This window comes from Cellulomonas gelida (assembly GCF_006538725.1).
GTDB classification, from domain to species: domain Bacteria; phylum Actinomycetota; class Actinomycetes; order Actinomycetales; family Cellulomonadaceae; genus Cellulomonas; species Cellulomonas gelida.
In genome coordinates this window covers 173015-229653 of the sequence record NZ_BJLQ01000002.1, presented here as the reverse complement: position 1 = coordinate 229653, position 56639 = coordinate 173015, and the positions used below count along the sequence as shown (strand labels likewise).

The 56639-nt window shown below is 73.9% G+C and carries 51 protein-coding genes (1 of these 51 cut by a window edge); 24 read left to right on the top strand and 27 right to left on the bottom strand.

Annotated features, from left to right (window positions below):
• Nucleotides 1–73 precede the first annotated feature (73 nt).
• From CGE01nite_RS01325 to CGE01nite_RS01300, 6 genes are all read right to left on the bottom strand, one after another.
• The gene (locus CGE01nite_RS01325; protein WP_141368497.1) at nt 74–616 is read right to left on the bottom strand and encodes a GNAT family N-acetyltransferase; all 543 of its coding nucleotides are present in this window, start codon (nt 614–616) and stop codon (nt 74–76) included.
• A 143-nt stretch (nt 617–759) separates the two neighbouring features.
• Nucleotides 760–1716, bottom strand: coding sequence for an NYN domain-containing protein (locus CGE01nite_RS01320; RefSeq protein ID WP_141368495.1), 957 nt, complete (start codon nt 1714–1716; stop codon nt 760–762).
• 19 nt (nt 1717–1735) lie between these two features.
• Nucleotides 1736–2617, bottom strand: coding sequence for a KPN_02809 family neutral zinc metallopeptidase (ypfJ, locus tag CGE01nite_RS01315; protein WP_048342794.1), 882 nt, complete (start codon nt 2615–2617; stop codon nt 1736–1738).
• A 10-nt stretch (nt 2618–2627) separates the two neighbouring features.
• Nucleotides 2628–3320: a CbiQ family ECF transporter T component gene (locus CGE01nite_RS01310; protein ID WP_229747539.1), complete on the bottom strand. Its 693-nt coding sequence runs from the start codon at nt 3318–3320 to the stop codon at nt 2628–2630.
• Between the two features lie 56 nt (nt 3321–3376).
• Entirely contained in the window at nt 3377–4096 is a 720-nt protein-coding gene (locus CGE01nite_RS01305; RefSeq protein ID WP_141368491.1) for an energy-coupling factor ABC transporter ATP-binding protein, read from the bottom strand.
• The gene (locus CGE01nite_RS01300; protein ID WP_307722623.1) at nt 4096–4830 is read right to left on the bottom strand and encodes a biotin transporter BioY; all 735 of its coding nucleotides are present in this window, start codon (nt 4828–4830) and stop codon (nt 4096–4098) included. The genes CGE01nite_RS01305 and CGE01nite_RS01300 overlap by 1 nt, the downstream gene beginning before the upstream one ends.
• A gap of 205 nt (nt 4831–5035) precedes the next feature.
• On the opposite strand from CGE01nite_RS01300, the gene CGE01nite_RS01295 reads away from it, so the two are divergent.
• Complete coding sequence (locus tag CGE01nite_RS01295; RefSeq protein ID WP_048342793.1) at nt 5036–6631, top strand: ABC-F family ATP-binding cassette domain-containing protein; 1596 nt, start codon at nt 5036–5038, stop codon at nt 6629–6631.
• A gap of 41 nt (nt 6632–6672) precedes the next feature.
• Here CGE01nite_RS01295 and CGE01nite_RS01290 read toward each other — a convergent pair whose 3' ends face one another.
• Genes CGE01nite_RS01290 through CGE01nite_RS01280 form a run of 3 tightly spaced genes read right to left on the bottom strand, consistent with a single transcriptional unit; the run spans nt 6673 to nt 8146 of the window.
• Nucleotides 6673–7569: an SURF1 family cytochrome oxidase biogenesis protein gene (locus CGE01nite_RS01290; RefSeq protein WP_141368489.1), complete on the bottom strand. Its 897-nt coding sequence runs from the start codon at nt 7567–7569 to the stop codon at nt 6673–6675.
• Nucleotides 7566–7802, bottom strand: a complete 237-nt coding sequence (locus CGE01nite_RS01285; protein ID WP_048344103.1) for a hypothetical protein — start codon at nt 7800–7802, stop codon at nt 7566–7568. The genes CGE01nite_RS01290 and CGE01nite_RS01285 overlap by 4 nt, the downstream gene beginning before the upstream one ends.
• The gene (locus CGE01nite_RS01280; protein ID WP_048344104.1) at nt 7799–8146 is read right to left on the bottom strand and encodes a DUF3099 domain-containing protein; all 348 of its coding nucleotides are present in this window, start codon (nt 8144–8146) and stop codon (nt 7799–7801) included. The genes CGE01nite_RS01285 and CGE01nite_RS01280 overlap by 4 nt, the downstream gene beginning before the upstream one ends.
• A gap of 133 nt (nt 8147–8279) precedes the next feature.
• Between CGE01nite_RS01280 and fabG the strand changes: the two genes are divergently transcribed.
• The 4 genes from fabG to CGE01nite_RS01260 all read left to right on the top strand — a co-directional run bounded on the left by fabG (nt 8280) and on the right by CGE01nite_RS01260 (nt 10937).
• Complete coding sequence (fabG, locus tag CGE01nite_RS01275) at nt 8280–9014, top strand: 3-oxoacyl-ACP reductase FabG (protein WP_141368487.1); 735 nt, start codon at nt 8280–8282, stop codon at nt 9012–9014.
• 32 nt (nt 9015–9046) lie between these two features.
• The gene (fabI, locus tag CGE01nite_RS01270) at nt 9047–9817 is read left to right on the top strand and encodes an enoyl-ACP reductase FabI (protein WP_048344106.1); all 771 of its coding nucleotides are present in this window, start codon (nt 9047–9049) and stop codon (nt 9815–9817) included.
• A gap of 89 nt (nt 9818–9906) precedes the next feature.
• On the top strand, nt 9907–10335 hold the full coding sequence (locus CGE01nite_RS01265; RefSeq protein WP_141368485.1) for a hypothetical protein: 429 nt from the start codon (nt 9907–9909) through the stop codon (nt 10333–10335).
• An 89-nt stretch (nt 10336–10424) separates the two neighbouring features.
• Nucleotides 10425–10937 (top strand): SixA phosphatase family protein, encoded by a 513-nt coding sequence (locus CGE01nite_RS01260; RefSeq protein WP_229747538.1) that lies wholly within the window; start codon nt 10425–10427, stop codon nt 10935–10937.
• A 43-nt stretch (nt 10938–10980) separates the two neighbouring features.
• Here the strand turns inward: CGE01nite_RS01260 and serB are convergent, their stop codons facing one another.
• Both serB and glgC read right to left on the bottom strand, forming a co-directional pair.
• Nucleotides 10981–11616, bottom strand: coding sequence for a phosphoserine phosphatase SerB (serB, locus tag CGE01nite_RS01255; protein ID WP_082156510.1), 636 nt, complete (start codon nt 11614–11616; stop codon nt 10981–10983).
• Between the two features lie 87 nt (nt 11617–11703).
• Nucleotides 11704–12945, bottom strand: coding sequence for a glucose-1-phosphate adenylyltransferase (glgC, locus tag CGE01nite_RS01250; RefSeq protein ID WP_048344110.1), 1242 nt, complete (start codon nt 12943–12945; stop codon nt 11704–11706).
• A gap of 117 nt (nt 12946–13062) precedes the next feature.
• Between glgC and glgA the strand changes: the two genes are divergently transcribed.
• Nucleotides 13063–14286 carry a glycogen synthase gene (gene glgA / locus CGE01nite_RS01245; RefSeq protein ID WP_048344111.1) on the top strand — a complete coding sequence of 408 codons (1224 nt, stop codon included), beginning with the start codon at nt 13063–13065 and terminating at the stop codon, nt 14284–14286.
• Here the strand turns inward: glgA and CGE01nite_RS01240 are convergent.
• The gene (locus tag CGE01nite_RS01240; RefSeq protein ID WP_141368481.1) at nt 14265–15053 is read right to left on the bottom strand and encodes an Rv1486c family protein; all 789 of its coding nucleotides are present in this window, start codon (nt 15051–15053) and stop codon (nt 14265–14267) included. The two genes, glgA and CGE01nite_RS01240, sit on opposite strands and share 22 nt — an antisense overlap.
• Before the next feature lie 131 nt (nt 15054–15184).
• On the opposite strand from CGE01nite_RS01240, the gene CGE01nite_RS01235 reads away from it, so the two are divergent.
• From CGE01nite_RS01235 to CGE01nite_RS01185, 11 genes are all read left to right on the top strand, one after another.
• Nucleotides 15185–15976: an ABC transporter ATP-binding protein gene (locus CGE01nite_RS01235; protein ID WP_048344113.1), complete on the top strand. Its 792-nt coding sequence runs from the start codon at nt 15185–15187 to the stop codon at nt 15974–15976.
• Between the two features lie 125 nt (nt 15977–16101).
• Nucleotides 16102–16536 carry an NfeD family protein gene (locus CGE01nite_RS01230; RefSeq protein WP_048344114.1) on the top strand — a complete coding sequence of 145 codons (435 nt, stop codon included), beginning with the start codon at nt 16102–16104 and terminating at the stop codon, nt 16534–16536.
• Nucleotides 16537–16579: 43 nt separating this feature from the next.
• A complete protein-coding gene (locus CGE01nite_RS01225) occupies nt 16580–17809 on the top strand; it encodes an SPFH domain-containing protein (protein ID WP_048344115.1) in 1230 nt (409 codons plus the stop codon).
• A 141-nt stretch (nt 17810–17950) separates the two neighbouring features.
• The gene (locus CGE01nite_RS01220; protein ID WP_048344116.1) at nt 17951–18637 is read left to right on the top strand and encodes a TetR/AcrR family transcriptional regulator; all 687 of its coding nucleotides are present in this window, start codon (nt 17951–17953) and stop codon (nt 18635–18637) included.
• Nucleotides 18637–20379, top strand: a complete 1743-nt coding sequence (locus CGE01nite_RS01215) for an ABC transporter ATP-binding protein (protein WP_141368479.1) — start codon at nt 18637–18639, stop codon at nt 20377–20379. The genes CGE01nite_RS01220 and CGE01nite_RS01215 overlap by 1 nt, the downstream gene beginning before the upstream one ends.
• Complete coding sequence (locus tag CGE01nite_RS01210; RefSeq protein WP_048344117.1) at nt 20376–22373, top strand: ABC transporter ATP-binding protein; 1998 nt, start codon at nt 20376–20378, stop codon at nt 22371–22373. Before CGE01nite_RS01215 ends, CGE01nite_RS01210 begins: the two co-directional genes overlap by 4 nt.
• 187 nt (nt 22374–22560) lie before the next feature.
• Nucleotides 22561–23646, top strand: a complete 1086-nt coding sequence (locus tag CGE01nite_RS01205) for a lytic polysaccharide monooxygenase (protein ID WP_141368477.1) — start codon at nt 22561–22563, stop codon at nt 23644–23646.
• A 206-nt stretch (nt 23647–23852) separates the two neighbouring features.
• Nucleotides 23853–26726 carry a hypothetical protein gene (locus tag CGE01nite_RS01200; protein ID WP_141368475.1) on the top strand — a complete coding sequence of 958 codons (2874 nt, stop codon included), beginning with the start codon at nt 23853–23855 and terminating at the stop codon, nt 26724–26726.
• Nucleotides 26727–26781: 55 nt separating this feature from the next.
• Complete coding sequence (locus CGE01nite_RS01195) at nt 26782–28134, top strand: MFS transporter (RefSeq protein ID WP_141368473.1); 1353 nt, start codon at nt 26782–26784, stop codon at nt 28132–28134.
• A gap of 8 nt (nt 28135–28142) precedes the next feature.
• A complete protein-coding gene (locus CGE01nite_RS01190; RefSeq protein WP_141368471.1) occupies nt 28143–29345 on the top strand; it encodes an endo-1,4-beta-xylanase in 1203 nt (400 codons plus the stop codon).
• Between the two features lie 40 nt (nt 29346–29385).
• Nucleotides 29386–30231 (top strand): TrmH family RNA methyltransferase, encoded by an 846-nt coding sequence (locus tag CGE01nite_RS01185; RefSeq protein ID WP_369796589.1) that lies wholly within the window; start codon nt 29386–29388, stop codon nt 30229–30231.
• 60 nt (nt 30232–30291) lie between these two features.
• Here CGE01nite_RS01185 and CGE01nite_RS17205 read toward each other — a convergent pair whose 3' ends face one another.
• The 5 genes from CGE01nite_RS17205 to CGE01nite_RS01165 form a co-directional block, all read right to left on the bottom strand.
• On the bottom strand, nt 30292–30426 hold the full coding sequence (locus CGE01nite_RS17205) for a hypothetical protein (protein ID WP_255318462.1): 135 nt from the start codon (nt 30424–30426) through the stop codon (nt 30292–30294).
• A 161-nt stretch (nt 30427–30587) separates the two neighbouring features.
• Entirely contained in the window at nt 30588–31151 is a 564-nt protein-coding gene (locus CGE01nite_RS01180) for a YbaK/EbsC family protein (protein WP_048343992.1), read from the bottom strand.
• 78 nt (nt 31152–31229) lie between these two features.
• Nucleotides 31230–31769 carry a YbhB/YbcL family Raf kinase inhibitor-like protein gene (locus CGE01nite_RS01175; RefSeq protein WP_141368469.1) on the bottom strand — a complete coding sequence of 180 codons (540 nt, stop codon included), beginning with the start codon at nt 31767–31769 and terminating at the stop codon, nt 31230–31232.
• The gene (locus CGE01nite_RS01170) at nt 31766–33553 is read right to left on the bottom strand and encodes a SulP family inorganic anion transporter (protein ID WP_141368467.1); all 1788 of its coding nucleotides are present in this window, start codon (nt 33551–33553) and stop codon (nt 31766–31768) included. Before CGE01nite_RS01170 ends, CGE01nite_RS01175 begins: the two co-directional genes overlap by 4 nt.
• Nucleotides 33550–33894 (bottom strand): ArsR/SmtB family transcription factor, encoded by a 345-nt coding sequence (locus CGE01nite_RS01165; protein WP_048343991.1) that lies wholly within the window; start codon nt 33892–33894, stop codon nt 33550–33552. The genes CGE01nite_RS01170 and CGE01nite_RS01165 overlap by 4 nt, the downstream gene beginning before the upstream one ends.
• Nucleotides 33895–34190: 296 nt before the next feature.
• On the opposite strand from CGE01nite_RS01165, the gene imuA' reads away from it, so the two are divergent.
• From imuA' to CGE01nite_RS01145, 3 genes are read left to right on the top strand one after another with little or no spacing between them, the layout of a single operon-like run.
• Nucleotides 34191–35180 carry a DnaE2-dependent mutagenesis accessory factor ImuA' gene (imuA', locus tag CGE01nite_RS17105; RefSeq protein ID WP_174773395.1) on the top strand — a complete coding sequence of 330 codons (990 nt, stop codon included), beginning with the start codon at nt 34191–34193 and terminating at the stop codon, nt 35178–35180.
• Entirely contained in the window at nt 35177–36874 is a 1698-nt protein-coding gene (locus CGE01nite_RS01150; protein ID WP_141368460.1) for a DNA polymerase Y family protein, read from the top strand. Before imuA' ends, CGE01nite_RS01150 begins: the two co-directional genes overlap by 4 nt.
• Nucleotides 36867–40496 (top strand): PHP domain-containing protein, encoded by a 3630-nt coding sequence (locus tag CGE01nite_RS01145; RefSeq protein WP_141368458.1) that lies wholly within the window; start codon nt 36867–36869, stop codon nt 40494–40496. Before CGE01nite_RS01150 ends, CGE01nite_RS01145 begins: the two co-directional genes overlap by 8 nt.
• A 77-nt stretch (nt 40497–40573) precedes the next feature.
• On the opposite strand, the gene CGE01nite_RS01140 is transcribed toward CGE01nite_RS01145, so the two are convergent.
• On the bottom strand, nt 40574–41131 hold the full coding sequence (locus tag CGE01nite_RS01140; protein ID WP_141368456.1) for a cysteine hydrolase family protein: 558 nt from the start codon (nt 41129–41131) through the stop codon (nt 40574–40576).
• 43 nt (nt 41132–41174) lie between these two features.
• Nucleotides 41175–41762 (bottom strand): SRPBCC family protein, encoded by a 588-nt coding sequence (locus tag CGE01nite_RS01135; RefSeq protein WP_229747537.1) that lies wholly within the window; start codon nt 41760–41762, stop codon nt 41175–41177.
• Between the two features lie 183 nt (nt 41763–41945).
• Here CGE01nite_RS01135 and CGE01nite_RS01130 point away from each other — a divergent pair, with 183 nt between their 5' ends.
• The gene (locus CGE01nite_RS01130) at nt 41946–43508 is read left to right on the top strand and encodes an ATP-dependent DNA ligase (protein ID WP_141368452.1); all 1563 of its coding nucleotides are present in this window, start codon (nt 41946–41948) and stop codon (nt 43506–43508) included.
• Between the two features lie 7 nt (nt 43509–43515).
• On the opposite strand, the gene CGE01nite_RS01125 is transcribed toward CGE01nite_RS01130, so the two are convergent.
• Entirely contained in the window at nt 43516–43899 is a 384-nt protein-coding gene (locus CGE01nite_RS01125; RefSeq protein ID WP_229747536.1) for a winged helix-turn-helix transcriptional regulator, read from the bottom strand.
• 64 nt (nt 43900–43963) lie between these two features.
• Here CGE01nite_RS01125 and CGE01nite_RS01120 point away from each other — a divergent pair, with 64 nt between their 5' ends.
• Nucleotides 43964–46204 (top strand): LLM class flavin-dependent oxidoreductase, encoded by a 2241-nt coding sequence (locus CGE01nite_RS01120; RefSeq protein ID WP_141368450.1) that lies wholly within the window; start codon nt 43964–43966, stop codon nt 46202–46204.
• Here CGE01nite_RS01120 and CGE01nite_RS01115 read toward each other — a convergent pair whose 3' ends face one another.
• The 6 genes from CGE01nite_RS01115 to CGE01nite_RS01090 form a co-directional block, all read right to left on the bottom strand.
• Nucleotides 46205–47137 (bottom strand): ATP-grasp domain-containing protein, encoded by a 933-nt coding sequence (locus CGE01nite_RS01115; protein WP_371857555.1) that lies wholly within the window; start codon nt 47135–47137, stop codon nt 46205–46207.
• 56 nt (nt 47138–47193) lie between these two features.
• Nucleotides 47194–47970, bottom strand: a complete 777-nt coding sequence (locus CGE01nite_RS01110) for an LLM class F420-dependent oxidoreductase (protein WP_048343983.1) — start codon at nt 47968–47970, stop codon at nt 47194–47196.
• 47 nt (nt 47971–48017) lie between these two features.
• The gene (locus tag CGE01nite_RS01105) at nt 48018–49268 is read right to left on the bottom strand and encodes a Wadjet anti-phage system protein JetD domain-containing protein (protein WP_048343982.1); all 1251 of its coding nucleotides are present in this window, start codon (nt 49266–49268) and stop codon (nt 48018–48020) included.
• Nucleotides 49265–52648 (bottom strand): ATP-binding protein, encoded by a 3384-nt coding sequence (locus CGE01nite_RS01100; protein WP_048343981.1) that lies wholly within the window; start codon nt 52646–52648, stop codon nt 49265–49267. The genes CGE01nite_RS01105 and CGE01nite_RS01100 overlap by 4 nt, the downstream gene beginning before the upstream one ends.
• The gene (locus tag CGE01nite_RS01095; RefSeq protein WP_197080861.1) at nt 52645–53256 is read right to left on the bottom strand and encodes a DUF4194 domain-containing protein; all 612 of its coding nucleotides are present in this window, start codon (nt 53254–53256) and stop codon (nt 52645–52647) included. The genes CGE01nite_RS01100 and CGE01nite_RS01095 overlap by 4 nt, the downstream gene beginning before the upstream one ends.
• 97 nt (nt 53257–53353) lie before the next feature.
• A complete protein-coding gene (locus CGE01nite_RS01090) occupies nt 53354–54826 on the bottom strand; it encodes a DUF3375 domain-containing protein (protein ID WP_048343979.1) in 1473 nt (490 codons plus the stop codon).
• A 159-nt stretch (nt 54827–54985) separates the two neighbouring features.
• Here CGE01nite_RS01090 and CGE01nite_RS01085 point away from each other — a divergent pair, with 159 nt between their 5' ends.
• Both CGE01nite_RS01085 and CGE01nite_RS01080 read left to right on the top strand, forming a co-directional pair.
• A complete protein-coding gene (locus CGE01nite_RS01085; protein WP_048343978.1) occupies nt 54986–55297 on the top strand; it encodes a hypothetical protein in 312 nt (103 codons plus the stop codon).
• A complete protein-coding gene (locus CGE01nite_RS01080) occupies nt 55294–56127 on the top strand; it encodes an alpha/beta fold hydrolase (RefSeq protein ID WP_048343977.1) in 834 nt (277 codons plus the stop codon). The genes CGE01nite_RS01085 and CGE01nite_RS01080 overlap by 4 nt, the downstream gene beginning before the upstream one ends.
• A gap of 19 nt (nt 56128–56146) precedes the next feature.
• On the opposite strand, the gene CGE01nite_RS01075 is transcribed toward CGE01nite_RS01080, so the two are convergent.
• Nucleotides 56147–56639 carry the 3' end of a DUF1565 domain-containing protein gene (locus CGE01nite_RS01075; RefSeq protein WP_048343976.1) on the bottom strand. Its footprint extends 1538 nt past the window's final position, so 493 of the gene's 2031 nt are visible here — the last part of the coding sequence; its start codon lies beyond the right edge, outside the window; the stop codon is at nt 56147–56149.

Sequence of the window (56639 nt, the reverse complement as noted above, 5' to 3'; positions counted from 1 at the left end):
CGGCGCAGGGATGCGGCCGCGCCCTTCGTCGTCTCCGCGCGCCTCGTCCCAGTTCAGCTCAGCACAGGGTGACTCAGCGCAGCCCGACGCAGTCCGACGCCCAGAACGGGTCGGGGTACACCAGCCGCCCGGTCATCCACGGCTCGTGCGTGGGCAGGACGGCGACCTGGAACGCCGGCGCCGGGATCCGCTCGGACGGCGAGCTGAATCCCAGCGGCCCCGCGGCCGCGAAGCCGCGGGTCGAGTAGAAGCGCGGGTCTCCCTCCAGGAAGAGCAGCGGCCACCCCGCCGTGGACCCGTGCGTCCGGGCAGCGACCAGCAGCGCGGTCCCGACGCCGCGGCGCTGTGCGTGCGGCGCGACCGCGAGCGGGCTGAGCACGAGGACCTCGACCAGACGGTCCGGCGCGTCGAGCCACGCGCGTGTGAGGAGCGTGTGACCCACGACGTCGTCGCGCTCGCGTGCGACCAGCGACAGCCCGGGCACGAACGCCGACGAGTCGCGCAGGGCGTCGAGGAGACCGGCCACGCGGTCCCCGTCGTCGCCGAACGCTGCCCGGACGACCCGGCGCACGGCCGGGACCTCCGCCGACGACTCGGGTGCCACGACGACGCTCACGCCACGCACGGTGGCACCGGACGGCCAGGCCGCGCCAGCGAATTGGCGCGCCGCTGCGGCGAACCGCCGTCGCGCAGCGGACTCGCCGCACCGGCTTGTCAGACGGATCCGCCCAGGACCCAGGCGCGGCCGGGTCTCGGCTCTCAGCGGTAGCTGGGGCGCAGGCGGACGCGGGGCTGGTGCTTGGCCGACTCCTTGGAGATCTCGACGATGCTCGCGCGCGACGCGACGAAGTCGCTGAACGACGAGTAGCCCAGCGGCCGCTCGACGAACGCCGGGTCGAGGCGCATCATCTGGTTCTTGACCTCGCCGTACGACAGCCACGGCTCGTCGTCCTTCTTGGCGTGGATGAGGCGCATGGCCCGCATGAGGAGCTGGGTGGCGCGCCGCTGAGCGGCGCGGTCCCCGGCGGGAGCCGGAGCGTCGTTCGCGGTGACCTGCCCAGCTGTCGAACCCGCGCGTTCCGGCGCGTCGTCGGTGGTCGCGGGCGCCACGGGGGGCGCGTCGTCCGCGTCGTCGTCCTCGGGGGTGGTGCTCGTGTCGAGCAGGGCGTCGTAGTCGGCGAACTCGTCGCACGCGGACATGAGCGAGCGGCTCGTCGAGCCCGCGACGCCGACGCCGATCACGGTGCGGCCCAGGCGCTTGGCACGTTGCGCGAGAGCGATGTAGTCCGAGTCGCCCGCGACGATCACGACGTGCGTCACGTCCACGAGCCGGAACAGGTCCTCGATGACGTCGACGGCGAGGCGGATGTCCGCGCCGTTCTTCATGCGCGGGCCCACGGGGAACAGCTGGGTGAGGTCGACGGCCCGGTCGATGAGCTGCTGGTGGTAGCCGGCGTTGACCGGCTGGGACCAGTCCGCGTACGCGCGGCTCACGACGACCCGGCCGAACGACGACGCGTAGTCGATGATCGCGTCGACGTCGACGCGTGCGGTGCGCAGCTTCGTCGGGACGTCGCCGTCGGCGTCGAGGCGGTACTTGCGCGCGTCGTCGGACTGGAAGGCGCCGCGCCGGTGGACCTGGTCGTAGCGGGAGATCACGATGTTGTCGAAGTCGATGTAGACCGCGACGCGGGCAGCGCTCTCGTCGGTGCTCATGGGGCGAGTCTGCCGGACGTCAGAGGGTGCGAGCGGCGAACGTGTCGCACGCCGCGAGGTCGCGCTGCTCGTAGCCGGTCGTGAACCACCGCTGCCGCTGCTCGCTCGACCCGTGCGTCCAGGAGTCCGGGTTGACGTTCGTGCCGGACTGCTCCTGGATGTGGTCGTCGCCGACGGCCGCGGCCGCGTCGAGCGCCTGCGCGAGCTCGGCGGCCGAGATGGGCTCGAGGTAGGTCACGCCCGTGTCGGGGTCCTTCGTCGTCGCCGCGTTGCCGGCCCACATGCCCGCGTAGCAGTCCGCCTGCAGCTCGACGCGCACCGAGTCCGACTCGGCACCCGAGCCACCGCGGTCGGCCTGGCCGAACACCCCGGTGACGTTCTGGATGTGGTGGCCGTACTCGTGCGCGTAGACGTACATCTCCGCGAGCGGCCCGCCCTCGGCGCCGAACCGGCTGGTCAGCTCGTCGAAGAAGCCGAGGTCGAGGTAGATGGTCTGGTCGCCGGGGCAGTAGAACGGGCCCGAGGCCGACGACGCCTGACCGCATGCCGTCGAGACCGCTGAGGTGAACTCCACGGCCTCGGGGATGGTGGCGCTCGCGTCGGACATCGTCGAGGACCAGTAGGTGTCGAGCGAGTCGAGCGTCGCCGACAGTCGGCAGGCGCGGTCGGTGTTCGCCTGCTCGGCCGTGCACGCGCCGATGGTCGAGTCGTTCCCGGGCTCGCCGCCGCCGCCGAGCAGCGCCCCGGGGTCGACGTTGCCGCCGGACAGCAGCGTGATCGCCAGGATCACGAGGAGCCCGAGGCCGCCGACGCCGCCGCCGATCGCCATGCCCCTGCCTGCGCCCGAGCGCCGCGACTGCACGCGCCCGCCGCCGAAGCTGCCACCCTCCTGGAACGTCACGACCAGGACGTTAGTCGTCGTCGCCGCCCCGCGCGCGTCCAGCGGAGGGGGCGTCCTCACCCAGCCCGCGGGCGGCGAGAGCCTCGCCCGTCGCCCGCGCGTGACCGACCATGCGGACGGCTGCCGGGACGACGAGCGCGCGCGGCGAGCGGTCCAGGCCGCGGGCGCGCGCAGCGTCTCGCGACTCGAGGGTGGCCTGCACGAGCACGGGCACGGAGCGCAGCATGAGGCTCACCGCGAGCGCGACCGTCTCCGGGGACAGCCCCACGTGGCGCAGCGGTCGGGCGGCGCGGCGCAGGGTGTCGAGCAGGTCGTCGGCGCGCGTGGTCGCGGTGACGACCGTCGCCAGCAGGACGAGGGCGAGCAGGTCGGCCGCGGTCTCGAAGCCGACCTGCCACCCGCGTGCCCAGGTCTGGTACACGCCGACGACGAGCGCGACGATCGCGAAGCCGACGAGCCCGCGCCGGGTGCGGTGCCACTGCAGGCCGGCGACGAGGTGCGCCGTGACCGCCACGCCGAGCGCCACGGCCGCGCTGAGCGGACCGCGCACGAGCACGACGGCGGTGCCCGCGGCGGCCAGGGCGAGGAGCTTCGCGGCCGCCGGCGCGCGGTGCAGGGGCGACGTGCCCGGCTGGTGCAGGCCGAGCGGGCCGGACCACGCCGGACGCAGCGGGGTACCGGGCAGCGCGGGACCGACCGGCACGGGACACATCGGCGCAGCGGCGGAACCGCCTGGCGCACCGGCGGTCGGGTCTGTGCTCATCGTCGGGCGGCCGTCCGCATGAGGGCCTCGTACGCGGCGACGGTCGGCTCCGGCGCGCCGTCGTGGACGACCGACCCGTCGTCGACGACGAGCACGCGGTCGGCCCGGCGCGCGGCGTCGAGGTCGTGCGTCACGACGACGACCTGCTGCGGCAGGCTCGCGAGCAGGTCGTCGACCACGGCGCGCCAGCGCAGGTCGAGCAGCGTCGTCGGCTCGTCGCAGACCAGCACGTCGGGCTCGGTCGCGAGCACGCTCGTCAGTGCGAGGAGCTGACGCTGCCCGCCGGACAGCGCGTGCACGGGCAGGTCCGCGCGGTCGGCGAGGCCGACCCGGGCGAGCGCCGCGCGCGCCAGCTCCTCACGTGCGGCGGCGTCCCGCACGGTGCGCCGCAGCGAGAGCGCGACGTCCTCGACGGGCGTCGGCATGACGAGCTGCGCGTCCGGGTCCGTGAAGACGAACCCGACGCGGCGCCGGACCGCGGGTCCGTCCTTCGCGGTGTCCAGGCCGCCGATCACGACGGACCCGGCCGACGGCAGGACCAGTCCGTTGAGCAGCCGCGCGAGGGTCGACTTGCCGGACCCGTTCGCGCCGACGACCGCGACCCTGCGCTCGGCGATCGTGAGGGAGACCGGGCCCAGCAGTCGCGTCACGGTGTCCGGACCGCCCGACGGGTCGGGGGTCCAGGCCGTGACCAGCGCCTGATGCAGCTCGATCATCAGCGACGCCGGCGCAGCAGGTCCGGGTAGTGCGCGAACACCGCCGTCGCGACGCCGGCGGCGAGCAGGTTCTTCACGACGTCGCCCGGGAAGTACACGGCGCCCCACCCGAACGCCTCGGACACGTCCACGTGGAAGTACCGAGCCATGCCCACGATGCCGGCGGGGTGGATGGTCAGTGCGGTGCCGATCACGCCGCTCGCGACCAGGACGAGGTACCGCGCCTGACCGGTCGCGGTGCGCGCCGCCCCGGCGAGCCAGCCGGCGAGCGCGGCGGCGAACGGGAACGCCACGAGGTAGCCGGCGCTCGGGCCCGCCAGGACTGCCAGCCCGCTCGCGCCGCCGGAGAACACGGGGACGCCCGCGAGACCCACGGCGAGGTACAGGAGCACCGCGAGGGTGCCGCGGCGCCAGCCCAGGACGAGCCCCGCGAGGACCACGCCGAACGTCTGCAGCGTGACGGGCACGCCGGTACCGGTGGGGATCCCCGGGATGATCGCGCACACCGCCAGGAACGCAGCGAACGTCGCGACGAGCGCCAGGTCGGTCGCGACGGTGCTCGGACGCTCGACAGGGGCGGGCAGAGCGGCGTCGAGCACCGCGGCAGGGTCGTTCAGGGGGTCGGGCGCTGCGAGATGCGTCACGGCGTCGTCGGGCCGCGCGGCGTCGGTCGTCTGCGTCGGGCCGGTGGCCCCGGGGGCGGTCAGGATGTCGTGCTCGCGTGCGTCGGCCACGGGTGTTGCTCCCTCGGGTCGGCTTGCTCGGCTGTCGTCGATCGGGCTCGACGGGCCCGTCGCGCTGGGACGGACCCTCCTCGCGCGTGCGCGCCGGGGCCTCCGTCGGAAATAGCGGCAGGTCGTCACGCTAGCGGTCGTTAAGATTGTTGGCGTTTGTGCGCCCGCCCAACACGTGAGCGGGCTTTCCGGAGGAAACCACCACGTGATCACCGCTCATGGCGTCGGCCTGCGCATCGGCGCACGCGAGCTTCTTGCCGAGACCTCGTTCCGGATCGCCGCCGGCGACCGGATCGGCCTCGTCGGTCGCAACGGCGCCGGCAAGACGACCCTCACCAAGACTCTCGCCGGCCAGTCGCAGCCGACGAGCGGCTCGATCACGCGTGGAGAGGTCGGCTACCTGCCGCAGGACCCGGCCACGGGCGACCTCGAGATGCTCGCCCTCGACCGGGTGCTGTCCGCGCGCGGCCTGGACGAGATCGTGCGCAACATGCGCGCGACCGAGGTCGTCATGGCCGAGGGCGACGACGCCGCGCGCGAGAAGGCGATGGCGCGCTACACCAAGCTCGAGGCACGCTTCACCGCCGCGGGCGGCTACGCCGCCGAGTCCGAGGCGCACCGCATCACCGCGAACCTCGGCCTCGACGACCGCGTGCTGTCCCAGACGCTCGGCACGTTGTCGGGCGGTCAGCGCCGCCGCGTCGAGCTCGCCCGGATCCTGTTCTCGGGCGTCGAGACGCTGCTGCTCGACGAGCCGACCAACCACCTGGACGCCGACTCGATCGCCTGGCTGCGCGACTACCTCAAGGCGTACTCGGGCGGCTTCGTCGTGATCTCCCACGACGCCGAGCTGCTGCGCGCGACCGTCAACAAGGTGTTCCACCTCGACGCGAACCGCGCCGCGCTCGACCAGTACAACCTCGGCTGGGACGCCTACCTGCTGCAGCGCGAGACCGACGAGAAGCGCCGCCGCCGCGAGCGCGCGAACGCCGAGAAGAAGGCCGCGGTCCTCCTGGCGCAGGCCGACAAGATGCGCGCGAAGGCCACGAAGGCGGTCGCCGCGCAGAACATGGCGCGTCGCGCCGAGAAGATGCTGTCGGGACTCGAGGAGGCCCGCGTGAGCGACAAGGTCGCGCGGCTGCGGTTCCCTGACCCCGCGCCGTGCGGCCGCACGCCGCTCACGGCGTCCGACCTGTCGAAGTCCTACGGCTCGCAGGAGGTCTTCACGGGAGTCGACCTCGCGATCGACCGCGGTTCGCGAGTCGTCGTGCTGGGCCTCAACGGCGCGGGCAAGACGACGCTGCTGCGGCTGCTGTCGGGCCTCGAGAAGGCCGACACCGGTGAGGTGCACCCGGGGCACGGGCTCAAGCTCGGCTACTACGCGCAGGAGCACGAGACGCTCGACCTGACGCGCACCGTGGTGGAGAACCTGCGGTCGGCCGCACCGGACCTGACCGACACCCAGGTGCGCTCGGTGCTCGGCTCGTTCCTGTTCTCGGGTGACGACGCGGACAAGCCTGCGCGTGTGCTGTCGGGCGGTGAGAAGACGCGTCTCGCGCTCGCGGCCCTCGTCGTGTCGTCGGCCAACGTGCTGCTGCTCGACGAGCCGACCAACAACCTCGACCCGGCCAGCCGCGAGGAGATCCTTGCCGCGCTGCGCGGCTACAAGGGCGCGGTCGTCCTGGTCAGCCACGACGAGGGCGCGGTCGCGGCGCTCGACCCCGAGCGCGTGCTGCTGCTCCCGGACGGCGACGAGGACCTCTGGAACGCCGACTACCTGGACCTGATCACGCTCGCCTGACCCGGCGCCCGCCCGGCCTCGGACGCCCGCGCGGGCCGTTGTCAGGTGCTGGTGCGCGTGGGCTCGTCGGGCACCTGGGCGTCGACCAGCGCGTCCTCCTCGGCCTCCGCGCGGCCCTCGCGGCGCCGCGGGCGCGCGGGCCGGCCGGGGCTCGGCGCGCCGGGCTCGTGGGGTGCGCCGGGCTCGGGCGGCGCGCCGGTCCCGTCGCGCTCCTCGGTCACCTCACGGCGCGCGAGCCACACGAAGCCGACGAAGCCGCCCAGCGCGAACACCCACCACTGGAACGCGTACGACAGGTGCGAGCCCGGGTCGAGGTCGGGCGCGGGCAGCGCACCGAGGGACGTCGTCGCGGCCGGGTCCTCGCTCACGAGCTGGCCGTACGCGCGGACGAACGGCGTCGCGTCCTCGACGCCGGCGGCGGCGAGCACCTGCTCGGGCGCCAGGGCCTGCACCGAGCCGGCGGGCGCCCCACGTGTCGACGGGCTCTCGGCCGGGCGCAGCCGCACGACGAGGCGGACGTCGCCCGCGGGAGGCTCCGGGACGTCGACGGCCGCGCTCGCGTCGGCGCCGGTCGGCACCCAGCCGCGGTCGACGACGAGCACGTCGCCGGTCGACGCGACCTCGAACGGCACGAGCACGTGGTAGGCCGGTGCGCCGTCGACGGGACGGTTGCGCAGCAGCACGGTCGCTCCGGGCAGGTACCGGCCGTCGGTCACGACCTGACGCCACTCGTCGGGCCCGGCGAGCGCGGCGGACGGCTCCGGGACGACCTCGGCCAGCGGGACGGGCGTCGCGTCGTAGTTGCGCTCGACCGTGGCGATCTGGGCGTCGCGCCACTCGTGGCGGTGCCACTGCCAGCGCCCCAGGAACGTGCACACGATCGCGAGGACGACGCCGACGAGCACCAGGCCGACGGCGCGCCGCCGGGCAGGCGTCACGTCCCGTCCGCCGCGACGAGCTCCGTCACGGGGACGGTGTCCTTGAGGAAGCCGCGCACGTCGAGGAACTGCGTGAGGTGCTCGCGGTGGTCGTCGCACGCGAGCCACACCTTGCGCCGGTCGGACGTGTGCAGCTTGGGGTTGTTCCACAGCAGGCCCCAGGTCGCGTCCCGGCGGCAGCCGCGCGCGCTGCAGATCGGGTCGTCCACCGGGTCGGGCACGGGCAGGGTCACGGCTGGCCTCCGTCGCCGGCAGGGGGGTGGTTCTCGAGCTGGGAGTGCGTGGTGCCGGGGCCGATCTCGCGCGGGTCGACGAACGGCTCCATCTCGTCGCGTCGCTCGCGTCCCGCGTTGGCGAAGATCACCGCCACGTAGGGGAGCACGACCGCGGCGGCGATGAGGATCAGCGACCCCCACATCGGGACGTGCGACCACGTGACGATCGCCGCGAGGAAGCACACGAGGCGGACGCCCATCTGCACGAGGTAGCGCCGCTGGCGCCGCGCGACGTCCTGCGCGAGCGGCTCGGGCGCAGCGGTGATGCTGTGCACCTCGGGCTCGTGACGTCGTGTCCTCACCCCCCGATCGTACGTTCCCGCCACCGGGTGAACGGCGGCCGCCCGGGTTGTGGGCCTCCCACAACCGAGGCGCGACAACCTGTGCCGTGCCGGTGCCCCGACGAGCGCGCCGGCTCGGATAGCGTCGTGTCTCGTGCCTGAGACTTCCGACAACTCCAGCGTCCAGCCGCGCGTCGTCCTCGTGACCGGCGCGAACCGCGGCATCGGGCGAGCGATCGCCGAGCGGTTCGTCGCCGCGGGGGACAGGGTCGCGACGATCTACCGCTCCGGCGAGCTTCCCGAGGGCGTCTTCGGCGTCGTCGGCGACATGCGTGACACGGCCTCGGTCGACGCCGCGTTCACCGCCGTCGAGGCCGAGCTCGGCCCGGTCGAGGTGCTCGTCGCGAACGCGGGCGTGACCCGCGACCAGCTCCTCATGCGGATGACCGACGAGGAGTTCGACGAGGTGCTCGACGTCAACCTCAAGGGCGCCTTCCGCTGCGCCCGGCGGGCCGCCAAGGGCATGATCCGGCTGCGTCGTGGGCGCATCGTGCTCATCTCGTCGGTCGTCGGGCTGTACGGCGGCGCCGGGCAGGTCAACTACGCGGCGTCGAAGTCGGCGCTCGTGGGCGTGGCCCGCTCGATCACGCGTGAGCTCGGTGGTCGCGGCATCACCGCGAACGTCGTCGCGCCCGGGTTCATCGACACCGACATGACGCGCGCGCTCCCCGACGCCACGCAGGCGTCCTACAAGGCCGCGATCCCCGCAGGGCGCTTCGCGCAGCCCGACGAGGTCGCCGCCGCCGTCGAGTTCCTCGCCTCGCCCGCTGCCGCGTACATCAGCGGCGCCGTGCTGCCGGTCGACGGCGGCCTCGGCATGGGCCACTGACCCTCCAGAACCCTCCAGGAAGAGAGACCACCATGGGCCTGCTCACCGGCAAGAAGCTCCTCGTCACCGGCGTCCTCACGGACGGCTCGATCGCGTTCCACGTCGCGCGCCTCGCGCAGGAGGAGGGCGCCCAGGTCGTGCTCACCTCGTTCGGGCGTCAGTTCCGCCTCACGCAGGTGATCGCCCGCCGGCTGCCCGTCGAGGCGCCGGTCATCCAGCTCGACGTCACCGACGCCGACGACCTCGCCGCGCTGGCCGACCGTGTGCGTGAGGCGGGCTTCGACTCGCTCGACGGCGTGGTGCACTCGATCGGGTTCGCACCGCAGTCCGTGATGGGCGGCAACTTCCTCGCGGGCGAGTGGGCCGACGTGGCCACCGCGCTCGAGGTCTCCGCGTACTCGCTCAAGTCGCTCGCCGTGGCGGCGCAGCCGCTGCTCACCGGCGGCGGCTCGATCGTCGGCCTGACGTTCGACGCGAAGTTCGCCTGGCCCGTGTACGACTGGATGGGCGTGGCCAAGGCCGCGTTCGAGTCGACGTCGCGCTACCTGGCCCGCGACCTCGGCCCGTCGGGCGTGCGCGTCAACCTGGTCTCCGCCGGCCCGATCCGTACCACGGCCGCCAAGTCCATCCCGGGCTTCGAGGCGATGGAGGCCAACTGGAGCACGCGGGCGCCGCTCGGCTGGGACGTCACCGACCCCGAGCCCACGGCGCGCGCCGTCGCGGCCCTGCTCTCCGACTGGTTCCCGGCGACCACGGGCGAGATCGTGCACGTCGACGGCGGCGTGCACGCGATGGGTCAGTAACGCCAGGAACAGGACCTTCGGACGATTCAGGTCGGGCTGCCACCTGCCGATGGGCAGGGGAGGCAGCCCGACCCGACCGGAGGAGTGACGTGAACCCACGCGCGCACGATGCGGCAGAGCTCATCGAGAAGGCAGCGCGGGCGCTGTTCGAGCGACGGGCCGAGCACACCGGTCTGCGGTTCGACGCCCTGCCGATCTGGGCGGTGTGGGTCCGGGAGAGCTATCTCGCCGACGCGCGTGCGGCGCTCGAGGCCGCGGGCGTGATCCCTGCGCCGGCCACGCCGCAGCGCAGCGCCGGCGACCGGTACCAGCGGCTCGCCGACGCGGCGCTGCGCACGGCACCCGTGGCCGCGAACGGCCGCGCGGTCGACCGGGTGCCGTCGCCGCGGACCCAGGAGCTCGAGGCGCTGCTGCTGCCGCCCGGTGACGTCGCGGCCCTGGGCCACAACGCCGTGGCGCGCTCGCTCGACTGGAAGCCGGTCGAGCTCGAGTGGAACCCGCCCGCGTCCGCCCGCTGACAGATCGACCTGCTCGCCCTGCGCCGCCCGGCGATCGTCGGGGCGCTGGCGCCTTGGTCCGTCGGCCAGCACAGTGGCACGCTGGGCCCGTGACGACGACCCGACGCCTCGTGCTGCTGCGGCACGCCAAGGCCGAGCACCCCGCCGGGCTGCCTGACCACTCCCGACCGCTCGCGCTCGCCGGCCGACGGCAGGCGCCGCTGGTCGGGGCAGCGATGACCGAGGCCGGCATCGCTCCTGATCTCGTGTGGTGCTCCTCGAGCGTCCGGACACGTCAGACGTGGGAGCTGGTGCGCGGGTCACTCGGCGCGCAGCCCGAGGTCGAGTATCTCGACGAGGTCTACGACGCGGGCGTGCAGTCGCTGCTCGCGCTGCTCGCGACCGCCCCGGAGGACGCCCGCACGCTCGTCGTCGTGGGGCACGAGCCGACCATGTCCCACGCGGCGGCGACGCTCGCGGGGCCCGACTCCGACCCCGCTGCCGTGGCTCGCGTGCAGGTGGGTGTGCCGACGGCGTCCTGGTCGTGGCTCGAGCTGGACGGTTCCTGGTCCGCGGTCGAGCCGCGCGTCGCGCGCCTGGTGCGGCTGGTCACCCCGGGCTGAGCGGGCCAGGCGCAGGGGCTCGGCCCCGGGATCAGCGCGCGGGTCAGCGCAGGAACGGGGCGAGCGCGAGCGCGGCGTCAAGGCGGTCGGTGATGGTCGCGTCGGCCTGTGCCGCCACGACGGGCTTGGCGTTGAACGCGATGCCGAAGCCAGCGGTCGCGAGCATGTCGAGGTCGTTCGCGCCGTCGCCGATGGCCACCGTCGCCGCCAGGTCGGCCCCCACCGTGGCCGCGTAGTCGCGCAGCGCCACCGCCTTGGCCGCACGGTCGATCACGGGTCCGGTGACGCGTCCCGTGAGCCGGCCGTCGGCGACCTCGAGCGCGTTGGCGCGGTAGAGCGTGATACCGAGCGAGGCGGCCAACGGGGCGACGAGCTCGACGAAGCCCCCTGAGACGAGGCCCACGTACCAGCCGCGCGACTGCACCTCTCCGACGAGCTCGCGCGCACCGGCGGACAGCTCCATCCGCTCCCGGACGGCGTCGAACACCGCGACGTCGAGGCCCGCGAGGGTCGCGACGCGCTCGTGCAGCGAGGTCGCGAACTCGATCTCGCCGCGCATCGCGCGCTCGGTGATCTCGGCGACGAGGTCGAGTGATCCCGCGTGCGCGGCGAGCATCTCGATCACCTCGCCCGTGATGAGCGTGGAGTCGACGTCCATGACGAGCAGGCGGGCGGTCACGGCGTGCAGGGTAGCGAGATCGCGGCGTCGCGATCTCGCCCGTCCATGTCGGTCTCCCCGCGTCCCCGGCGCGCCGCCGCGGTCGGCTCAGTCCGTGATGATCGTGCCCTTGGGGACCACGGTGAGGCCCGACTCGGTCACGGTGAAGCCGCGCGCCAGGTCGTGCTCGTGGTCGAGCCCGATGCGTGCGCGCTCCGGCACGATCACGTTCTTGTCCAGGATCGAGCGGTGCACCTGCGCGTACCGGCTCACCTGCACACCGTCCATCAGCACCGAGTCGGTGACCTGCGCCCACGAGTGCAGCCGCACGCCGGGGGACAGCACCGAGCCGGAGACCGTGGCGCCGGAGACGACCACGCCGGGGGAGACGATCGAGTCCGCGGCGTGGCCGAGGCGACCCGCACCCGCGTGCACGAACTTCGCCGGCGGCAGGCCCGTGTAGCCCGTCAGGAGCGGCCACTCGTCGTTGTAGAGGTTGAACACCGGCTCGATCGCGATGAGGTCGATGTTCGCCTCGTAGTACGCGTCGAGCGTCCCGACGTCGCGCCAGTAGTCGCGGTCGCGCGGCGTCGAGCCCGGCACGTCGTTGCGGATGAAGTCGTAGACGGCCGCGGTGCCGCGCTCGACGAACGCGGGGACGATGTCGCCGCCCATGTCGTGGCGGCTGTTGACGTTCTCGGCGTCCTCGGTCACGGCCTGGATCAGCGCGTCGGCGTCGATCACGTAGTTGCCCATCGAGGCCAGGACCTCGTGCGGGGAGTCGGCCAGGCCGATCGCGTCCTTGGGCTTCTCGCGGAACGCGCGGATGAGGGTCGGGTCGCTCGCGTCGGTCTCGATGACGCCGAACTGGTCCGCCTCGGCGAGCGGCTGGCGGATGCCCGCGACGGTGAGCTCGGCGCCCGACTCGATGTGCGCCTGCACCATCTGGGAGAAGTCCATGCGGTACACGTGGTCGGCGCCGACCACGACGACGATGTCGGGGCGCTCGTCGTCGATGATGTTCAGGCACTGGTAGATCGCGTCGGCGCTGCCGAGGTACCAGTGCTTGCCGACCCGCTGCTGCGCGGGGACGGCGGCGACGTAGTTGCCCAGCAGCGGCGACATGCGCCAGGTCTTGGACACGTGCCGGTCCAGGCTGTGGGACTTGTACTGCGTCAGCACGATCACGTGCAGGTAGTGCGAGTTGATGACGTTCGACAAGGCGAAGTCGACGAGCCGGTAGATGCCGCCGAACGGGACGGCCGGCTTGGCCCGATGGGTCGTCAGGGGCATGAGTCGCTTGCCCTCGCCACCTGCGAGGACGATGGCCAGGACGCGCGGTTGTGCCATGCCCTGACCCTAGGCCCGCCGGGCGTCGCGAGCGAGGTCACTGCGCATCGAGGCGCTAGCGTGTCGCGCATCACGGTCCACCGGGTCCGTACCAGCCAGCGTCCACGGAGGTCGTCAGTGCGCGTCGACATGCTCACCCGGGAGTACCCGCCTCACGTCTACGGGGGTGCGGGTGTCCACGTGGCGGAGCTCGCCGCGGTGCTCCGCAGCTCGATCGACGTGCGCGTGCACTGCTTCGAGGGCGCGCGCGACGAGCCGGGCGTGCGGGGCTACGACGTCCCCGCCGAGCTCGTCGGGAGCAACGCCGCGCTGCAGACGCTCGGGGTGGACCTCGAGATCGTCGCGGGGGTGGGGGCGTCCGACGACGGTCCGCGCACCGACCTCGTGCACTCGCACACCTGGTACGCCAACCTCGCCGGCCACCTGGCGGGTCTGCTGCACGGCGTGCCGCACGTGCTCACCGCGCACAGCCTCGAGCCGCTGCGGCCGTGGAAGGCCGAGCAGCTCGGCGGCGGGTACGCGCTGTCGAGCTGGGTCGAGCGCACCGCGTACGAGGCGGCGGCGGCCGTGATCGCGGTGTCCGGGGGCATGCGTGAGGACATCCTGCGCAGCTACCCGGCGGTCGACCCCGCGCGCGTGCACGTCGTGCACAACGGCATCGACCTCGAGGGCTGGCGCCGCCCGACCGACGACGAGTCGCTCGCCGCGGCGGACCGCACGGTGCGGTCGCTGGGCATCGACCCGACCAGGCCGGCGGTCGTCTTCGTCGGCCGCATCACGCGGCAGAAGGGGCTGCCCTACCTGCTGCGCGCGGCCGAGTCGCTGCCCGCCGACGTGCAGCTCGTGCTGTGCGCGGGTGCGCCCGACACCCCCGAGATCGCGGCCGAGGTCGCGGGTCTCGTCGACCGGCTGCGCGAGCAGCGCTCCGGCGTGGTCTGGATCGAGCAGATGCTCCCGCGGCCTGATCTCGTCGCGGTCCTCGCGAGCTCGACCGTGTTCGTCTGCCCGTCCGTCTACGAGCCGCTCGGGATCGTCAACCTCGAGGCGATGGCCGTCGGGCTGCCCGTGGTCGGCACCGCGACCGGCGGCATCCCCGAGGTCGTCGACGACGGGGTGACCGGCTGGTTGGTGCCCATCGACCAGGTGCAGGACGGCACCGGCACGCCGCGCGACCCCGACCGGTTCGTCGCCGACCTGGCGGCAGCGCTCGTCGAGGCCGTCTCCGACCCGGACCGTGCCGCGCACTGGGGCGTGGCCGCACGGCGCCGCGTCGAGGACCACTTCTCCTGGGCGGCCGTGGCGCAGGAGACGCTGCGCGTCTACCGGGGCGTGCTGGGCTGAGCCAGCGGGCCTGCGAGCGTCGCGGCGGCCAGGGCCCGCCGCGCGAGCCGGTCGACGTCGCGCAGCGCGGCAGTGCGCTGGTCGGCCTGCCACAGGTTGACCGCGCCGCCGTCGTCGCGCGCGGCGAGGTCGACGATCGCCCGCAGGCGGGCCGCGCTCGCGAGCACCCGGCCGCGGTGCGCGTCCACGCGGTCCGGCAGGCGCCAGGTGGGCAGCGCGGCGTCGCGCAGCGCGACGACCTGCGCCGCGTGCTCGTCGTCCCAGTGCGCGACGTCGAGCCGCACGAGGGCCTCGGTCACGTCCGCGAGCCCGCGGCGCAGCCCGCGGTCGGCGTCCTCGAGCGAGCCGAGCGCCTGGACCGGAAGCAACCAGTCCGGGACGACCGTGCGGTGCCACGTCACCAGGTGGCCGGGCTCCAGCGCGGAGCCGAACGCCTCCACCTCCGGCACGAGCGCGTACGCGGCACCACCGATGCGCAGCAGGACGAGCTCGCGCGCCTCGAGCGCGGCACCCGAGACCGGTGCGGGGACGCCGGCCACGTCGCCGGGCGCGGGCAGGAGCGCGACGACGTCGAGGTCGGGCACCGACCACTCGCGCAGCGCCTCGGCGAGCGGGCGCCGCTCGTCGGTCGCGGTGTCGAGGACGTCGTGGGGCTCGTCGTCCGCCTGGACGCCGCGCAGCGCTGCTGCCGCGGTGGTCGTACGGGAGTCGCCCGCGCCGAGCCACAGCGCGAGGACCACGGAACGGGGAAGGTCGAGGTCAGGCACTCGTCCACGGTACGTGCGCGCAGGGCCTCGGACGCGCCGCGCCCGCACCGTCGAGCGCGGCGCCCAGAGGCTGGCTGCGTCCGGGTGGCCACGTGCACCGGCACGCACGCGCGAAACGTTAGGGTCGTGCCATGACCGACGTGCTCGACCTCCAGGACGTGACGATCCGACGGGGGACGACGACGATCCTCGACGGGGTCTCGTGGCGCATCCGGGAGGGTGAGCGCTGGGTCGTCCTCGGGCGCAACGGCGCGGGCAAGACGACGCTGCTGCAGGTCGCGTCCGGGCGCATGCACCCCACGGGCGGCAGCGCCGAGCTGCTCGGCAGCCGGCTCGGGCACGTGGACGTCTTCGAGCTGCGGCCCCGGATCGGGCTGTCGAGCGCGTCGCTCGCCGACAAGATCCCGACGGGCGAGCTCGTCCGTGACGTCGTCCTGACCGCCGCGTACGGCGTGACCGGGCGGTGGCGGGAGGAGTACGAGGAGCTCGACGAGACCCGCGCGGCCGACCTGCTGCGGGCCTTCGGCGTCGAGCACCTGGCGGAGCGGTACTTCGGGACGCTCAGCGAGGGCGAGCGCAAGCGCGTGCAGATCGCCCGCGCGCTCATGGCCGACCCCGAGCTCCTGCTGCTCGACGAGCCCGCGGCTGGGCTCGACCTGGGCGGCCGCGAGGAGCTGGTGGGCGCGCTCGCGGAGCTCGCCGACGACCGGCGCTCGCCGGTGCTGGTCCTCGTGACCCATCACGTCGAGGAGATCCCGCCGGGCTTCACGCACCTGCTGCTGCTGCGTGACGGCCGGGTCCACGCGTCCGGCCCGATCGAGGAGGTGCTCACGGCCGAGCAGCTCTCGGGCGCGTTCGGGCTCGATCTCGTCCTCGACCGGCACGAGGGCCGGTGGACGGCGCGGTCCGCCTCGCTCGCCTGACGGCACGCCGCAGCCGCGTGACGAGGACCGTCACCCGGCTGCCCGCGGCGGTGCTGCCGCGAATCCTCACGAGCGCGTCAAGACTGTGCCTAGGATGACCCAACGACGGTGAGAAGGGGTCTGCGGTGCACTGGCTGTGGTGGGTCGGAGGAGCGCTGGCGCTCGGCATCCTCGAGATGCTCTCGCTCGAGCTCGTGTTCATCATGGCGGCCGGTGGTGCGGTTGCAGGGGGCGTCGCGTCCGCCGCGGGTGCGCCCCTGTGGGCACAGATCGTCATCGCCGCGGTCACCTCTGTCCTTCTCCTCGTGACCCTGCGGCCGTGGCTGCTGCGGCACCTCAAGAAGAGGACCCCGCTCGTCGAGACCAACGCCTCGGCGCTCGTCGGCCGTCCGGCCGTGGTGCTCGCGACCGTCACCGCTGACGCCGGCCGCGTCAAGCTCGCGGGCGAGGTGTGGAGCGCGCGGACCACGGCGGGTTCGGCGCTGCCGCCCGGCACCGAGGTCACGGTCGACCGCATCGAGGGCGCGACCGCGGTCGTCGTCCCCGCGCCCGCCGGCTGACCGCGGCGCGAGACCACCTGCACGTCCCGACCAAGGAGGCTCCATGCCGGAGGACACCACGAACGTCGGACAGATCGCGCTGATCGTCGTCCTCGCGCTCGTCCTGCTGTTCGTCATCATCGCGCTGTTCCGCTCCGTGCGGATCGTGCCGCAGACCGTGGCGGTCATCGTCGAGCGACTCGGCCGGTACTCGCGCACGCTCGACGCGGGGCTGCACCTGCTGATCCCGTTCGTCGACCGCGTGCGCGCGGGCGTCGACCTGCGTGAGCAGGTCGTCTCGTTCCCGCCGCAGCCCGTGATCACGTCGGACAACCTCGTCGTGAGCATCGACACGGTCATCTACTTCCAGGTCACGGACCCGAAGTCGGCCGTGTACGAGATCGCGAACTACATCACCGGCATCGAGCAGCTCACCGTCACGACGCTGCGCAACGTGATCGGCTCGATGGACCTCGAGCAGACCCTCACGAGCCGCGACCAGATCAACGGCCAGCTGCGCGGCGTGCTCGACGAGGCGACGGGCAAGTGGGGGATCCGCGTCAACCGGGTCGAGCTCAAGGCGATCGACCCGCCCGCCTCGGTGCAGGGCTCGATGGAGCAGCAGATGCGCGCCGAGCGCGACCGCCGTGCCGCGATCCTCACGGCCGAGGGTGTCAAGCAGTCGCAGATCCTCACGGCCGAGGGCGAGAAGCAGTCGGCGATCCTGCGGGCCGAGGGCGAGGCGCAGTCCGCGATCCTGCGGGCCGAGGGCGAGGCGCGCGCGATCCTGCAGGTCTTCGACGCGGTGCACCGCGGGGACGCGGACCCGAAGCTGCTGGCGTACCAGTACCTGCAGACCCTGCCGAAGATCGCGGCGTACCCGTCGAACAAGATGTGGTTCCTGCCGTCGGAGCTCACCGGGGCGCTGGGGCAGCTGGCCCAGGGGCTCGGCGGCGCGCCCGCACCGAGCGCGGACACCGGTGCGCGTCCGGCCGGTACCTCGCCGCTCGGGGACGACCTGCCTCCCGTGACCCTGACCGACCCGGCCGAGGCGCTCGCCGAGGCCAAGCGCGAGTCGGCGGCAGCGACCGCCGACGCGACGAGCGCGGGGACGCTGTCCGGCCGGCCGTTCGACCCGGCCGCCGAGCTGGGGCAGCACCCCGGGGGAGCGGCGGTCCCGACGCGTCCCGCCGTGCCGCCCGTGCCCCCGCCCGCGCCTGCCCGCCCGGACGTCCCGCCGCCGCCGGCCACGACGCAGGACGCGGGACCGTTCGAGCCGCCGTACGACCGCTGAGCGCGGGGCCGGTCGCCGCCCGACGGTGCTCCGGTCCGACGACCCCCTCGCAGACCCCGTCGCGCCGAGGCGCGGCGGGGTCTCGTCGTGCACCGCAGATCCCTCTTGCTGAGTGAGTGCTCACTCACTTACGGTGGCCCGGTGAGCAGACCCGGGCGTGCCGCGCCGCTCCCGCCGGACGAACGGCGCGAGGCGATCCTGCGCGCCGTGCGCGCCGTCGTCCTCGACCGCGGGACCAGGGTCACGACGAAGGAGCTCGCGCAGGCGGCCGGGGTCGCGGAGGGCACGCTGTTCCGCGTGTTCCCCGACAAGGACGCGCTCGTGCGCGCGGTCGTGCTCGCGGCGGTCGACCCTGCGGACGACGTCCCGGCGATCGAGGCGATCGACCGCGACGCGCCGTTGGCGGACCGCGTCCGCGCGGTCGTCGAGATCGGCCTGGCTCGGACCGGGCGCGCCATCCGGTGGATGGGGATCCTGCACGAGCTCGGCCGGCCGCCGCACGGCGAGCACGACGAGGAGGCGCACCGCCACATGGTCGAGTTCACCACGCGGCAGGAGCGGGGCCAGGCTGCGGTGCGCGACGCCGTCACCGACGTGCTCGCCGGAGACGCCGACCGCCTCGCGCGCCCGGTCGACGAGGTCGCCGAGCTGCTCGCCGTGACGGTCATGGGACTGTCCATGCTCCAGATCGAGGCCACCCGTCGCCGCGCCGAGCCACGCCTCCCGGCGCTCGACGTCGTGGTCTCCCACTTCCTGACCGGCGCGCTGGGCCCACCGGCAGCCGTGTCGTCCCCCGACCTGTCGTCCGCACCCGCGAGGAGCGTGTGATGCTCAACCGACTCCTGAAAGTGCACCTGGCGCCGTACTCGGGCGCGGTGACCGCGGTCGTCGCCCTCCAGCTCGTGCAGACGCTCGCCACGCTGTACCTGCCGAGCCTCAACGCGCGGATCATCGACGACGGCGTGGCCGTGGGCGACACCGACGAGATCATGCGCCTCGGCACCGTCATGCTCGCGGTGAGCCTGGTGCAGGTCGTCGCGGCGGTCGCGGCCGTCTGGTACGGCTCCTACGCCGCGATGGCGTTCGGTCGCGACGTGCGCCTGCGCCTGTTCGCGCACGTGCAGACGTTCTCCGCGCGTGAGCTCGGGCAGTTCGGCGCGCCGACGCTGATCACCCGGACGACGAACGACGTGCAGCAGGTCCAGATGGTCGCGCTGATGACGTTCACGTTCGTGATCATGGCGCCGATCATGCTCGTCGGCGGCGTCGTCATGGCGCTGCGCGAGGACGTCAGGCTGTCGGGCGTCCTGGTGGTCGCCGTGCCGGTCCTGGGGATCGTCATCGCGGCGATCGTCTCGCGGATGATCCCGTACTTCCGCGTCATGCAGAAGCGGATCGACGCGATCAACCGCGTGATGCGCGAGCAGATCGCGGGGATCCGGGTGATCCGCGCGTTCGTGCGGGAGGGCCGTGAGGCGCAGCGGTTCGACGACGCCAACCGCGCGCTGTACGACACGTCGCTGCGCACCGGTCAGCTCATGGCGCTGATGTTCCCCGCGGTCATGCTCGTGCTGAACCTGACGAGCACGTCCGTGCTCTGGTTCGGCGGGCACCGGGTCGCCGAGGGGCAGATGCAGATCGGCCAGCTCACGGCGTTCCTGTCCTACCTGGCCTACATCCTCATGGCCGTGATGATGAGCACGATGATGTTCGTGATGTTCCCGCGCGCGATCGTCGCCGCGGGCCGCATCGGCGAGGTGCTCGAGACGCACTCGAGCGTCCTGCCCCCCGAGAACCCCGTGCCGCTGCCGCCCGACGACTCGCGGCGGGGCCGGCTCGAGCTGCGGGGCGTCGAGTTCCGCTACCCGGGCGCCGAGCGCGCCGTGCTCGAGGGGGTCGACCTGGTGGTCGAGCCCGGACGGACGACCGCGATCATCGGCTCGACCGGCTCGGGCAAGTCCACGCTGCTCAACCTCATCCCGCGGCTGTACGACGTGACGGCCGGCCAGGTGCTGCTCGGCGGCGTCGACGTGCGCGACCTCGACCAGCGCGAGCTGTGGTCGCAGATCGGTCTGGTGCCGCAGAAGCCGTACCTCTTCTCCGGCACGGTGCGCTCGAACCTCGAGTACGGCGCGCCCGGGGCGGACGACGACGAGCTGTGGCACGCGCTCGAGGTCGCCCAGGCACGCGACTTCGTCGAGGCGATGAACGGCGGGCTCGACGCGCCGATCGAGCAGGGCGGCGGCAACCTGTCGGGCGGCCAGCGCCAACGTCTCGCGATCGCCCGGGCGCTCGCGAGACGCCCACGCCTGTACCTGTTCGACGACTCGTTCTCGGCGCTGGACTACGCCACCGACGCGGCGCTGCGTGCCGCGCTCGTCCCCGAGACCCGCGAGGCGAGCGTGCTGGTCGTCGCCCAGCGCGTCGCGACGATCCGCACCGCCGAGCACATCGTCGTCGTCGACGCGGGACGCGTGGTCGGCGAGGGCACCCACGCGGAGCTCCTCGCGACCAACCCCACCTACCAGGAGATCGTGTACTCCCAGCTCAGCGCGCAGGAGGCGGCATGACCACGCCACGCGGACCCCAGCCCGCCCCGGCGCCTGCGGCCGCGTCGCCCGCGCGCGTGCGCCGAGGCCCCGTGGGGCACGGCCCCATGGCGAACATGGGCATGCCCGGCGAGAAGTCGATGCGGTTCCGCGAGTCGGGGTCGCGGTTCCTGCGGGAGCTGCGGCCCGAGCGGGTGCGGATCGTCGCCATCGTGCTGCTCGGCGTGGCCTCGGTCGTCCTCGCGGTGATCGGGCCCAAGCTCCTGGGCAACGCGACGAACGTGCTGTTCGAGGGTGTCACGGGGTCGATGCTGCCTGCCGGGCTGAGCAAGGCCGAGGCGGTCGCCGCGCTGCGCGCGCAGGGCGAGGACCGCGTCGCCGACATGGTGTCCGCGATGGACGTGGTGCCCGGGCAGGGGGTCGACTTCGACCGCCTCGGGCAGATCCTGCTCGTCGTCGCGCTGGTCTACCTGGGGTCGTTCCTGTTCGGCTGGGCGCAGGGCCGCATGACGGCCGGCGTCGTGCAGCGCGCCGTCCTGCGCCTGCGTACCCAGGTCGAGGCCAAGCTGTCCCGCGTCCCGCTGCGCTACGTCGACTCGCAGCCGCGCGGCGAGCTGCTGTCGCGGGTGACCAACGACATCGACAACGTCGCCCAGACGCTGCAGCAGACGCTGAGCCAGGTGATCACGTCGCTCCTGACGGTCGTCGGCGTGCTCGCGATGATGTTCTGGATCTCGCCCCTGCTCGCGGTCGTCGCGCTCGTCACCGTGCCCCTGTCCATGCTGGTCGCCGCGCTGATCGCGAAGCGCTCGCGGCCGCGGTTCATCGAGCAGTGGACCTACACGGGGCAGGTCAACGCGCACATCGAGGAGATGTTCACGGGGCACACGCTCGTGCAGGTGTTCAACCACGCCGACGACGCCGTCGAGACGTTCACGCAGCGCAACGAGGCGCTCTACGACTCGAGCCGGCGCGCGCAGTTCATCTCGGGCATCATCCAGCCGGCGCTCGGGTTCATCGCGAACCTCACGTACGTGATCATCGCGGTCGTCGGCGGGCTGCGGATCGCCTCGGGGGCGATGACGCTGGGCGACGTGCAGGCGTTCATCCAGTACAGCCGTCAGTTCTCGCAGCCCATCACGCAGCTCGCGAGCATGGCCAACCTGCTGCAGTCGGGCGTCGCGTCGGTCGAGCGTGTCTTCGAGCTGCTCGACGCGCCGGAGCAGGACCCGGACCCGGAGCCCGCGACCGAGCTCGACCGTCCGGTGCGCGGCAGGGTCGCCTTCGAGCACGTCGCGTTCTCCTACCGCGAGGACGAGCCGCTCATCGAGGACCTGTCGCTCGTCGCCGAGCCCGGGCAGACGATCGCGATCGTCGGGCCGACGGGCGCCGGCAAGACGACGCTGGTGAACCTCATCATGCGGTTCTACGAGCTCGACGCGGGCCGGATCACCCTGGACGGCGTCGACACCCGGTCCCTGACGCGCGACGACCTGCGCCGTTCGACCGGCATGGTGCTGCAGGACACGTGGCTCTTCGGCGGCACGATCGAGGAGAACATCGCCTACGCGGTCGACGGCGCGACGCACGAGCAGGTGGTCGCGGCTGCCGAGGCCACGTACGTGGACCGGTTCGTCCGGACGCTGCCCGACGGCTACGCGACCGTGATCGACGACGAGGGCACGGGCGTCTCCGCGGGAGAGAAGCAGCTCCTGACGATCGCGCGCGCGTTCCTGTCCGACCCTGCGATCCTCATCCTCGACGAGGCGACGTCCTCGGTCGACACGCGCACGGAGGTGCTCGTCCAGCACGCGATGAACGCGCTGCGCGCGGGCCGGACGTCGTTCGTCATCGCCCACCGCCTCTCGACGATCCGCGACGCCGACACGATCCTGGTCATGGAGCACGGCGCGATCGTCGAGCAGGGCACGCACGACGAGCTCCTGGCGGCCGACGGCGCGTACGCGCGGCTCTACCAGAGCCAGTTCGCCGCGGCGGCGGTCGAGGAGGTCTGAGGCGGGGCCGAGGGCGCCCGAGCCAGGTGAGCAAGGGGCGAACGGCCTCACCCGACCGGGTGAACCGTTTCGGCCGTTGTCGCGCTCCCTGCTGCGTGTGGACGGTGGAGGACCCGCGCTTGCGCGTGAGGGGTCCGCAGCGAGGCGGTCCTCGTGCGCAGGCACTTCCGACCCCCCAGGAGGAACCATGCACGCGTCCGCACGACCTGCTCGAACAGGCCTGCTGCGCCGTCTGCGGCGGGCCGTGATCGCGGTCCCGCTGAGCCTCGCCCTGGGACTGGGCGCGATGACGCTGCTCGCGCCCTCGGCGAGCGCGCACGGCTCCGTCACGGACCCCCCGACCCGGAACTACGGCTGCTGGGAGCGGTGGGGTGCCGACCACCTCAACCCGCAGATGGCCACTCTCGACCCGATGTGCTGGCAGGCCTTCCAGGACAACCCGAACGCCATGTGGAACTGGAACGGCCTGTTCCGTGAGGGCGTGGGCGGCCAGCACCAGGCGGTCATCCCCGACGGCCAGCTGTGCAGCGGCGGGCGGACCCAGAACGGTCTCTACAAGTCGATGGACACGGTCGGTGCCTGGAAGGCCAAGCAGGTCCCGAACACCTTCACGCTCACGCTGACCGACTCCGCGAAGCACGGTGCGGACTACCTCAAGATCTACGTCACGAAGCAGGGCTTCGACCCGACGACCCAGCCGCTCACGTGGGCATCGCTCGACCTCGTCAAGACCACGGGGTCGTACCCGACGACCGGCCTCTACCAGTCGGACATCTCGCTGCCCGGCCGGAGCGGCCGCGCGGTGCTCTACACGATCTGGCAGGCGAGCCACCTCGACCAGCCGTACTACCTGTGCAGCGACATCGTCATCGGCCAGGGCACCGAGCCGACCCAGCAGCCCACCCAGCAGCCGACGCAGGAGCCGACCCAGCAGCCGACCCAGGAGCCGACCCAGGAGCCCACGCAGCAGCCGACTCAGCAGCCCACCCAGCAGCCGACCGGTGCGTGCACCGCGACGGTCAAGGTGAACTCGAGCTGGTCCGGCGGGTACGTGGCCGACGTGGTGGTCACGGCCGGCTCCAGCCGGTTGACCGGCTGGAAGGTCACCGTGGGCGGGGCCACGATCTCGCAGGCGTGGGGCGGCACCCTGAGCGGCAACGTCCTGACGAACGCGGCGTGGAACGGCGCGCTGTCACCCGGCGGGACCGCGACGGCCGGCTTCCTCGGGTCCGGCAGCTCGAGCGGGCTCACGGCAAGCTGCTCGGCAGCCTGACGACGAGCTGACGACCTGACGCGAGCGACGACGCCCGGGCTGCGCACACCGCGCACCCCGGGCGTCGTCGTGCCACTGCGCGAGCGCGGGTCCCCGGCGGGCATACCGGGACGAGTCGGGTATGGCGGCCCGTCCGTCCGGGTGACTAGGTTCGGGTCAGGAGCTGGTCCGCCTGCGGGCGACCCGCGGGGGGAGAGGTCACGGACGTGCACTGGTGGCGAGGGGGTCAGGGCGGGTCGGCCGACGCGCCGAGTCGCGCGGACGACGTGCTGGAGCTGCGGGTGCACGGCGTCGCGAACACGCCTCCCGCCGCGATGCTGGACCTGCGGCCGGACCAGGTCGAGCAGGTCGACGGCGACGACCTCGGCAGCTTCTGGGCGCCGACGAGCGCGGTCGCGGCCGCGCCCCGCAAGGCGGGGGACCCGCGCGTGGTGCCCGCCGGCGTCCGACGTGAGGCGTACTCGTGGGGCGCGATGGCCCGGTTCTCGACCGTGCCCGGGCTCGGGCGGGCGAGCGGGCTGGTCGCCGGCCTGGTCCGGGTGCTGTGGGTGGTGATCGTCCCGTTCGGGCTGGCCAACGTCGCGTACTGGTCGCGGGACGCCGACGAGCCGCACGGGCGCAGGTCGTCGGCGGGCGGAGGGCTCGTCCGCCTGTTCGGCCTCGCGCTGACGCTGCTGTGGGTCACGACGACCGCGACGATCACGCTCGGGATCGTCGCGGCCCAGTGCTACGGGCCGCGCACGAGCCTGACACCGGGTGCGTCGGGCGACGCCGTCCAGTACGTGCAGGTGTGCGCGGCGCTGCCCGACTGGGCGGACGCCGCGGCCCGCTGGTCGACGGGTCTGCGCACCGCCGTGCTCGTCGGGTTCACGGCCGTCGTGATCGTCGCGCTCGGCGCGGTGGGCTCGACGGGCCGGCTGCGCTACGAGCGGCGCATGTCGACGACGAAGGCGCGCCAGCGACTGCGTCCCGCCGGTGCGCCGCCCGCCGCGACGCGCGCCGACGAGGTGCGCGGGCAGGTGTGGCCGATGCTCGCGCGACGGGGCTTCTGGACGCACGCGGACCGCTCGTCGTTGCAGTGGTTCCAGCACCTCGCGGCCGCGTTCGCCACGCTCGCCGGGCTCGTCGCGTGGCACTACCTGTACCGGGACGAGCCGGGCTGCGCGACGTCCGTGGGCTTCGGTGCGCGCGGCTGCCTCGACCCGGGCGTCTGGACCGCGGACGGTCGGCTGCCGTGGGCCGTGCTGCTGCTCGTGTCGGTCGTCGTCGTGGGCCTCGCCGCGGCGCGCACGGGTCGGTTCCGGCTCGAGCCGCCGCCACGTGCGCGCGGCGACCAGCCGCGCCCGCCGCGCGTGTCGCGCACGGGCGACGTCCTGCTGCTCGTGGCCGCGCTGGCGGTCCTGATCGCGGTGCTCGTCGCGGTGGTGCGCTCGGGTGACGGCCCGCTGCGGCCGTCCGACCCGACCGTGGCGCCGTTCCTCGGCCTGTACGCCCTGCCGCGCCTGCTCGTGGCCGTCGTGGTCCTGCTCGCGATCGCGGCGGTCGGGATTCGCGCGCGGCTGCGTGCCCGGGTGTGGGTTCCCTTGACCCTGGTCGCGCTCGCGGCCGCGGTGACCAGCGTGCTGTGGCCGGACGGGGGCTGGGGCGCCGGGTGGCGCTCGCTCGCCGGTCTCGCGCTCGTCGTGCTCGTCGTCGTGGCGTGGACCGCGAACCGCAGGCACGCGGGCCGGCTGCGCGAGGGCTGGTCGGGTCGCGGGCCGGCGGTGCTCCTGAGCACCGCGGCGGGCGTGGGCATGGTGCTCAGCGCGGCCGCAGTGCTGGGGGCGGTGGCCTGGCTGGACGCGCCCGCCGCGGCGGAGAACCAGCGGCTGAGCGCGCAGGACACGGCCGCGCTCGAGCAGGCCGCGGCGGCCGAGCCGCTGCGCGACCCGGTGGTCGTGCACCTGCCGGCGTCCGCGCGGCTGCAGGTGCCGCCGGGGTACGAGCAGTTCGCCGTGGCGAGCGTCGCGGTGCTCGTGCTGCTCCTCGTGCTCGTCGTCGTGCTCACCGCGCGCATGGGTGCCCTGCGCCGCCGACCGTTGCCCGTGGTGCCCGGTGGCGCCGGCGCCGCGCCCGAGCTGCTCGAGGACCTCGCGGTGCAGACCGGCCGGCGGCACGCGGCCCTGGCCCAGCGTGCGGAGCGGCTGATCGGTGCGCTCGGGCTGCTGTTCTTCCTGGCCCTGCTCGCGACGCTCGTGCTGCCCGACCCGCACGCCGCGTACGACGGCCCGTTCGGTGCCCTCTGGACCCTGGGCGTCGAGCTGTCGCGCACGGCGGTGGTCGCGGGCTTCGGCCTGATCGTCGCGAGCGTGGTGCTGGCCGGGTCGAAGCAGCCCCTCGCGCGGCCGTGGGGGCTGCTGTGGGACCTGATGTGCTTCCTGCCGCGCGCGGCGCACCCGTTCGCGCCGCCCTGCTACGCCGAGCGTGTGGTGCCCGAGCTGCGCTCCCGGATCGACGCGTGGCTGGGCGACGACGGGACGCCGATCCCCGACGACGAGCGGCGCGGACGTCGGGTGCTGCTGTCGGCGCACAGCCTCGGCGGCGTCGTGTGCGTGGCGACGCTGCTGGCGCGCTGGGACGGCCCCGCCGGACCGTACGACCACCGGGTCGGCCTGCTGACCTACGGCACCCAGCTGCGCGCGTACTTCGGACGGTTCTTCCCGGAGCTGTTCGGGCCCTCGGTGCTCGGCACCCGACCGAGCGCGGGCGCCCGGCTGTGGAACCCGGACCCCTGGGACTGCCCGGTGCCGCCAGGCGTGGCGCACGCCGGACCGACGCTGCGAGCCTCGCTCAGCGCGCACGGAGGAGAGGGGCGCGCCGGTGCCGTGCGCTGGCGCAGCCTGTGGCGGCGCACGGACTTCATCGGCTTCCCGGTCGACGCGTACGCCGACAGCGTCGTCGACGTGCCCGCGAGCGAGGTCGACGCGGACGCGTACCTGCTCGCGGTGGCGGCGCACAGCGGCTACCCGCGAGCGCCCGAGTACCGCCAGGAGCTCGACACGCTCGTCGCGCGGCTGCGCGCGAGCCGCGCCGTCCGGTGACGACGACGGCCGGTGGTCCCGCGGTGGCGCGCCCGCGGGGACGTATCCTCGCGGGATGCGCCGCGACAGCCTGACCTGGACGTTCTACGGGGCGTTCGTCGTCTGGGGCTGGTTCCTCTACTCCTTCAACCCGAGCGTGCCGCTGCTCGCCGAGGAGTTCGGCATCTCGGCCGCGCAAGCGGGCCTGCACGGCACCGCGATGGCCGCGGGCGCGGTGCTGGCGAGCTGGGCGGCGCCCACGCTCATCGCGGGTCGGGGTCGGCGCGCCGCGATCGTCGTCGCTCTGGGACTCGTCGCGGCCGGTGTCGTCGGGCTCGTGCTCGCGCCGTCGCTGTGGGTCAGCCTGCCGTCGGTCGCGGTCATGGCGGTGGGCGGCAACGTCGCGATCGCGTCGTCGCAGGCGGGGCTAGCGCGGCACCACGGCGAGGCCGCGTCGGCAGCGGTGACCGAGGCGAACGGCGTGGGGTCGTCCGTCGGCCTGGTCGGCCCGCTCGCCGCGGGGCTGTGCGTCGCGATCGGCTGGGGCTGGCGGCCCGCGGTCGCGGTGACGGTCGTGCTCGCGGGGGTCGTCGTGTGGCGCGCCCTGCGGATCCCGGTCGGCGGCGCGATGACGCCACCGACGCGCGGCCCGCACGCCGTGGCCCAGCAGCCGCACGCGCACGCCGTGGTGCGCCTGGACGGGCCGCACGGGGTCGAGCCGGTGCTCGGCTCGGTCGAGGCGACCGCCGTCGCGGTCGTCGAGCGGCCCGACGAGACCGAGCCGACCGCCCCAGCCGCCGACCAGCCCGCGCTCGCCGCACAGGCCCTTGCGCGCCGCCGGCTCGCGGCGTGGTGCTTCCTCGGCAGCCTGGTCGCCGCGATCGCGCTCGAGAACGTCACGACGTTCTGGTCCACCGACCTGGTGCGCGACCAGACCGCCGCCGGCGCGGGGATCGCCACCGCCACCACCGCCGGGTTCGTCGCAGGGCTGTCCGCCGTGCGCTTCGTCGTCGGCCCGATGTCCCTGCGCGTGCGGCCCGCGCTGCTCCTCGCGGTGTCCTTCGTCGTGACCGTCGCGGGCTGGGCCGTGCTGTGGACCGCGACCTCCCCGACCGTCGCCGTGGCGGGGCTCGTGGTCGCCGGCGTGGGCTGCGGCGCGCAGTACCCGCTGTCCGTCGCGCTGCTGCTGTCGACCGCCCCGGGTGCGCAGGACTCCGCACAGGCCCGCGCGACGCTCGCCGGCGGGCTCGCGATCGGACTCGCGCCCTTCGTGCTCGGCGCGCTCGCGGACGCGGTCGGCGTGCACACCGCGTTCCTCGTCGTCCCCGCCATCGCCGTCCTCGGGGGCGTGGCCTCCGTGCTCGGCGGGCGCGCGCTGCTGTCCGGCCGCACCCCGGCCGTGAGATCTTCCGTACGCCCGACACCTTGAGGAGAACCGTGTCCCACCTGGACCACCGCACCGCGCGAGCCGTCGTGACCGTGCTCGGGCCCGACGGCGCGCCGCTCGCCGACACCGACGTCACGGTCGCGCAGACGCGGCACGCGTTCGGCTTCGGCTGCACGGGCTTCGAGTTCCTGCGCCGGGAGCCGCAGGCCTCGTCGCCGCTCGAGGACCTGTGGCTCGACCTGTTCGACACGGCGACGCTGCCGTTCTACTGGCGGCACTTCGAGCCCGAGCGTGGCCACCCGCGCACCGCCGTCCTGCGCGAGGCCGCGAGTCGGCTCGTCGACCGGGGCGTCCGCGTCAAGGGTCACCCGCTCATGTGGCACACGCTCGCGCCGGGCTGGCTGCTCGACCTGCCGGTCGACGAGGTCGAGCGCGTGCAGCGCGAGCGCATCACGCGGGACGTGAGCGAGTTCGCGGGGCTCGTCGACACGTGGGACGCGATCAACGAGGTCGTGATCATGCCCGTGTTCCGCGCCGAGAAGAACGCGATCACCCCCCTCGCATGGGAGCGCGGGCGCATCGCGACGATCCGCCTCGCGTTCGAGACGGCACGCGCCGCGAATCCCAGCGCGACCCTCCTCCTCAACGACTTCGACATGTCGACGGCGTACGAGTGCCTCATCGAGGGCGTGCTCGAGGCGGGCATCCAGGTCGACGTGCTGGGGCTGCAGAGCCACATGCACCAGGGCTGGTGGGGTGAGGAGAAGACCGCGCGCGTGCTCGAGCGCTTCTCACGGTTCGGCCTGCCGCTGCACTTCACCGAGACCACGCTCGTCTCGGGCCACCTCATGCCGCGCGAGATCGTCGACCTCAACGACTACCGGGTCGACGCGTGGCCCTCGACGCCCGAGGGCGAGCAGCGCCAGGCCGACGAGCTCACACGGCACTACCAGATGCTCGTCGAGCACCCCGCGGTGCAGTCGGTGACGTACTGGGGCCTGGGCGACGAGGGCGCGTGGCTGGGAGCGCCCGCCGGTCTGGTCCGCCGCGACGGGACGCCCAAGCCCGCCTACACGGCCCTGCGGGACCTCGTGCGGGGGCAGTGGTGGCACGCGCCGACCACGACGCGCACCGATGCCGCCGGGCAGGTCGCGGTCGAGGGGTGGCGCGGCGACTACGAGGTGCGACGGGGCGACGCGGTCGCGGCGTTCGTCGTGGGCGACGACGAGCGGGTCGCCGTCCGCCTGCCGTAGTGCAGACGGGCGCGTCGACGAGTCGTGCGCGCCTGGGAAGATCTCTGACGTGCCTCACCTCGACCTGCGGACCGTGACCGACCCCGGCGACGACCGGCTCGCCGACTACGTCTCGCTCACCGACGTCGCCCTGCGCTCCAAGCACGAGCCGGCCAAGGGCCTCTACATCGCCGAGAGCTCGACCGTGCTCGAACGCGCGCTGCGCGCGGGGCACCGGCCGCGCTCGGTGCTGCTCGCGCCGCGCTGGGTGCCGGACCTGGAGCGCATGGTCGCCGCGCTGCCCGCGCAGGACGACGAGCGGGAACCGATCACGGTGTACGTCGCCGACGAGCCCGTGCTCGAGGCGATCACCGGCTTCCACGTGCACCGCGGCGCGCTCGCGGCGATGCACCGCCCGCCCCTGCCCGCCGTCGCCGACGTGCTGGCCGGTGCGCGGCGCGTCGCCGTGCTCGAGGACATCGTCGACCACACCAACGTGGGCGCGGCGTTCCGGTCGGCCGCGGCGCTCGGCGTGGACGCGGTGCTGGTCACACCGCGCTGCGCGGACCCGTTGTACCGGCGCTCGGTGCGCGTGTCGATGGGGACCGTGTTCCAGGTGCCGTGGACGCGGATCGAGCCGTGGCCGGACGGCGTCGCGGCGCTGCGCGCGGCGGGGTTCGTCTCGGCGGCGCTCGCGCTGTCCGAGGACGCGATCACGCTCGACGAGCTGGTCGCGGACCCGCCGGAGCGGCTCGCGATGGTGCTCGGTGCCGAGGGGCACGGCCTCAAGGCGACGACGGTCGCGGCGTGCGACCTCGTCGTGCGGATCCCGATGGCCGGGGGAGTCGACTCGCTCAACGTCGCGGCGGCGGCGGCGGTGGCGTTCTGGGCGACGCGCGTCGGGTGACGCGGCCGGGCCGCGACGTCGCGGACCCGGTGCCGGCCGACCGTCAGGCCGGTGGGGTGCTCAGTCCCAGAAGGGCGGCAGGTCGTCGTCGAGCGCGCGAGCGGCCGCGAGGAACGTGGTCTCGATGACCTCGTTGCTCAGGGTGGTGACGGTGTCGGTCTGTTGGTCGGTGGGGTCGGCCAGGAGCAGGTCCATGACTTGATGGTCGGCTGCGTGGCGGGGTGCGAGCAGGGACCTGCGTCCCGCTTCGGGCGCCTGTGGTGGGCGACTTCGACCACATCTCACGCGACCTTCACAAGCGCCTCACAAGGCGGTCATCGGGGCGCCAAGCCCAGGTGCGTGAAACGCCAAGGATCTCAGAGCAGGGCGAGCCCGTCGACGACCTCGGCGCCGGGCAGCCGCGCCAGCAGCGCGCCCGGCAGGGCGATCTTGGAGCGCCGGAGCCCGCTGCCGATGACGACCAGCTCGCCGGCCTCGTCAGGCTCGGTGACGCGCGCGTCGACCAGCACGCGGTACCCGGCTGGCAGCCCGACCGGCGTGATGCCCCCGTACTCCATGCCCGACTCCGCGGTGGCGCGGTCCATCGGCAGGAACGAGGCCTTGCGGACGTCGAGCAGACGCTTGACCGCGTTGTTCACGTCCGCCCTGGTGGTCGCGCGCACGACCGCCGCGGCGACGCGCTCGAGTCCCTCGCGTCGACCCGCGACCAGCACGCAGTTCGCCGACGCCGACGGGGGCAGGTCGAACGCCGCGGTCAGCGCGGCGGTGTCCGCGAGGTCCGGGTCGATCTCGGCGACGAGCACGCGTGACGCGACCTCGTCGTCGTCGGCCGCCCACCCGGCCAGCGTCGCCGCGGTGCTCGGCGCGACGAGGTCGAGGCGCTCGAGCGCGGGCTGCCAGGTCAACGTCCCCAGGGTCACGCGCGCAGCCTACCGACGCCGTCCCGCCCGTCGAGAGCCCAGGTCTCGACGGGCGGGACGGCGTGCCGGGGGAGGGCGTCAGCGCTGGTACGTCCCGACGAGGACGCCGCGCGCGAGCGTGTGGAAGACCAGCGCGCAGCTCGCGGCGCCGGGCGACGTGTCGGGCGTCAGCCCGAGGTCGGCCGTGTCGAGGGCGTGCACGACGAGGAAGTAGCGGTGCACCTGGTCGCCGGGCGGTGGCGCGCACCCCGTGTAGCCGGCCTCGCCGTCGTCGTTGCGGAGCTGGAACGCGCCCGCGGGCAGGGCTGTCCCCTCGGGCGCGCCCGCGCCCGACGCGAGCGCCGACACGTCCGCGCCGAGCCCCAGGACCGTCCAGTGGAACCAGCCGGCGACGCCCGGTGCGTCGGGGTCGAACACGCTCACCGCGAAGCCGCGCGTCCCCGCGGGTGCACCGGTCCACGCGACCTGGGGCGACACGTTGCGTCCGCGGGCGGTGTTCGTGTGCACGTCGGGGACCGGCGCGCCGTGGGTCCAGTCGGTGCTGGTCACGACGAGCGTCGGCACCGCGGGCAGGAGGCTGTACGGATCAGGGGCGACGGGGCGGGCGATCGAGGTCACGGCTCCTCCGGGGTCGTCGTGGACGTGCGGGATCCGGATGTGGCAGCGCCCATCGTGGCCTCCTCGCCGCGCACGTGCGAGCGAGCGTGCTCCAACGCGGTGCCCAGGTCGTCGAAGAGGTGGTGCTCGTGCGCGAGCACGTCCAGCACGCCCACCGACTTCACGACGCGGTGGTGCTGCGGGCGCAGCCCCTTGAGCAGGACGACGATCCCGCGGTGCTGCAGGTCGATGACGATCTGCGCGAGCGCGTGCGCGCCGCTCGTGTCGAGGACGCTCACGCTCGACAGTCGCAGCACCACCACCCGGACGTCGGTGACCTGCGCGAGCTCGTCGAGGAACCGCCGCACGTCCGCGAAGAACAGCGCGCCGTCGATGCGGTAGACGGCGATGTGCTCGTGCAGCAGGGCGCGCTCGTCGTCGGCGTGCAGCACCTCGTCGGGCGCGTCCTCGCGGTGCAGACCGCTCGCCCGTGCCACCGCGCGCAGCGCGAGCACGGCGGCCACCGCGACGCCGACCTCGACCGCGAGCACCAGGTCGAACACGACCGTCACGACGAGCGTCGTGAGGAAGACCGCTGCGCCTGACCGACCCGAGCGGCAGATCGCGGCGGCCGTCGAGACGTCGACCATGCGCGCGGCCGTGACGAGCAGGACCGCGGCGAGCGCCGCCAACGGGATCCGGCCCACCCACGGCGCCGCGAGGTAGACGACGCCCGCGAGCAGCGCCGCGTGGCTGAGCGCCGCCACGCGGGTGCGCGCCCCCGAGCGCACGTTGACCGCGGTGCGGGCGATCGCGCCGGTCGCGGGCAGCCCGCCGAACAGGCCGGACGCGACGTTCGCGAGACCCTGCCCGACGAGCTCGCGGTTGGGCTTGGTGCGCGCCAGGTCGTCGGCCATGCCGTCGGCGACCCGCGCCGACAGCAGCGACTCGAGCGCGGCGAGCGCCGCCACGGCGAGCGCGGACGAGAACAGCGCACTCGTCGTCTGGGCGTCCACGACGGGCAGGTGAGGGGCGGGCAAGGAGGCCGGGAGGGCGCCGATCCGAGGGACGTCCAGGTCGGCGAGCTCGGCGACGAGGGTGGCCACCACGACGGCGACGAGGGAGGCGGGAATCCCGCGACGGAGCCGGGGGAGGACGACCATGAGCGCGACCGACAGGACGACGAGCGCGAGCGGGGCGACCGCGGCTGCCCAGTCGACGTCACCGATCGTGTCCAGGGCCACCTGCGCCGCGTTCGTGCCCGGCGCGGCAGGGGTGCCCAGTGCGAGCGGGACCTGCTGCAGCGCGATGACCAGGCCGATGCCGACCGTGAACCCCTCGACGACGGGCCACGGGATGTACGCGACGAGCCGGCCGAGGCCCAGGACGCCCGCCAGCACGACGAGGCCGCCCGCCATGATCGCGACCACGGGCACGGACTCGGGTCCGAACCGGGCGACCACGGGGAGCAGGACGACCGTCATCGCGCCGGTCGGCCCGCTGACCTGCAGGTGCGAGCCGCCGAGGACCGCGGCGACGGCTCCCGCGACCACGGCCGTCACGAGGCCCGCCGCCGCGCCCAGCCCCGACGACACACCGAAGCCGAGCGCGAGCGGCAGCGCGACGATCGCGACCGTGAGGCCCGCGAGCAGGTCGCGGCGCCAGGAGCGCGACAGCCCCGTGTAGTCGTCGCGGTGCGGTGCGAGGGCGATCACGCGGCGGCGTGCGGCGACGAGCAGTGCGCCGGGGTGGGTCTGGCCGAAGGTGAGGTCAGGGGTGGTGGTCGGTGCCTCGTCGACGCTCACGCGTCGCCGTCCGTGAGGAGCTCGTGGCGGCGCGCGGCGGCGTCGACGAGGACCGCGCGGGCGGCGGCGAGCATGTCGGCCACGGCGGGCAGGGCCAGGGCGTAGTGGACCGCGTTGCCGGTGCGCCGCGCGGTGACGACGCCGGCGCGTCGCAGCACGCCGAGGTGCTGCGACAGGTGCGAGGCCTCGAGCCCCAGCTCGGTGAGCAGCTCGGCGACCTGGCGGTCACCCTCGACGAGGAGCTCCAGCGTGCGCACGCGCACGGGGTGTGCGAGCGCCTTGAACAGGTCGGCCTTGACGTCCGGGAGGGGACGGTCGAGGCCGTGGGCACGCAGTGGCACGGGACCTCCGATGGCCTGCCGCAGGTTTGATGGATTGATCAATCCGTCAAACCATACGCCTCCGACGACCGGTCGACGGGACCGCAGGTCCCACCTGGTGGCGTGCGCTGCCCGGGGTGTGCCGGGGGTTCGGGCGAGGGTGCGGAGCCGCCGCCTGCGAGGTTGACACCGGGACTGTGGGCGACGTGTACTAGAGTGATCGAACAAGCGTTCGAACGGTTTGCCGTCTCTTTCGGGTGCGCCACGTCGCGCTCAGCGGGGCGGTGCCGTGGCAGGAGACGAACACAGGGACGGTCATGACGGTCGAGGTGCTGACCCGGGAGGAGCGAGTCGCCCGCGCTCGCCTCGCCCTGGCTCACGCCGAGCTCCGTACCGGTGCCCGCAGCGTGCACCTGCGCACCGAGGCGCCCGCCAGGTCGCCCGAGCCCGCTGTGCTGCCCCGGGACACCACGGGTCTGGACGCCGTTCTGCCGGACGCTGTTCTGCCGGACGCCGCGGTTCACGGGGCGCGGTCCACGCGCACCGACGCCCTGAGCGCGGCGCTGCCCACCACGGCGCTGCCCACCACGGCGCTGCCCACCACGGCGCTGCCCACCACGGCGCTGCCCACCACGGCGCTGCTCACCACCGAGCGCCCGGCGCTGCCCGTCCCGCCCGCGCTGGCGCCACTGCTCCCGGACGGTCTGCGCCGGGGGGCCACCACGGCGGTCCTCGGCTCGACCTCGCTCGCGGTGGCCGTGCTCGCTGCCGCGAGTGCGTCCGGCGCCTGGGTGACGGTCGTCGGGCAGCCCGCTCTGGGTCTGCTCGCCGCGGCGCAGGCCGGCGTCGACCTGACCCGCCTGGCCGTCGTCCCGTCCCCGGGGGCGGATGCCGCGACCGTGCTCGGGGCGCTCGTCGACGGCATGGACGTGGTGGTCGTCGGACCGCAGGCCGCCCTCGTCGACGCCGACCGGCGCAGGCTGTCCGCGCGGGCGCGCGAGCGCGGTGCGGTGCTGCTCGCGACTGTCGCCTGGCCGGGCGCGGACGTGATCCTGACCGTGGACCCCGTCGGGGGTCAGGGCGGGTGGCACGGGGTGGGCTCGGGTGAAGGACGCCTGCGCACGCAGCAGGTCCGCGTGGCCCGCACCGGTCGGCGCGGCGCGGCCGTGCCGTTGTCGCTCGTGCTCGCGCTGCCGCTGGCCGCCCCGGACGGCCTCCCCGACGACCCCCGTCGACGGGCCGCCCCGCAGTCCACAGCCGTCGTGTCACCGGCGGCGGCGCGGCCTGACCTGCGGCTCGTCGGATGAGCACGCGCACCACCGTCCTGTGGGTGCCGGACTGGCCCGTCGTCGCGGCGGTCGCGGCGCTCGAGGTCCCCGCGCACCTGCCCGCCGCGGTGCTCGCCGGTCAGCGGGTGAGCGCGGTCAACGCGCTGGCGCGGCTCGAGGGGGTGCGCCGCGGCATGCGCCGACGCCAGGCGCAGGGCTGCTGCCCCGAGCTGGAGCTGCTGCCGGCCGACGACGCGCGCGACGTGCGGATGTTCGAACCGGTGGCCATGGCCGCCGAGACCGTGGTGGCCGGCCTCGAGGTGGTCCGGCCCGGCCTGCTCCTGCTGCCCGCCGGTGGTGCCAGTCGGTACCACGGCTCGGAGGACGCACTCGCGGAACGGCTCGTCGAGGCCGTCGCGCAGGGCACCGGGCACGAGTGCGCGGTCGGGACGGCCGACGGGCTGCTCGCCGCCGTCGTGGCCGCACGCATCGGCGCGTGGGTCCCGCCGGGGGGCTCGCCGCAGTTCCTGGCATCCCGGCCGATGACCGAGCTCGCCTTCGCGGCGGTCACGCAGGAGGGCTCAGGCCAGGTCGACGAGCTCGTCGACCTGCTGCACCGACTGGGCCTTCGTCGGCTCGGCCAGCTCGCGGCGCTGCCGTCCGCGGACGTGCACGCGCGGTTCGGCCGCCTCGGGGTGTGGGCGCACCTGCTTGCGCGCGGCGACGACGAGCGTCCTCCCGTGCGTCGTCGCCCGGAGGCGGACCTCGACGTCAGCGCCGAGCTGGACCCGCCGGTGGACCGCGTGGACACCGCGACGTTCGCGGGTCGTCGGCTGGCCGAGGACCTGCACGCGATGCTCGTCGCGCGCGGGTTGACGTGCGGACGGCTGGAGATCGCGGCCCGCACCGACGAGGGCGTCGACCTGGTCCGGGTGTGGCGCACCGACCTCGGCGGGTGGGGCGGGCTGTCGCCGTCGCGCATCACCGACCGCATCCGCTGGCAGCTCGAGAGCTGGCTCACCACCACGGCCGTGACGACCGCGCGCTCGCGCCGGCTCGACGCGCGCACCCGCCGGCAGTCGTCGGCGGACCTGGCGGCCGCCACCGGCCCCGAGGCGCCGGAGTGGGACCCGCACCCCGAGGACACGCCGTCGGTCACGCTGGTCCGCCTGTCGGTCACAGCGCTCGACGTCGCGCCCGCGGGCGTCGAGCAGGGCCGCCTGTGGGGCGGGCCGTCCGGCGGCGACCTGCGCGCGCACCGCGTGCTGGACCGGGCGCAGAGCATCGTCGGAGGCTCGGGGCTGCTCACGGCCACGGTGCAGGGCGGGCGTGACGTGCGCGAGCAGGTCCACGTGCGTCCGTGGGGCGACCAGAGCGACCCCGAGCGTCCTCTGGACCGGCCGTGGCCCGGCCGGTTGCCGGCACCCGCGCCCGCCACCGTGCTGCCGGAGCCCGAGTCGGTGCAGGTGCACGACGCGGCGGGCGCCCCGGTGGTCCTCGACGCGCGCGCCGGGTTCAGCGGCGTGCCCACGTGGGTGGTGTGGGGCGCCGGTCGACGGTCGCGTGTCACCGGGTGGGCGGGGCCGTGGCTGCTCATGAGTCGCTGGTGGGCGCAGGACCAGGCCGGTCCCGCGGTGGTGCGCGGGCACGTGCAGATGACGTTCGACGACGAGCCTGCGGCGCTGCTCACCGCGACGCCCACGGGGTGGGCGTGCGAGGCGCGCTATGACTGAGCGGACCCGGCCAGGCGGGCCGCGCTACGCCGAGCTGCACGCGCACTCGGCGTTCAGCTTTCTCGACGGCGCGAGTCAGCCCGAGGAGCTGGCGGCCGAGGCCGCACGCCTCGGGCTGACCGCGCTCGCGCTCACCGACCACGACGGCCTCTACGGCGTCGTGCGGTTCTCCGAGGCCGCACGCAGGGTCGGGGTGGACACGGTCTTCGGTGCCGAGCTGCACCTGCCGGCACCCGACGCGCGCCGGCACGGGCGCGAACCCGCACCGCCACCGGGGCCCGGCGTGCTCGACGAGCCGACGGGCGTGCCGGACCCGCGCTCGACTCACCTGCTGGTCCTCGCACGCGGCCCGGACGGCTATCGGTCGCTGTCCCGGGCCATCGCACAGGGACACCTGGACACCGGGCGCAAGGGTGCCGCGGAGTACCACCTGGAGTCGCTGGCCGAGGCCGCGGCGGGCCAGTGGCTCGTGCTGACGGGGTGCCGCAAGGGTGCCGTGCGGCGCGCGCTCGCGGGTGGAGACCCGTCGGGCGTGGTCCCCGTCGCGCCCGGCGGTGCGGCCGCAGCGGCCCGGGAGCTCGACCGGCTCGTCGCCCTGTTCGGACGGGACAACGTCGCGGTCGAGCTGACGGCCGCCGGTGACGCGTACGACGACGAGCGCGCGGACGCGCTGGCCATGCTCGCGCGCGACGCCGGGCTGCCCCTCGTCGCGACCACCGCCGCGCACCAGGCGACCCCGCGCGACGCCGACCTGGCCGCCGCGCTCGCGGCGGTGCGCGCGCGCTCGTCGTTGCACGACCTCGACGGCTGGCTGCCGGCGGGACCGGGGGCTCACCTGCGCTCGGCCACGGAGATGCTGCGGCTGCACCGGCGCTACCCGGACGCCGTGACGACCGCCGCCGACCTCGCGGCGCAGTGCGCGTTCGACCTCAAGCTCGTCGCGCCGTCGCTGCCGCCGTACCCGGTGCCGCCCGGCCACACCGAGGCGACCTGGTTGCGCGAGCTGGTCCGGCAGGGTGCGCTCGAGCTGTACGGACCGCCCGAGCACGAGCGTGTCCCCGGGGCGTACGCGCAGCTCGAGCACGAGCTGCGCGTGATTGAGGAGCTCGGCTTCCCGGGCTACTTCCTGGTGGTCTACGACCTGGTCACGTTCTGCCGCGACAACGGGATCATGGCGCAGGGCCGAGGGTCGGCCGCGAACTCGGCGGTCTGCTACGCGCTGCGCGTCACCGCGGTGGACGCCGTGCACCACGGCCTGCTGTTCGAGCGCTTCCTGGCCCCCGAGCGCGACGGGCCACCGGACATCGACGTCGACATCGAGTCCGCGCGGCGGGAGGAGGTCATCCAGCACGTCTACGCGCGGCACGGCCGCACGCACGCCGCGCAGGTGGCCAACGTGATCTCCTACCGGCCGCGCTCGGCGGTGCGCGACGCCGCCCGGGCACTCGGGTACGACGCGGGTCAGCAGGACGCGTGGGCGAAGTCCATCGAGCGCTGGGGGAGCCTGCGCGCCGCACCGACGCCGGCCGCGCCCGACCCGTCGACTCCGGCGGCGAGCGTCGCACGCGAGGAGCGCCCGCACACCGGTCACTCGGGACCGTTGCCGGTCGTCACCGGGAGACAGCTGCGTGCCGAGGCGCGCGGAGCGCAGTGGGTCTCGGGCACCCCGGGTGGTCCGCGCTCGTCGTCGGCACCGGCACGAGGACGCAAGGGCGACGAGGTGCCGGGTCTCGCGACGGCCGACGGGCACGACGTCGTCCCGTCGCGCCTGCCGCCGTCCGCCGACGCGGAGGGCGAGATCCCGGACCAGGTCATCGACCTGGCCGAGCGGTTCCTGCGCCTGCCCCGGCACCTCGGGATCCACTCGGGCGGCATGGTCATGTGCGACCGCCCGGTGATCGAGGTCTGCCCGGTCGAGTGGGCGCGCATGCCGGGCCGCACGGTCCTGCAGTGGGACAAGGAGGACTGCGCCGACGCCGGGCTGGTCAAGTTCGACCTGCTCGGGCTGGGCATGCTCACCGCGCTGCGGATCGCGTTCACCTCCGTGCGTGATCACGGCGGGCCAGACCTGGACCTGCACGCGCTACCGCAGGACGACCCGCTGGTCTACGAGCTGCTGAGCGAGGCGGACACGGTCGGGGTGTTCCAGGTGGAGTCGCGCGCCCAGATGGGCACGTTGCCGCGGCTGCGTCCGCAGACGTTCTACGACATCGTCATCGAGGTCGCGCTCATCCGCCCCGGCCCGATCCAGGGCAACTCCGTGCACCCGTACATCGAGCGCGCGCGCGGGCGCCAGGAGGTGACCTACCTGCACCCGCTGCTCGAGCCCTCGTTGCGCAAGACGCTCGGGGTGCCGCTGTTCCAGGAGCAGCTCATGCAGATGGCGATCGACGTCGCGGACTTCACCCCCGCCGAGGCCGACCAGCTGCGCCGTGCGATGGGCTCGAAGCGGTCGACCGAGCGGATGCTCGCGCTCAAGGAACGCCTGATGACCGGCATGGCCTCGCACGGCATCTCGCGGGAGACCGGCGAGCAGATCTTCGACAAGCTCAAGGCCTTCGCGGACTTCGGCTTCCCCGAGTCGCACGCCTACTCGTTCGCGTTCCTCGTCTATGCGAGCGCCTGGCTCAAGGTCCACCATCCCGCGGCGTTCTACGCGGGCCTGCTGGCGGCCCAGCCCATGGGGTTCTACTCACCGCAGAGCCTGGCCGCCGACGCGCGCCGGCACGGCATCGAGGTGCTGCGCCCCGACGTGCAGCAGTCGGGGGCCGCCGCGACCGTCGAACGCGTCGGGCCCACGCCACCCGGAGGAGAGCCGCGGCTGGTCCCGCGTCCCAGCGGCACCGGCCCGACCCCGCAGCCGGGCGTCCGCACGAGCAGCGGTTCGAGCAGGGAGGGCGTCGACCGGCCGGCGCGGTCGCTCGCGGTGCGGATCGGGCTCGCGGCGGTGCGGGGGATCAGCACCGCGCTCGCGGAGCAGATCGTCGAGGAGCGGGAGGCACGCGGACCGTTCGCCGACCAGCGCGACCTCGTCCGCCGGGTCCGGCTGACGACCGGCCAGCTCGAGGCGCTCGCCACGGCGGGCGCGCTCGACGGTCTCGGCGTGACGCGCCGCGAGGCGCTGTGGGCGGCGGGTGCGCTCGCGCAGGAGAACCCGCAGACGCTGCCTGGCGTCAGCGTCGGTGTCAGCGCACCCACGCTGCCCGGGCTGAGCCCGGTGGAGACCGCGACGGCCGACGTGTGGGCGACGGGGGTGTCGGTCGACTCCTACCCGACGCAGTTCGTGCGCGACGGGCTCGACGCCGCCGGGGTGCTGCGGGTCGAGCAGGCGTACCGGCACGAGACGGGGCGACGGGTCGCGGTCGCCGGGGTCGTCACCCACCGGCAGCGACCCGGCACGGCCGGCGGTGTCACGTTCCTGTCGCTGGAGGACGAGACCGGGCTGCTCAACATCGTCTGCTCGGCGGGTCTGTGGCAACGGTTCCGGCGCACCGCGCGCACGAGCCGCGCGATGGTCGTGCGCGGGTTGCTGGAACGGCAGGACGGGGCGACGAACCTCGTCGCCGAGCACCTGGCCCCGTTGTCGCTCAAGGTCCGGTCGACGTCACGCGACTTCCAGTGAGCGCGCTCGACCTGCGCCGAGGCCGGCCCACGCCGAGCCTGCGAGCAGGGGCGGGCGCAGGCTCGGCGCTCGCCCGTTCAGGCGCTGGTCAGGTCGACCTCGTCGGACGACTCGACCGTGGCGGTCCGCCCGGGGCCGTCCTGGAACTGCCAGTAGAGGTTCGCGTGCGACACCACCAGGTCGGGGGGCGGTGCGCCCCAGGCCGTGAGGTCCTCGGTGCTGTGCGCGTCGGACACAAGGGTGACGTCGTAGCCCCGCACGAACCCGCCGTGCAGCGTCGCCCGGACGCACGCGTCCGTCTGGGCGCCGGACACGACGAGCCTGCCGACCTTGCGAGCTGCGAGCTCGGCCTCGAGAGGGGTGTCCTCGAACGAGTCGCCGTACCGCTTGTCGACGATCACCTCGTCGGGCGCGGGCGTGAGCTCGGGGATGAGCTGCCACACGTCACTGCCCTCGGGCAGCTCGTCGGACTGGTGGCGCACCCACACGACCGGCGTGCCCTGTGCGCGAGCGCGGGTGACGAGCCCGTCGATCGTCGCGACGACCTCGTCGCGCGCGTGGAGCCCGCTCGCGACGCCGTTCTGCATGTCGATCACGAGCAGCGCTGTGGCGGCTCGTCCCTGGAGAGTGGTCATGGAGCCAGTAAGCCACCGACCACCGACACGCACCGCAGGAGGGTCAGCGCACGGCCTTCTCGGCGCGGTCTCGGATGCCGATCAGCATGCGTCGCGACATCACGGTGCTGACCGAGCCGACGACCTCGTTGACCGGGACGGCCCACCACCGCGGCCGCGCGTAGCGCTCGCGCACGACGAGTCGCGTGGAGCGGTCGCGGCCCGGATGGAGCGTGAACGCCCAGCTGAAGCTCGCGTCGGGGGCGGTCAGCACCAGGGCGCGCGGCGGGTCGACGATCGTCACGGCGAGCGCGGCGCTCTTGGCGAGATGCACCTCATCGCCCGGTGCGAGGCCCTGCCAGCGGTCCTCGATGCGGTTCGCGGAGTGGATCTCCAGCCCGAGCAGGTTCTCCAGCCAGTCGTAGGAGTAGAACCCGCCACGACCCTGACCGAGCTGCACCAGCCAGGGCCAGACGCGTTCGGCGGGTGCGTCGATCGTGATGGCACGCGTCGCGACGAGGCTCGGCACGGGGACGACGTCGTCGCCGGCGAGGCCGGTGTCGAGCTCGTCCTCGCTGGCGCCCCACTGCAGGCCCCACGTGCGGGCGAGGGGGATCAGCGCCACGGCGGCGGCCGCCGTGAGGAGGCCCACGGCACGGGGTGTGGGAGCGCGCATGCTCCAGTGGACCCCTGGGAGGAGGTCCGCGCGAGCGACGAACGTCCCGGCGCGCGAGGCGGCGGTCCCGCCGGGCGAGATCCGCGCGATCCCGAGCGCGGCCCCGGCCGTCTCTCGACGCCGGTGGCCGGTGTGGGTGGGCGGGTGCAGGATGCCCGCATGCTGCTCGCCGATGTCGCCGCGACCTCGTCCGCGCTGGGTGCGACGCGTTCACGTCTGGCCAAGCGCGCGCTGCTCGTCGACCTGCTGCGACGCACGCCCCCGGCGGACGTGCCGATCGTCGCGCGGTACCTCGCGGGCGAGCTGCGGCAACGCCGCACCGGGCTGGGCTGGCGCTCGCTGCGGACGATGCCGCCACCGGCCGACGAGCCGAGCCTGCAGGTCGCGGACGTCGACGCGGCGTTCGCCCGGATGGCTGGGCTCGCCGGACCGGGTTCGGGCACCGCGCGCGCCGCCGAGGCCGCCGCGTTGTTCGGCGCCGCAACGGCGCCCGAGCAGGACTTCCTCGGCAGATTGGTCAGCGGTGAGGTGAGGCAGGGTGCGCTCGACGCGCTGCTGCTGGACGCGGTGGCCGAGGCCGCGGGCGTGCCGCCCGAGTCGGTGCGCCGCGCGGCGATGCTCGCGGGTGCGACCGAGCCCGTCGCGCAGGCCGCGCTCGCGGCGACCGACCCGTCCGCCGCGCGCGAGGCGCTCGCGGCGTTCACGCTCGAGGTCGGCCGCCCGGTGCGGCCGATGCTCGCGCAGTCGGCACCGGACGTCGCCGCGGCTCTCACGACCGTCGCTGACGTCGAGGACGGCGACCTGGCGGTCGTGGACGCCAAGCTCGACGGCATCCGGGTCCAGGTGCACCGAGCCGACGACGAGGTCGCGGTCTTCACGCGCTCGCTCGACGACATCACGGCGCGCGTGCCGGAGATCGTCGAGCAGGTGCGCGCCCTGCCCGCCCACCGGCTCGTCCTCGACGGGGAGGCGCTGGTCGTCGACGGGACGGGCCGCCCCGTGCCGTTCCAGGACACAGCCGCGCGCGCAGCCAGTGGGGACGCCGAGGTCGCTGCGACGCAGCTGCTGCAGCCGTTCTTCTTCGACTGCCTCCACCTGGACGGTGAGGACCTGCTCGACCGTCCCCTCACCGAGCGCCTGGCCGCCCTCGACCGCCTCCTGGTCGACCGTCCCGGCCTCGGGGTCGCCCGCGTCGTGACCGCCGATCCGGAGACGGCGCTGGAGCACGCGCGCGCAGTCCTCGCCGCCGGGCACGAAGGCGTCGTCGTCAAGGCGGCTGGTTCGTCGTACGAGGCGGGCCGGCGAGGCGCGGCGTGGGTCAAGGTCAAGCCGCGGCACACCCTCGACCTCGTCGTCCTGGCGGTCGAACGAGGCTCGGGCCGTCGCCAGGGCCTGCTGTCCAACATCCACCTCGGCGCACGGGACGAGCACGGCGGCTTCGTCATGCTCGGCAAGACGTTCAAGGGCATGACCGACGAGATGCTCGCCTGGCAGACCGAGCGGTTCCGCGAGCTGGAGATGGCCGACGACGGCTGGGTGGTGACCGTTCGCCCGGAGCAGGTGGTCGAGATCGCGTTCGACGGCGTGCAGCGATCGACGCGCTACCCGGGCGGCCTCGCGCTGCGCTTCGCACGCGTCCTGCGCTACCGCGACGACAAGTCGGCTGCGGAGGCGGACACGATCACGAGGGTCCGCGAGCTGGCGGCGTGGGCCGAGGGATGAGCGAGGGTCAGCGGCTGGTCTCCCAGCGGTGGCCGTAGCGGACCAGGGGTTGCATGGCCTCGATGAGGTCGCGGCCGCGGGGTGTGAGCTCGTAGCGCACGCTCACGGGCGTCGTCGGCTCGACGACCCGGGCGACGAGCTCGGCACGCTCGAGCTCCTTGAGGCGGACCGAGAGCATCCGGTCCGAGAGGCCGATCACCGAGGCCTGGATCTGCGTGAAGCGGTGCGCGCCGCGGCCGAGCGCGAACAGGATGCTGCTGCTCCACCGGCGGCCCACGAGCTCGAGGACGTGCGACGCGCTGCGGCACGCGCCGTCGTCGATGGGCAGCAGGGGAGCGGGGACGTCGATGCCGGGGGACGTCGAGGCAGGAACGGGAGCGTGCGTCGTCACTTACCTAGAGTAAGTCGCTCACGCCCGTTTGCGCGCCCCGCACGCTGACGCCGATGCTGGGGTCATGCCCGACTACGGTCACCCCCTGCGCTTCGGCACCTTCGTCACGCCGGTCAACGCCCCGCCGGACCAGCCCGTGCGGCTGGCCCAGCTCAGCGAGGAGCTCGGCTTCGACCTCGTCACGTTCCAGGACCACCCCTACCAGCCGGCGTTCCACGACACGTGGACGCTCCTGACGTGGGTGGCCGCGCGCACCGAACGGATCGGCCTCGCCGGCAACGTCCTCAACCTGCCGCTGCGCCAGCCCGCGGTGCTCGCGCGCTCGGCGGCGAGCCTCGACCTGCTCTCCGGCGGTCGGCTCAGCCTCGGGCTCGGGGCGGGGGCGTTCTGGGACGCCATCGAGGCCATGGGCGTGCCGCGCCTGACGCCGGGCCAGAGCGTCGAGGCGCTCGAGCAGGCGATCGAGGTCATCCGAGGGGTCTGGGACACGGACTCACGCGGCCCGCTGCGGGCGGGCGGTGAGCACCACCACGTCGCGGGGGCCAAGCGTGGGCCGGCTCCGGCGCACGACATCCCGATCTGGCTGGGGGCGCTCAAGCCGCGCATGCTGCGCCTGATCGGCCGCTCGGCGGACGGCTGGCTGCCGTCGCAGAGCTACCTGCAGCCCGGCGACCTGCAGCGCGGGAACGCGACGATCGACGAGGCCGCCCGGGACGCCGGGCGCGACCCGCGCGAGATCACGCGCCTGCTCAACATCGGCTCGCTCGGCGCCGAGGAGATCGCGCGCCTCGCCACCGAGGACGGCGTCAGCGTCTTCATCGTGGCCAGCGACGACGAGCGGACCCTGCAGCGCATGGCGCACGAGGTGATCCCCGCGGCCCGTGACCTCGTCGATGCCCAGCGCGTCACCAGCGGAACCCAGCAGGCCGGCCGGATCCGCAACCAGATCGCCCTCGCGCGGCGGCTTCCGGGGATCGCCTACGACGACGTGCCCGCCTCGCTGGCCGAGACCGCCGTCGAGCCCGGCGACCGCGGCTACGCCCGCTACACCTCGTCGTACCTGCGCGGCGGGGCGCCCGGGCTGGTGCTGCGCCCGCACACGATCGCGCAGGTGCAGGACGCGGTCGGCTTCGCGCGTGCGCACCGGGACGTGCCGCTCGGGCTGCTCAGCGCGGGCCACGGCATCTCGGGCCGCTCGGTCAACCACGGCGGTCTCGTCGTCGACCTGGGCGCCCTCGACGAGGTGACGCTGCTCGACGAGGCGACCGCGCGCGTGCGGGTGGGGCCGGGTGCTCGCTGGATCGACGTGGCACGCGCGCTGGCGCCGCACGGGCGGGCGGTCACCAGCGGCGACTACGGCGGCGTGGGCGTCGGCGGCCTGGCGACCGCGGGAGGGATCGGCTGGTTCGCCCGCGAGCACGGGCTGACGATCGACCACCTGCGGTCGGTGGACGTGGTCCTGGCCGACGGATCGCTCGTGCACGCCTCCGACGACGAGAACGCCGACCTGTTCTGGGCGATGCGCGGCGCGGGCGCGAACTTCGGCGTCGCGGTCTCGTTCGAGCTCGAGGCGGCGCGGGTCGGCCAGGTGGGCTTCGCTCAGCTCGTCCTGGACGCGAGCGACCTGCCCGGGCTGCTCGAGCGGTGGGGGAGCGCGATCGAGTCCGCGCACCGCACGGTCACGGGGCAGCTGGTCCTCGGCGGTGCGCGGCCGGGCACGCCGCGGTATGCGCAGGCCATGCTCGTCGTCGACTCCGACGACCCGGACACGATCATCGAGCGGCTCGGCCCGATCGCCCAGGTCGCGCCGCTGCTCGACCAGTCGGTCGTGCTCGCGTCGTACGACGAGGTCATGGGCGCCTTCCACCAGGAGGGGCCCCAGCGCGGGCAGGGCGAGCCGCTGTCGCACTCGGGCATGGTGCGGCACCTGACCGCCGAGCTCGCCGCCGAGGTCACCGCGCTGCTCGACGCCGGCGCGTCGTACTTCCTGCAGGTCCGCGCGGTCGGCGGCGCCGTCGCGGACGTCGACGCCGACGCGACGGCCTACGCCTGGCGGGACGCGGCGTTCAACCTCGCGGCGTTCGGCACGCCCGCGTCAGGGTTCGACGACTGGTGGCGGCGGCTCGAGCCGCACTTCGAGGGCATGTACCTCAGCTTCGAGTCCGACGAGGGACCCGACGTCGTGGCCCGCGCGTTCCCGCCGGCCCACCTCGCACGGCTGCGTGACCTCAAGCGCCGCTACGACCCGACCGGGCTGTTCCGCGACAACTTCTTCATCGAGCCGGCGGCCGACGCCGTCGCGTGATCAGCCGACGCGCGCCGGGGCGGAGGCCAGCCGCCGAGCGATCGCGGCCGCGACCACGTCGGTGACCTCCGGCGCGACGTGCAGGTTGAGCGCGGGCTCGAACAGCTCGGCCTCGAGCAGGACGAGCCCGTGCTCGGCCGAGTCCACGACGTCGATCCGTGCGTACAGCGGCGCACCCAGTCCCGTCGCCTGGTCGACCGCCGCGAGCACGCGGTGGGCGAAGGCCGCCTCGTCGGGCGTGACAGCCACCCGCTCGGGATGCTCCTCGTACGTCCCGCCGAGCAGCCCGCCGCCCGGGGCGAGCAGTGCGCCCTTGGCGATCGCGTGGGTGAGTTCGCCGTCGATGAGGTACAGCGCCTTCTCCCGGCCCGCCGACAGCTCCGGGACCTCGGGCTGCACCATGACGACCCCACCGCCAGTCACCACGCGGGCCGCGAGCTCGAGTGCTCCGGGGTCGCCGGCCCGGAACAGGCCGGTGTCGCGCGCGCCCGCCGAGACGGAGGGCTTGAGCACGACGTGCGCGGCGTCCGGGAAGGCGGACAGGTCGCGCGCGACCTCGTCGACGGTGGTGCGGTACGTGGTGGGCACCACGGCGACACCCAGCTGCTCGAGCTGGGCGAGGTAGCGCTTGTCGAGGTTCCACGCGACCAGCGCGGGCTCGTTGAGCACCGTCGTGGCAGCGCCGACCCGCGCGAGCCACGCCGTGAACTCCTCGACGCGCTCGGGGTAGTCCCACGGGCTGCGCAGGACCAGCAGAGCGTAGTCGGCCCAGTCGACGTCCTCGTCGTGCCAGACCGTCGCCTGCGCGTCGACGCCGCGCGCCCGCAGCGCCTCCACCAACGGTCCGGTGTCGTGGTCGAGGTCCTCGAGCGGGTAGGAGTCCGTGACGACGATGCCGACGCGCGGCGACGGGGCGGGGTCGAGGGTGCTCACGAGCACGTGACTGTAAGCGACGAGGTCACTGTCACGTGGTCTGCGCCCGCGCGGCCTCAGCCTCGCGCGTCACGCCAGGCGACCCACTGCGCCGCGAGCGAGAGGTCGTAGTCGGGGCCCGACGTGCCGACCGTCAGCAGCGTCGCCCCGGCGGCGAGCAGACCCTCGGCCTGCTCCTGCGGCGGCCGGGAGACCGCGGCCGAGCGTTCGACGAGCCGCGCGGTGTCCCGGCCGACGTCCACCCCGTGCTCGTCGAGGATCGCGCTCTTGCGCGCGAGCGTCTCGGCGTCGCCGAACGAGTGCCAGACGTCCGCGTGCTCGGCCACGACGCGCAGCGTCTTGCGCTCGCCGCCGCCGCCGATGAGGACGGGGATCTGGCGCGTCGGAGCAGGGTTGGACGCCGCCCATCGGGCCTTGATGCGGGGGAGCGCCTGCGCGAGGTCCGCGATGCGCCCGCCCGCGGTCCCGAACTCGTACCCGAACTGGTCGTAGTCCTTCTGGAACCAGCCCGCGCCGATGCCCAGGATCAGGCGGCCGCCGCTGATGTGGTCGACCGTGCGGGCCATGTCCGCGAGCAGCTCGGGGTTGCGGTACGAGTTGCACGTCACCAGAGCGCCGAGCTGGACCCGCTCGGTCTGCTCGGCCCACGCGCCGAGCATCGTCCAGCACTCGAAGTGCTTGCCGTCCGGGTCGCCGGTCAACGGGAAGAAGTGGTCCCAGTTGAACACCACGTCGACGCCGAGGTCCTCGGCGCGGCGCACCGCGTCCCGGATCTGGCCGTAGTCGGCGTGCTGCGGCTGGAGCTGGACACCGATACGCACGGGAAGGCTCATGCGCAGAACCTATGACGTCGTCGCGAACGATGCGATCGGTTGTCCCGCTAGTCGCGCCACGGTGGAGCCGTCGTCGCGTGCGACGCGTGCAGCGACAGCGCGTCAGCCGCATCGGCGATCGGAATCCGCTCCTGCTCGATCCGACGCAGGGCTACCTCACCAGCGGTGGCGATCTGGTGATACGCCTCGGTCTCGTCGTCGGTGAGATGGGGCAACGTCTCAGACGACGAAGGAATGCGCCTGCCCCGCGCGTCTCGATCGACGCCGAGGTGGCTGTACCTCGACAGCGCCGCAGCGTCCATCAGGATCGAGGCGACCGGGCGGCCGGACGCTCCGTCGGGACTGGTGCGGGCCAGGGCGGAGCGGAAGTGGTTCAGGATCGCGAAGCCCGCGGCGTCGATGTCCCCCCAGTACACGACGCCCGGAGCGCGCCGCAGCCACGGGATGTCGGCGAGCAAGGCTGCCGCTGCCATGCCGCCGCCCTCGACGACGACGGTGCCAGGAGTGAGCGGAAACCAGAGGCGGCAGTCGCGGTTCTCGACGACGAGCACGGTGTGCGGCTCATACGCGAGCTCGTGCGTGTCACCGGTCGTCCACGCGTCGTGCCGTCGACCTCCCGTCATCGCGTAGGCCGGATCCACGTAGGTCAGGTGGACGACTGCGAGCCGCGACCGCACCTCGTCGAGAACATCGCGGCCGACGAGATCGCGCAGCAGCGCTCCGTGCTTGAGAAGCCACTTCGAGTGCATGCGCGGGATGGGGATGGAGCGAGCGGTCCAGTCACCGACGTCAGGATGCGCGCGGAGCCACCGGACGGCTTCCAGCGCGACCTGAACGTCGTCATCGTCGAGCTGGCACACCGCCCGGAGGACCGTCGGAGTCAGGCGTGCCGATGACGCGAGTATCTCGCCAGCAACCCGGCACGCTCGTTGATGGTCGAACGGTGGCCGCAGGCCCGCGAGCGCCAGGAGCTCGGTGGCCGCGTCAAGCCCGCTCAGGGTGAGGGTCGCCGGGAGCATCTCGGCGACCTGAGAGACGACGACCCGTCGCCTCTCGACCGTGACACCTGGGAGGCCACGTGCGGCCACTGCAGACCACTCCTCGACCCAGCGGGTCCGAGCGTCCAGCCCGAGCCGAAGAACGACCGCGCCGCTCGTCACGCCTGGGCTGAGCTGCACGTGGATCGCGCGGTTGGTGCATTGGGTGATCTGGATGCACACCGCATCAGCCCACGCGGTGCGCAGGCGGTGCGTCACGGTCTCGGCTGCCTCGGCGAGCGAGACGAAGCGAGAGCTCACTCAGACGCCATCGGGTCGGGCACGCCGGCGATGGGCTTGGTGCGGGAGCGGCCCGTGGCGTCCTTCAGCACGACGTACTTGACGTCCACGTGCGGCTCGAGCGCGCTGAACTTGTCGTTGGGCGCCCCGATGACGAGCTGGAAGCCCAGCCCGCGCCACGCGCCGATCGCGCGACCCGTGAACCGCGCGTCGGCCTTGATGAGCGCCTCGTCGAGGAAGACCGGCGCGTACCGGGGCCGTTCGGCGCCGGCGTCGCCGAGCTGGTAGCGCAGGGCCGCGCCGACGATGAACGCGACGAGCTCCTGCGACTCACCGCCGGACTTCTCGCCGATGTGGTCGTACAGCGCCACGTGGTTGCCCTCGAGGTCGACCTTCTCGGCGGACAGGCGCACGTGGCGGCGCACGTCGATCAGGTCGGCGAAGTCGGGTGCGGTGCGCCGGATGCGGTCGATGACCTTGGCCATGCGCAGGTAGCGCCGCTCGCGCTCGGCGTCGGTCGCCTCGGTGGCCAGCACCTCGCGCAGGTCGCGCAGCTCCTTGCGGAAGCGCGCGACGACGGTCGACTGCGTGTCGCGCGCCTCGATGCGCAGGCGGTGCTCGTCGTCGGCGAACGGCAGGTCCGCGAGGATGTCGTTGACCGGCCGGATGCGTTCCTTGATCTCCCGGACCGAGCGTGCGAGCGCGCTGTGCAGGTCGGTCAGGTCGTTGCCCGACAGGCGCAGCAGGCTCTTGCGCCACTCGTCCTCGAGGTCGTGCAGACCGTTGGTCTCGAGCTCGGTGAGGATGCGCTCGAAGTCGGCGTAGGAGTCGTCGGGGTCGGCCCCGAGGTTCGGGTCCGGCCAGCGCTCGACGAAGGTCTCGAACGTGCGGCGCAGCGACTCGCGGGCGGTGCCGATGATCTGCTGCGCGGCCTGGCGGTCGGCCAGCAGGAGCGAGTGGGCGCGCGCCAGGACGTCGTCGAACGCACGCAGGGCGTCGTTCGCGCCCGCCGCCGCGTTCGTCGTGCGGACGTCCTGCACGTCCGTCCCGACGAGCAGGGCCTCGAGGTAGGTGCGCTGGTCGTGACCCACGCGAGTGCCCGCGGACCGGGCCTCGTCGAGCGCCTGCTGCGCGGTGTCGACCTCGTCCGTGGTCGTCGACCAGAGCTCGGAGGCGGCTCGCGCCTCGTCCTTGGTCACGCCGAGCTGCTCGGCGAGCACCTGGATGGTCGTGTCGAGCTCGGCGGCGCGCCGCTGCAGGCGCGTGATCTCCGGGTTGCCGGACGTCACCTCCTCGATGACCTGCGCCCACCGGGCCTGTGCGGCCTCGATGGTCGCGACGTCGACCTGGTCCCAGGTGATCTCGGTCAGCGTCTCGTAGGCGCGGCGCTCGACGTCGTGCGTGTCGAGGCCCGCCTCGGCCTCGCTCACCTGCGCCTCGACCAGGTGCAGCCGTTCCTGGGCGCGCGCGACCTGCTCGTCGAGGTGGGCGAGGCGACGCGTGTTGGTGAAGCCGAGGACGTTGCCGCGGCCCTGGCCGCCGTGCGCGCCCTGGGTCCCCTCGGACACCTGCCCCGAGCGGGTCAGCGCCTTGGCGTGCTGCGACAGCTCGCCGGGCGTGTCGACGCACACGAAGGCGAACGCGCGCGCGAGCTCGCCGCGCAGCCAGCCGGTGAACGGGCCGTTGCGGAAGTCGAGGCGACCGGGCAGCGTGCGGGAGTCGAGCGCGACGTCGTCGCGCATCCCCGTGGGCACGCCCTGGAACCGGATACGACGAGCGGTGGGAACCGCGTCGATCGCCTTGCGGAACGCGCCCAGGTGCGCGACGTCGATGAGCAGACGCGTCGCGAACCCGCCGAGCGCGAGGTTGAAGGCGTCGCGCCACGGCTCGTGCTCGGTGCGGACCTCGATCAGCTCGGCGACGAAGGGCAGGTCGTCGGGCGCCAGCCCAGCGGCCTCGGCCAGCGCCGCGCGAGCCCGGTGCAGCTCACCGGGGATGTTGTCGTGCCGCCGCGCGACCGCGGCACGTTCGGCGGTCAGGTCGGCGAGGTCGGCGGCGGCCTCCTTCTTCTCCGACATCGCGTCGAACAGCGCCTGCCGTGCGGACGCCTTCGCGTCGGTGTCCCGCAGGGCCGCGTGCGCCCGCGCGACGAGCGCGGTGTGCTCGGCGTCGGTCGTCACCGACGTGCCGGGCAGCGCGCGCAGCACGTCGTCGAACCGGGTGCGGGCCCGGCGCACGTCCTGCAGTCGTGCCTCGACGCCCGCGAGCTCACGCTGCGCGGTCGCGAGGCGGTCGCCGCCCGAGGACCAGAGCGTCTCCTTGACCCCGTCGAGCTCGGACCGCGCGGCGGCGATGCGCGCCGCGGTCTCGGCCGCGCGTGCGTTGCTCTGCTGGTGGCGACGCTGCAGGTCCTGCTCGGCGTCGCGGAGCAGGTCGAGCCGGCGCTCGTGCTTCCACAGGGCCGCAGGCGAGGTCGCGTCGTCGAACGTCCCGAGCTGCTCGATGACCCGCAGCCGCTCGGCGGCCTGCTCGATGTCGGCCCGGTACGCGCGGATCGGCTCGAGCGCCTTGACCTGCTGGCGCGCGGTGATCATCTGCTCGCGCGTGCCCGTGAGCTTGTCGAACTGCTCGACGACGGCGTCGGCCGTCGCGAACGTGTCCGGTTCCTCGAGCACCATCGCCTTGTAGAGCGCGTCGACAGTGGTGATCTGCTGCCCGGCCTGGATGCGGCCCAGCAGCGCGACGGCCTTGTTCCCGTCACCCGCCGCGCCGATCCCGAGCGTCGAGTGCAGGCGCGCGGTGAGCTCACGGTCGGTGTCGAACACCGTCAGGCCGGCTTCCGTCACGGCGGCCCGGCCGAACCGGTGCGCGGCCGCGGCCTCGAGCTCGCGCAGGTCGAAGCTGCCCTCGCGGACGGCGCGCACCGCGACGACGTCCTCGAGCGTCCGCGCCGCGGACGGCACGTACCAGCCGCGCACCGCCGTGAGCTCGGTGCCGGACTGGTCCACCCACGTCATGGCGATCGCCGACCACGTGTCCCGACCGTCCCCGCGCAGCACCCGCTGCCGGGTCCCGTCCTCGGTGCGCGACTCGTCGAGCTTGCCGCGCGCGTAGGACAGGATGTTGCGCTGGTCCTTGCCGCGCGGGCGCCCGACGACGCCGCCGTTCGACGCACCGTTGAACGGCGTGGTGTGCGGCATCAGGAGCGCGATGTACGCGTCCATGAGCGTGGACTTGCCCGAGCCGGACCCGCCCGACAGGAGCGTGGCGGTCGAGGCGAGCCGCACCCGGTGGTGCCCGTCGTACCCGCCCCAGTTGACGAGCTGCAGGTCGCGCGCGACCCACTGCTGGCCGGTCGACTCGGCGGGGATGAGCCCGAACAGCGTGTCGATCATCGTCATCGCGTGACCTCCTGCGTGCGCGCGGCCTGCTCGCGCAGCCACTCCCGCAGCTCAGCGAGCCGCTCGTTGCTCAGCACGATCTCGACGAGCGGCGTGACGCGGAAGCGTCCCTGCGACTCCTCCTCGATGAGCCCCTCGCGCTCGAGGCGCGCCACGGCGGCCCGGATCTCGCGCTGGTGGGCGGCGACGTTCGTGTCGTCGGGGTCGAAGTACGTCAGGGCGGTCTGCTCGAGCTCCTCGACGTCCACGCGCACCGACGTCTCGCCCGCACCCTGCTCGCGCTGGAACACGGTCCGCAGGTGCACGAGCACGAGCGTCTCGGCGCGCGAGTACGCGTCGTCGCGCAGCAGCACGGGCACGTCGAGCTCGGCCGAGCGCACCTGGCGCTTGTAGGCGACGCCACGGTCGTGGTCGACGACGAGGTGCACGAACAGGTCGTGCAGCCGCGACTCGATGACCTGCTGGTTCTCCAGGAGGGTCCGCCACTGTGCGCGGTTCTTGTCGGCGACGAGGAACCGCCGCTGCAGCAGCCGGACCAGGACCCGGCGCACGTCGGCGTCGAGCGTCCCGGAGTCGCCCGCGAACAGCTCGGCTGGGTCCTCCTCCATCGGGACGGGGGCGATGAAGCCCTCGTCGGCGCGGGGAGCGCTCGCGGCCTCCACCGGCTCGTCGTGCACGGTCACCGCCACGTCCTCGGTCGTCGTCTCAGGCATCGTCGTCCTTCGTCGTCGTGGTGACCGCGCCGAACGCGAGGCGGCGGCGGGTCCCGTCGGGCCGCACCGCGTCGACGAACGCGACGCGACCGGTCTCGGTCATGCCGTGGGTGTGCGCGATCTCGAGCATCCCCAGCAGGTCGACGGGGCGGCGCAGCCCGTCGGGTGCCGCCTCGAACGCGGCGGCCACGTCGACCTCGTCGGAGCCGTCGGCGAACGCGACGAGGTGGGAGGTCAGGTCGGCGTAGTGCGGGCCGCCCCAGGCGCGCGCGTCGTCGCCGGTGACGTCGTCGCCGTCGTCGTCCCAGGCGGCCAGCGGCGTCGGTGCCTCGGGCGGGCGCAGGTCGCCTGCGGTCTGGCGCAGGTGCTCGACCTCGGCGACCGGCAGGCGGCGCAACGGGTCGACCGGCTGGAAACGGCGCGCGCCGGGCAACCACGCCTGCATCCCGGCCATCACGTCGCGCAGCAGCACGTCGACCTGGCGGTCGCGCAGCGGGTCGTGGTTGCGGACCTGCGCGGTGATGACGTACGACGCCTCGCGCTGCGCGGTGAAGACCTGGTCGAGCCCCTGCTCGATGCGCCGCACGATCTCCCGGAGCTCGGTGCGCTGCTGCTGGGCGAGACGCCGCGTGAACCGGTGGCGCAGCACCACGTCGAGCTGCTGCGCGAGCTCGTCGAGCCGCTGCGGGTCCCCGATGAGCCGCAGCGCCCCGGCGAAGGCGCGGCCCTCGGACGTGGACTCCATGACGTGCTCGCCGCGCTCCAGGTACTCGCGCAGCACGTCACCCGTGGGGCGCTCGTCCTGCCGCAGCGCCGTGACCACGTCCCGCTGCATCGCCTTGATCGACTCCGCGACGCGCGCGAAGTCCGCGGGCAGCTCGCGCACGAGGTGCAGGACGTTCTCCGCCTCCTCGAGCAGCTCCTCGTCGTCGACCTCGTCGACCGTGCCGGTGCGCTGCACGCGGTCCAGCTCGGCCTGCAGGCGCTTGATCTGCCCGTCCAGGCGCGCCATGCGCACCAGCACGTCGGGGTCGGCGTCCTGCGCGAGCTGCTCCACCGCGTCGAGCAGCGTCCGCACCCGCGACTGCGACACGCGCGCCCGCGCACCACCCGCGCGCCCCGCGACCTCGAGCGCCCCGACCGCGTGCGCGGACAGGCGGTAGGCCTCGACGTCGTCGTCGAGCACCTGCCGCACGAGCCAGCCCGCGTCCGCCCACTGTCGGCACAGGTCGCGCGCCGAGCCCGTCGGCAGGTTCTCCTCGTACCCGGCCGCACGCAGCTGGTCGAGCGCGTCACCGATCTCCGTGTGCGCGTCGGCCACGGGGACGGTCGGCCGCTCCGCGGTGAACGTCACCGACAGCAACGAGACGACGAGTGGGGCGTGCTTCTTGTGGAGCAGGTCGAGCATCGGGTTCTGGAAGGCCCGGACGGCGCCCAGGTACGCCCCTTCGGCACGAGTGATCATCGCCCGACACCTTAGGTGGCCGGGACGACGAGACGCGGTCGCGCCCACCCGCGAGTCGCTCGCGCGACGTCGTCGGGACGGTCGTCGGGGTCGTCGTCGGGATGGTCGTCGGGACGTTCGTACGGTGCGTGACCAGGGGAGGGGGCCACGATGGTGGGCATGATCACCCTCTATCTGCACGGCCGGGCTGCGTCCGACGCGCGCTCGCTCGAGCACTTCCTGGCCCGCGCGCGCCCGGTGTACGAGGCACCCGGCGGTATCCGGGTCCGGCTGCAGTGGAGCCTGGTGGAGCCCGGCGCGTTCGTCGAGATCATGGAGTACCGCGACCGCCTCACGTACGAGGCCGACCAGGTGCGCGTCGAGCAGGACCCGGCGATGCGCGCGCTGATCGACGAGTGGCACACGCACCTCGTCGGACCGCCCCGGGTCGAGGCGTACGAGGACGTCACCCTCGACGGAGCCGTCCTATGAGCGCGCGCGACGGCCGACCCGACGGCAAGGTGCCTCTGGTCGTCCACCGCTACGGCAACGCCGCGGCGCCCACGGTCGTGCTCGTCCACGGTCTGACGGAGGCGGGCACCACCTGGCCGGACCTCGTCGCGCACTGGGGTGACACGTGGGACGTCGTCGCGCCGGACCTGCGAGGCCACGGTCGCTCGCCACGGTTCACCGACGACGAGCTCCGGCGCGCCCCCGACGTCATGCTCGACGACCTCGTGGACCTGCTGGACGCGCAGCCGGGGCCGGTCGTGCTCGTCGGGCACTCCCTCGGCGGTCTGCTCGCCCTACGCGCGGCACTCGCCCGCCCCGCCCAGGTCCGCGCCCTCGTGCTCGAGGACCCCGCGAAGCCCGACGGCATCCCCACGACGGACCCCGCGCTCGACGGACCGGCGTTCGTCGCCCATCCCACGGTCGTCGCCGGGGTCGAGGCGTCCCTGATCGCCACGGCGCGGGACCGCGCGGCCGAGGTCGCGCGCATGCGGCGCGAGACACCGTGGAGCGACACCGAGATCGAGGCGTGGGCGGACAGCCGCCCGCTCGTCGACCGCGCGTACGTGCGAGGGGGTCGGTTCCTCGGGGAGCCGGCGTGGGAGGAGCGGTTCGCCGCGCTCACCGTCCCCACCCTGCTCGTCCTCCCGCCCGGCGCACCGATGGCACCGCGCCCGGGACTTGTCGACAACCCGCTCGTCAGCACCGTCACCATCGACGGCGCGGGCCACTGCGTGCGCCGCGACCAGCCGACCGTCTACCACGCGGCGGTCGACGCGTTCCTGCACGAGCACGCCGGGCGTCAGCGCTGAGCGCGGCCACGCCGCCCGTCTACCGTCGCTCGACCGGCCCCGGTGCCTCAAGAGTCCGACACGCAGGTGCCGACACGGCGAACGGCCCGGGCACGATCTGGTCCCGTCGGATCCCGACGAGGTCGGTGCTCAGGTCCAGATCGGACCCGTCGGGGTTGGTGTAGGGCATCTCGGCCTGGTAGCTCGTCCCGAGGCGCGCGGTCGTCACCGGGGCGACGACGGCCATGTCGCTCATGTCGACGCGGACGGTCCCGGCTTCGGCGTCGACGACGGTGACGCGCACCGGAGACGTGCCGACCACGAGGGCCGTAGGCTCCGCGCGGAACGGCTCCGCGCCCTCCGTGTAGAGGTTGCCCTCGATCCAGACCGGCAGCCGAGGCCCCGCCAAGTCGCTGCCGCGCTCGTTGGGGTACTCCTGCGGCGTCGGATAGGCGTCGTACTGCGAGGTGCCCACGGGCGTCGGCGTGAAGGTCGCCTGCCCGGGCACACCGTCCATGTCGACCGCGCCGGAC

What these genes read in the sequence shown, in the direction of transcription:
- CGE01nite_RS01320 (WP_141368495.1), bottom strand. Translation starts at nt 1,716, where the DNA reads ATGAGCACCGACGAGAGCGCTGCCCGCGTCGCGGTCTACATCGACTTC.
- CGE01nite_RS01305 (WP_141368491.1), bottom strand. Translation starts at nt 4,096, where the DNA reads ATGATCGAGCTGCATCAGGCGCTGGTCACGGCCTGGACCCCCGACCCG.
- fabI (WP_048344106.1), top strand. Translation starts at nt 9,047, where the DNA reads ATGGGCCTGCTCACCGGCAAGAAGCTCCTCGTCACCGGCGTCCTCACG.
- glgC (WP_048344110.1), bottom strand. Translation starts at nt 12,945, where the DNA reads ATGGCACAACCGCGCGTCCTGGCCATCGTCCTCGCAGGTGGCGAGGGC.
- CGE01nite_RS01235 (WP_048344113.1), top strand. Translation starts at nt 15,185, where the DNA reads ATGACCGACGTGCTCGACCTCCAGGACGTGACGATCCGACGGGGGACG.
- CGE01nite_RS01225 (WP_048344115.1), top strand. Translation starts at nt 16,580, where the DNA reads ATGCCGGAGGACACCACGAACGTCGGACAGATCGCGCTGATCGTCGTC.
- CGE01nite_RS01215 (WP_141368479.1), top strand. Translation starts at nt 18,637, where the DNA reads ATGCTCAACCGACTCCTGAAAGTGCACCTGGCGCCGTACTCGGGCGCG.
- CGE01nite_RS01210 (WP_048344117.1), top strand. Translation starts at nt 20,376, where the DNA reads ATGACCACGCCACGCGGACCCCAGCCCGCCCCGGCGCCTGCGGCCGCG.
- CGE01nite_RS01205 (WP_141368477.1), top strand. Translation starts at nt 22,561, where the DNA reads ATGCACGCGTCCGCACGACCTGCTCGAACAGGCCTGCTGCGCCGTCTG.
- CGE01nite_RS01195 (WP_141368473.1), top strand. Translation starts at nt 26,782, where the DNA reads ATGCGCCGCGACAGCCTGACCTGGACGTTCTACGGGGCGTTCGTCGTC.
- CGE01nite_RS17205 (WP_255318462.1), bottom strand. Translation starts at nt 30,426, where the DNA reads ATGGACCTGCTCCTGGCCGACCCCACCGACCAACAGACCGACACCGTC.
- imuA' (WP_174773395.1), top strand. Translation starts at nt 34,191, where the DNA reads ATGACGGTCGAGGTGCTGACCCGGGAGGAGCGAGTCGCCCGCGCTCGC.
- CGE01nite_RS01150 (WP_141368460.1), top strand. Translation starts at nt 35,177, where the DNA reads ATGAGCACGCGCACCACCGTCCTGTGGGTGCCGGACTGGCCCGTCGTC.
- CGE01nite_RS01145 (WP_141368458.1), top strand. Translation starts at nt 36,867, where the DNA reads ATGACTGAGCGGACCCGGCCAGGCGGGCCGCGCTACGCCGAGCTGCAC.
- CGE01nite_RS01140 (WP_141368456.1), bottom strand. Translation starts at nt 41,131, where the DNA reads ATGACCACTCTCCAGGGACGAGCCGCCACAGCGCTGCTCGTGATCGAC.
- CGE01nite_RS01130 (WP_141368452.1), top strand. Translation starts at nt 41,946, where the DNA reads ATGCTGCTCGCCGATGTCGCCGCGACCTCGTCCGCGCTGGGTGCGACG.
- CGE01nite_RS01120 (WP_141368450.1), top strand. Translation starts at nt 43,964, where the DNA reads ATGCCCGACTACGGTCACCCCCTGCGCTTCGGCACCTTCGTCACGCCG.
- CGE01nite_RS01110 (WP_048343983.1), bottom strand. Translation starts at nt 47,970, where the DNA reads ATGAGCCTTCCCGTGCGTATCGGTGTCCAGCTCCAGCCGCAGCACGCC.
- CGE01nite_RS01100 (WP_048343981.1), bottom strand. Translation starts at nt 52,648, where the DNA reads ATGACGATGATCGACACGCTGTTCGGGCTCATCCCCGCCGAGTCGACC.
- CGE01nite_RS01095 (WP_197080861.1), bottom strand. Translation starts at nt 53,256, where the DNA reads ATGGAGGAGGACCCAGCCGAGCTGTTCGCGGGCGACTCCGGGACGCTC.
- CGE01nite_RS01090 (WP_048343979.1), bottom strand. Translation starts at nt 54,826, where the DNA reads ATGATCACTCGTGCCGAAGGGGCGTACCTGGGCGCCGTCCGGGCCTTC.
- CGE01nite_RS01085 (WP_048343978.1), top strand. Translation starts at nt 54,986, where the DNA reads ATGATCACCCTCTATCTGCACGGCCGGGCTGCGTCCGACGCGCGCTCG.
- CGE01nite_RS01080 (WP_048343977.1), top strand. Translation starts at nt 55,294, where the DNA reads ATGAGCGCGCGCGACGGCCGACCCGACGGCAAGGTGCCTCTGGTCGTC.